The 57,671-nt window shown below is 67.0% G+C and carries 51 protein-coding genes (1 of these 51 running past the window's edge); 24 read left to right on the forward strand and 27 right to left on the reverse strand.

Going from position 1 to position 57,671, the window contains the following annotated elements:
* The 3 genes from ACWELJ_RS00740 to ACWELJ_RS00750 form a co-directional block, all read left to right on the forward strand.
* Positions 1-307 (forward strand): hypothetical protein (locus ACWELJ_RS00740; protein ID WP_452364080.1); only part of this gene is annotated, 307 nt, incomplete at its 5' end.
* A gap of 53 nt (positions 308-360) precedes the next feature.
* A complete protein-coding gene (locus ACWELJ_RS00745; RefSeq protein ID WP_452364081.1) occupies positions 361-1,782 on the forward strand; it encodes an FAD-binding oxidoreductase in 1,422 nt (473 codons plus the stop codon).
* Positions 1,783-1,994: 212 nt separating this feature from the next.
* Complete coding sequence (locus tag ACWELJ_RS00750) at positions 1,995-3,194, forward strand: lactate 2-monooxygenase (RefSeq protein ID WP_452364082.1); 1,200 nt, start codon at positions 1,995-1,997, stop codon at positions 3,192-3,194.
* Positions 3,195-3,328: 134 nt separating this feature from the next.
* Here the strand turns inward: ACWELJ_RS00750 and ACWELJ_RS00755 are convergent, their stop codons facing one another.
* The 5 genes from ACWELJ_RS00755 to ACWELJ_RS00775 form a co-directional block, all read right to left on the reverse strand.
* Positions 3,329-4,828: a DUF1254 domain-containing protein gene (locus ACWELJ_RS00755; protein WP_452364083.1), complete on the reverse strand. Its 1,500-nt coding sequence runs from the start codon at positions 4,826-4,828 to the stop codon at positions 3,329-3,331.
* Positions 4,829-4,890: 62 nt separating this feature from the next.
* Positions 4,891-6,252 carry a DUF1254 domain-containing protein gene (locus tag ACWELJ_RS00760; protein ID WP_452364084.1) on the reverse strand — a complete coding sequence of 454 codons (1,362 nt, stop codon included), beginning with the start codon at positions 6,250-6,252 and terminating at the stop codon, positions 4,891-4,893.
* Positions 6,253-6,320: 68 nt separating this feature from the next.
* Positions 6,321-7,952 carry a DUF1254 domain-containing protein gene (locus tag ACWELJ_RS00765; protein ID WP_452364085.1) on the reverse strand — a complete coding sequence of 544 codons (1,632 nt, stop codon included), beginning with the start codon at positions 7,950-7,952 and terminating at the stop codon, positions 6,321-6,323.
* Between the two features lie 251 nt (positions 7,953-8,203).
* Positions 8,204-9,601, reverse strand: a complete 1,398-nt coding sequence (locus tag ACWELJ_RS00770) for an amidase (RefSeq protein ID WP_452364086.1) — start codon at positions 9,599-9,601, stop codon at positions 8,204-8,206.
* Positions 9,602-9,788: 187 nt separating this feature from the next.
* Entirely contained in the window at positions 9,789-10,757 is a 969-nt protein-coding gene (locus ACWELJ_RS00775) for an alpha/beta fold hydrolase (RefSeq protein ID WP_452364087.1), read from the reverse strand.
* Positions 10,758-10,810: 53 nt separating this feature from the next.
* On the opposite strand from ACWELJ_RS00775, the gene ACWELJ_RS00780 reads away from it, so the two are divergent.
* The 3 genes from ACWELJ_RS00780 to fadD8 are packed head-to-tail and all read left to right on the forward strand — an operon-like array spanning position 10,811 to position 14,526.
* Positions 10,811-11,659, forward strand: a complete 849-nt coding sequence (locus tag ACWELJ_RS00780; RefSeq protein WP_452364088.1) for an SDR family NAD(P)-dependent oxidoreductase — start codon at positions 10,811-10,813, stop codon at positions 11,657-11,659.
* Between the two features lie 42 nt (positions 11,660-11,701).
* Entirely contained in the window at positions 11,702-12,895 is a 1,194-nt protein-coding gene (locus tag ACWELJ_RS00785) for a thiolase C-terminal domain-containing protein (RefSeq protein ID WP_452364089.1), read from the forward strand.
* Between the two features lie 23 nt (positions 12,896-12,918).
* On the forward strand, positions 12,919-14,526 hold the full coding sequence (fadD8, locus tag ACWELJ_RS00790; RefSeq protein WP_452364090.1) for a fatty-acid--CoA ligase FadD8: 1,608 nt from the start codon (positions 12,919-12,921) through the stop codon (positions 14,524-14,526).
* Between the two features lie 18 nt (positions 14,527-14,544).
* Here fadD8 and ACWELJ_RS00795 read toward each other — a convergent pair whose 3' ends face one another.
* Positions 14,545-15,210: a DUF1361 domain-containing protein gene (locus ACWELJ_RS00795; protein ID WP_452364091.1), complete on the reverse strand. Its 666-nt coding sequence runs from the start codon at positions 15,208-15,210 to the stop codon at positions 14,545-14,547.
* A gap of 148 nt (positions 15,211-15,358) precedes the next feature.
* On the opposite strand from ACWELJ_RS00795, the gene ACWELJ_RS00800 reads away from it, so the two are divergent.
* Positions 15,359-15,646, forward strand: coding sequence for a hypothetical protein (locus ACWELJ_RS00800; RefSeq protein ID WP_379280221.1), 288 nt, complete (start codon positions 15,359-15,361; stop codon positions 15,644-15,646).
* Positions 15,639-15,980, forward strand: coding sequence for a hypothetical protein (locus ACWELJ_RS00805; RefSeq protein ID WP_452364092.1), 342 nt, complete (start codon positions 15,639-15,641; stop codon positions 15,978-15,980). Before ACWELJ_RS00800 ends, ACWELJ_RS00805 begins: the two co-directional genes overlap by 8 nt.
* Positions 15,981-16,039: 59 nt before the next feature.
* Here ACWELJ_RS00805 and secG read toward each other — a convergent pair whose 3' ends face one another.
* Entirely contained in the window at positions 16,040-16,273 is a 234-nt protein-coding gene (gene secG, locus ACWELJ_RS00810; RefSeq protein ID WP_154789531.1) for a preprotein translocase subunit SecG, read from the reverse strand.
* A gap of 403 nt (positions 16,274-16,676) precedes the next feature.
* Between secG and ACWELJ_RS00815 the strand changes: the two genes are divergently transcribed.
* On the forward strand, positions 16,677-17,624 hold the full coding sequence (locus ACWELJ_RS00815; protein ID WP_452364093.1) for a hypothetical protein: 948 nt from the start codon (positions 16,677-16,679) through the stop codon (positions 17,622-17,624).
* Between the two features lie 24 nt (positions 17,625-17,648).
* On the opposite strand, the gene ACWELJ_RS00820 is transcribed toward ACWELJ_RS00815, so the two are convergent.
* The 3 genes from ACWELJ_RS00820 to ACWELJ_RS00830 all read right to left on the reverse strand — a co-directional run bounded on the left by ACWELJ_RS00820 (position 17,649) and on the right by ACWELJ_RS00830 (position 20,360).
* A complete protein-coding gene (locus ACWELJ_RS00820) occupies positions 17,649-18,278 on the reverse strand; it encodes an Ig-like domain-containing protein (protein ID WP_452364094.1) in 630 nt (209 codons plus the stop codon).
* Between the two features lie 863 nt (positions 18,279-19,141).
* Entirely contained in the window at positions 19,142-19,615 is a 474-nt protein-coding gene (locus ACWELJ_RS00825; protein WP_452364095.1) for an NUDIX domain-containing protein, read from the reverse strand.
* Positions 19,599-20,360 (reverse strand): hypothetical protein, encoded by a 762-nt coding sequence (locus tag ACWELJ_RS00830; RefSeq protein ID WP_452364096.1) that lies wholly within the window; start codon positions 20,358-20,360, stop codon positions 19,599-19,601. Before ACWELJ_RS00830 ends, ACWELJ_RS00825 begins: the two co-directional genes overlap by 17 nt.
* Positions 20,361-20,541: 181 nt before the next feature.
* On the opposite strand from ACWELJ_RS00830, the gene ACWELJ_RS00835 reads away from it, so the two are divergent.
* The 3 genes from ACWELJ_RS00835 (at position 20,542) to ACWELJ_RS00845 (ending at position 21,678) form a co-directional block, all read left to right on the forward strand.
* A complete protein-coding gene (locus tag ACWELJ_RS00835) occupies positions 20,542-20,799 on the forward strand; it encodes a helix-turn-helix domain-containing protein (RefSeq protein ID WP_452364097.1) in 258 nt (85 codons plus the stop codon).
* Entirely contained in the window at positions 20,796-21,182 is a 387-nt protein-coding gene (locus ACWELJ_RS00840) for a hypothetical protein (protein ID WP_452364098.1), read from the forward strand. The genes ACWELJ_RS00835 and ACWELJ_RS00840 overlap by 4 nt, the downstream gene beginning before the upstream one ends.
* Positions 21,183-21,465: 283 nt before the next feature.
* Positions 21,466-21,678 carry a hypothetical protein gene (locus tag ACWELJ_RS00845; RefSeq protein ID WP_452364099.1) on the forward strand — a complete coding sequence of 71 codons (213 nt, stop codon included), beginning with the start codon at positions 21,466-21,468 and terminating at the stop codon, positions 21,676-21,678.
* A gap of 213 nt (positions 21,679-21,891) precedes the next feature.
* On the opposite strand, the gene ACWELJ_RS00850 is transcribed toward ACWELJ_RS00845, so the two are convergent.
* Positions 21,892-22,800 (reverse strand): LysR family transcriptional regulator, encoded by a 909-nt coding sequence (locus ACWELJ_RS00850; protein ID WP_452364100.1) that lies wholly within the window; start codon positions 22,798-22,800, stop codon positions 21,892-21,894.
* Between the two features lie 155 nt (positions 22,801-22,955).
* Here ACWELJ_RS00850 and ACWELJ_RS00855 point away from each other — a divergent pair, with 155 nt between their 5' ends.
* Positions 22,956-23,267, forward strand: a complete 312-nt coding sequence (locus ACWELJ_RS00855; RefSeq protein WP_452364101.1) for an EthD family reductase — start codon at positions 22,956-22,958, stop codon at positions 23,265-23,267.
* Between the two features lie 37 nt (positions 23,268-23,304).
* Here the strand turns inward: ACWELJ_RS00855 and ACWELJ_RS00860 are convergent, their stop codons facing one another.
* Together ACWELJ_RS00860 and ACWELJ_RS00865 are read right to left on the reverse strand one after the other, a co-directional pair.
* On the reverse strand, positions 23,305-23,697 hold the full coding sequence (locus tag ACWELJ_RS00860; RefSeq protein WP_452364102.1) for a DUF6221 family protein: 393 nt from the start codon (positions 23,695-23,697) through the stop codon (positions 23,305-23,307).
* Positions 23,694-23,828 carry a hypothetical protein gene (locus ACWELJ_RS00865; protein WP_452364103.1) on the reverse strand — a complete coding sequence of 45 codons (135 nt, stop codon included), beginning with the start codon at positions 23,826-23,828 and terminating at the stop codon, positions 23,694-23,696. Before ACWELJ_RS00865 ends, ACWELJ_RS00860 begins: the two co-directional genes overlap by 4 nt.
* Positions 23,829-24,023: 195 nt before the next feature.
* Between ACWELJ_RS00865 and ACWELJ_RS00870 the strand changes: the two genes are divergently transcribed.
* Positions 24,024-26,402 (forward strand): PEP-utilizing enzyme, encoded by a 2,379-nt coding sequence (locus ACWELJ_RS00870; RefSeq protein WP_452364104.1) that lies wholly within the window; start codon positions 24,024-24,026, stop codon positions 26,400-26,402.
* 42 nt (positions 26,403-26,444) lie between these two features.
* Entirely contained in the window at positions 26,445-26,621 is a 177-nt protein-coding gene (locus ACWELJ_RS00875) for a hypothetical protein (RefSeq protein WP_452364105.1), read from the forward strand.
* Between the two features lie 173 nt (positions 26,622-26,794).
* On the opposite strand, the gene ACWELJ_RS00880 is transcribed toward ACWELJ_RS00875, so the two are convergent.
* Both ACWELJ_RS00880 and ACWELJ_RS00885 read right to left on the reverse strand, forming a co-directional pair.
* Positions 26,795-29,194 (reverse strand): MMPL family transporter, encoded by a 2,400-nt coding sequence (locus tag ACWELJ_RS00880; RefSeq protein ID WP_452364106.1) that lies wholly within the window; start codon positions 29,192-29,194, stop codon positions 26,795-26,797.
* A 246-nt stretch (positions 29,195-29,440) separates the two neighbouring features.
* Positions 29,441-32,719: a protein kinase domain-containing protein gene (locus ACWELJ_RS00885; protein WP_452364107.1), complete on the reverse strand. Its 3,279-nt coding sequence runs from the start codon at positions 32,717-32,719 to the stop codon at positions 29,441-29,443.
* 147 nt (positions 32,720-32,866) lie between these two features.
* Between ACWELJ_RS00885 and ACWELJ_RS00890 the strand changes: the two genes are divergently transcribed.
* Positions 32,867-33,388 (forward strand): nuclear transport factor 2 family protein, encoded by a 522-nt coding sequence (locus ACWELJ_RS00890; protein ID WP_452364108.1) that lies wholly within the window; start codon positions 32,867-32,869, stop codon positions 33,386-33,388.
* A gap of 449 nt (positions 33,389-33,837) precedes the next feature.
* Here ACWELJ_RS00890 and ACWELJ_RS00895 read toward each other — a convergent pair whose 3' ends face one another.
* On the reverse strand, positions 33,838-34,548 hold the full coding sequence (locus ACWELJ_RS00895; protein ID WP_452364109.1) for a response regulator transcription factor: 711 nt from the start codon (positions 34,546-34,548) through the stop codon (positions 33,838-33,840).
* A gap of 245 nt (positions 34,549-34,793) precedes the next feature.
* Complete coding sequence (locus ACWELJ_RS00900; RefSeq protein ID WP_452364110.1) at positions 34,794-35,492, reverse strand: hypothetical protein; 699 nt, start codon at positions 35,490-35,492, stop codon at positions 34,794-34,796.
* A gap of 629 nt (positions 35,493-36,121) precedes the next feature.
* On the opposite strand from ACWELJ_RS00900, the gene ACWELJ_RS00905 reads away from it, so the two are divergent.
* The 4 genes from ACWELJ_RS00905 to ACWELJ_RS00920 all read left to right on the forward strand — a co-directional run bounded on the left by ACWELJ_RS00905 (position 36,122) and on the right by ACWELJ_RS00920 (position 41,440).
* On the forward strand, positions 36,122-37,564 hold the full coding sequence (locus ACWELJ_RS00905) for an APC family permease (protein WP_452364111.1): 1,443 nt from the start codon (positions 36,122-36,124) through the stop codon (positions 37,562-37,564).
* Positions 37,561-38,505, forward strand: coding sequence for an NAD(P)-dependent oxidoreductase (locus ACWELJ_RS00910; RefSeq protein ID WP_452364112.1), 945 nt, complete (start codon positions 37,561-37,563; stop codon positions 38,503-38,505). The genes ACWELJ_RS00905 and ACWELJ_RS00910 overlap by 4 nt, the downstream gene beginning before the upstream one ends.
* A gap of 7 nt (positions 38,506-38,512) precedes the next feature.
* Positions 38,513-40,018, forward strand: a complete 1,506-nt coding sequence (locus ACWELJ_RS00915; RefSeq protein ID WP_452364199.1) for a long-chain-fatty-acid--CoA ligase — start codon at positions 38,513-38,515, stop codon at positions 40,016-40,018.
* Between the two features lie 126 nt (positions 40,019-40,144).
* The gene (locus ACWELJ_RS00920) at positions 40,145-41,440 is read left to right on the forward strand and encodes a PucR family transcriptional regulator (RefSeq protein ID WP_452364113.1); all 1,296 of its coding nucleotides are present in this window, start codon (positions 40,145-40,147) and stop codon (positions 41,438-41,440) included.
* A gap of 145 nt (positions 41,441-41,585) precedes the next feature.
* Here ACWELJ_RS00920 and ACWELJ_RS00925 read toward each other — a convergent pair whose 3' ends face one another.
* The 5 genes from ACWELJ_RS00925 to ACWELJ_RS00945 form a co-directional block, all read right to left on the reverse strand.
* Complete coding sequence (locus tag ACWELJ_RS00925; protein WP_452364114.1) at positions 41,586-42,629, reverse strand: alpha/beta hydrolase; 1,044 nt, start codon at positions 42,627-42,629, stop codon at positions 41,586-41,588.
* Positions 42,626-44,179: a flavin-containing monooxygenase gene (locus ACWELJ_RS00930; protein ID WP_452364115.1), complete on the reverse strand. Its 1,554-nt coding sequence runs from the start codon at positions 44,177-44,179 to the stop codon at positions 42,626-42,628. Before ACWELJ_RS00930 ends, ACWELJ_RS00925 begins: the two co-directional genes overlap by 4 nt.
* 147 nt (positions 44,180-44,326) lie before the next feature.
* Positions 44,327-45,817 (reverse strand): aldehyde dehydrogenase family protein, encoded by a 1,491-nt coding sequence (locus tag ACWELJ_RS00935; RefSeq protein ID WP_452364116.1) that lies wholly within the window; start codon positions 45,815-45,817, stop codon positions 44,327-44,329.
* 11 nt (positions 45,818-45,828) lie between these two features.
* On the reverse strand, positions 45,829-46,257 hold the full coding sequence (locus ACWELJ_RS00940; protein ID WP_452364117.1) for a hypothetical protein: 429 nt from the start codon (positions 46,255-46,257) through the stop codon (positions 45,829-45,831).
* Positions 46,254-47,891: a GMC oxidoreductase gene (locus tag ACWELJ_RS00945; protein WP_452364118.1), complete on the reverse strand. Its 1,638-nt coding sequence runs from the start codon at positions 47,889-47,891 to the stop codon at positions 46,254-46,256. Before ACWELJ_RS00945 ends, ACWELJ_RS00940 begins: the two co-directional genes overlap by 4 nt.
* A 51-nt stretch (positions 47,892-47,942) precedes the next feature.
* Between ACWELJ_RS00945 and ACWELJ_RS00950 the strand changes: the two genes are divergently transcribed.
* Positions 47,943-48,572: a TetR/AcrR family transcriptional regulator gene (locus ACWELJ_RS00950; protein WP_452364119.1), complete on the forward strand. Its 630-nt coding sequence runs from the start codon at positions 47,943-47,945 to the stop codon at positions 48,570-48,572.
* A gap of 168 nt (positions 48,573-48,740) precedes the next feature.
* Here the strand turns inward: ACWELJ_RS00950 and ACWELJ_RS00955 are convergent, their stop codons facing one another.
* From ACWELJ_RS00955 to ACWELJ_RS00970, 4 genes are read right to left on the reverse strand one after another with little or no spacing between them, the layout of a single operon-like run.
* A complete protein-coding gene (locus ACWELJ_RS00955; RefSeq protein WP_452364120.1) occupies positions 48,741-50,114 on the reverse strand; it encodes an acetyl-CoA carboxylase biotin carboxylase subunit in 1,374 nt (457 codons plus the stop codon).
* A gap of 4 nt (positions 50,115-50,118) precedes the next feature.
* A complete protein-coding gene (locus ACWELJ_RS00960) occupies positions 50,119-50,334 on the reverse strand; it encodes a biotin/lipoyl-binding carrier protein (protein WP_452364121.1) in 216 nt (71 codons plus the stop codon).
* A gap of 45 nt (positions 50,335-50,379) precedes the next feature.
* Positions 50,380-51,954: an acyl-CoA carboxylase subunit beta gene (locus ACWELJ_RS00965; RefSeq protein WP_452364122.1), complete on the reverse strand. Its 1,575-nt coding sequence runs from the start codon at positions 51,952-51,954 to the stop codon at positions 50,380-50,382.
* Positions 51,951-53,504 carry an AMP-binding protein gene (locus ACWELJ_RS00970; protein ID WP_452364123.1) on the reverse strand — a complete coding sequence of 518 codons (1,554 nt, stop codon included), beginning with the start codon at positions 53,502-53,504 and terminating at the stop codon, positions 51,951-51,953. The genes ACWELJ_RS00965 and ACWELJ_RS00970 overlap by 4 nt, the downstream gene beginning before the upstream one ends.
* 98 nt (positions 53,505-53,602) lie before the next feature.
* On the opposite strand from ACWELJ_RS00970, the gene ACWELJ_RS00975 reads away from it, so the two are divergent.
* On the forward strand, positions 53,603-54,052 hold the full coding sequence (locus ACWELJ_RS00975; protein ID WP_452364124.1) for an acyl-CoA thioesterase: 450 nt from the start codon (positions 53,603-53,605) through the stop codon (positions 54,050-54,052).
* Positions 54,053-54,060: 8 nt separating this feature from the next.
* Entirely contained in the window at positions 54,061-55,239 is a 1,179-nt protein-coding gene (locus ACWELJ_RS00980) for a saccharopine dehydrogenase NADP-binding domain-containing protein (protein ID WP_452364125.1), read from the forward strand.
* A gap of 117 nt (positions 55,240-55,356) precedes the next feature.
* Here the strand turns inward: ACWELJ_RS00980 and ACWELJ_RS00985 are convergent, their stop codons facing one another.
* Positions 55,357-56,781, reverse strand: a complete 1,425-nt coding sequence (locus ACWELJ_RS00985) for a flavin monoamine oxidase family protein (RefSeq protein ID WP_452364126.1) — start codon at positions 56,779-56,781, stop codon at positions 55,357-55,359.
* A 255-nt stretch (positions 56,782-57,036) separates the two neighbouring features.
* On the opposite strand from ACWELJ_RS00985, the gene ACWELJ_RS00990 reads away from it, so the two are divergent.
* Positions 57,037-57,671 carry the 5' portion of an SDR family oxidoreductase gene (locus ACWELJ_RS00990; protein ID WP_452364127.1) on the forward strand. Its footprint extends 148 nt past the window's final position, so 635 of the gene's 783 nt are visible here — the first part of the coding sequence; it begins with the start codon at positions 57,037-57,039; the stop codon falls past the right edge of the window.

A 57,671-nucleotide genomic window follows, 5' to 3' on the forward strand; every position in this document is an offset into this window, starting at 1 on the left:
GTCCTGGCTGGTGATGGCGCAGCTGGCCGCGGCGCTCGCGGCCCGGGCGGGTCGCCCCGCGGACGGCGCCCGCCTGCTCGGGGCGGTGCGCGCGCTGGGCGGGCGGATCGGGTTCCTGCCGGAGGTGATGGATCCGGTCGACGCCGTCCGCGAGGCCGCCGAGGTCCGGTCCGCGCTGTCGGCGGCCGAGTTCGACGCGGGCGTGGCGGCAGGCGCGAGACTCACACGGGCCGAGGTGAACGCTCTGGTCAGCACCATCGCGGCCGAGCCCACCGATGATGCTGGGCGGCAGCTAAGTTCGCGATAAGCGGCGTGCGGTCTGCTGGATATCGATCGACACCACCGACTTTCAGGAGCCCCATGTCCAGCGTCTTCGATCCGACCGCGCCCGGCCTCGACCGCCATCCGATGCCCGCCGCCGCGGTCGTCGACCGCCTGCGCGCCACCGTCGCCGGCGAGGTGCACACCCCCGACGAGGAGGGGTACCGGCGTTCGGCGGCCGGATTCAATGCCGCGATCGAACACGCGGCCGCGGCCGTCGTGGTGGCCAGCAGTGCCGCCGATGTGGCGGCCACCGTGCGCGTCGCCGTCGAGACCGGTTACACCGTCGCGGTGCGGGCCACCGGTCACGGGGTGCTGCCGACTCCCGCGGACAGCATCCTCGTCGACACCACCCTGCTCGACGCGATCTCGATCGACCGCGAGCAACGCACGGCGACCGTCGGAGCGGGCGTGCGCTGGCAGCGGGTCCTCGACGCCGCCGCCCCGGCCGGTCTGGCCGGGCTCGCCGGGTCCTCGACCAGCGTCGGGGTGGTCGGGTACACGCTCGGCGGCGGTCTGGGCCCGATCGCGCGCAGCTACGGTTTCGCCGCCGACCACGTCACCGCCATGGAGGTGGTGACCGCCGACGCGACCCTGCGCCGCGTCACCCCCGACACCGAACCCGAGTTGTTCCGGGTCCTGCTCGGCGGCGGTGCGGCGTTCGGCATCGTCACCCAGATGACGTTCCGGCTCTTCCCGATTCGCACCCTGTACGCCGGCGGCCTCACCTACCGCGTCGAGGACGCCCCGACCGTGCTGCGGGCGTGGCGGAATTGGATGGCGACCGCGCCGGAGACGGTCACCAGTTCGGTGGCGATCCTGAATCTGCCGCCGCTGCCGGAGATTCCGGAGCCGCTGCGGGGTGCCACGGTGCTGCATCTGCGGTACGCCCACGTCGGTGATCCCGCCGAGGGTGCGGCGCTGCTGGCCCCGCTGCGGCCGGTCGCGGCGCCGCTGCTGGACACCGTCGCCGAGTTGCCCTACCGGGACCTGGCTTCGATCCACAATGACCCGACCCACGCGATGCCGGCCCTGGATCGCGGGACCCTGCTGCGCGAGCTGCCCGACGCGGCACTCGACGCCTTGCTCGGAGCCGTCGCCGGCACGCCGATCGGCATGACCGAGATCCGCGCGTACGGCGGCGCGATCGCGCGAGAACCGCTGTCGCTCAATACGGTCGCCGGTCGTGACGCGGCGTTCCAGGTGTTCGCGGTCGGCGTGCCGGCCCCGCCGGTCGCCGCGATGATCCCGGCCATGCTGGACGGTCTGGTCGCGGCCCTGGACCGGTGGAGCCTGAACGCCGCCACGCCGAACTTCGGCCTGGATCCGCGCGGCGGGTCGGCGGACACCCTCGCGGCCTGGTCCCCGGCCCAACGCGAGCGGCTCGCCGACGCGCGCCGCCGCTACGACCCGGCCGGGGTGTTCGCGCCGGCCGCGCGCTGGAACCTGCCCGAGCACTGAGCTCCGGTTCCGCGTCGAGAGCCGTGGGGACCTGCCACCGGTCGGGAGACCACGCGGGGTGCGGCAGGTACCCGCGGCGTCGACACACAGCGGTCGCCCGGACGCCGGACTTCGGCCCAGCAGTGCACCGCCCAATACTTACCGGGCGGTAAGGTCTGCTGGCAGAATGACGGGGCGCTCCGGCGGCGGGTGCGTGAACAAGGAGGTTGCGCGTGGCATTCGGTGATTTTCAGAACGAGATCTACTTCAACGGTTTGCGCGGGGTGGTGCCGGCGCTGCCGGTGAGCTACGCCGATCTGGCCGAGCGGGCGCGGGCGGCGATGCCGCCGTCGGTGTACTCGTATGTGGCGGGCGGAGCCGGGGACGAGCGGACCCAGAATGCCAATGTGGCGGCGTTCGATCGATGGGGGCTGATGCCCCGCATGTTCGTCGGGGCCAAAGAGCGCGACCTGTCCGTCGAGTTGTTCGGGAGCACCTGGGCCGCACCGGTTTTCATGGCTCCGGTCGGTGTGATCGGACTGTGCGCGCAGGATGGGCATGGGGATCTGGCGACCGCGCGGGCGGCGGCGCGTACCGGGGTGCCGATGGTGGCGTCCACGCTGACGGTCGATCCCATGGAGGATGTCGCCGCCGAATTCGGTGACACCCCCGGCTTCTTCCAGCTCTACACCCCCACCGACCGCGATCTGGCCGCGAGCCTCGTCAAGCGCGCCGAGAAGGCGGGGTTCCAGGGCATCGTGGTCACCCTCGACACCTGGGTGACCGGCTGGCGGCCGCGCGACCTGTCGACCGGCAACTTCCCGCAGCTGCGCGGGCACTGCCTGGCCAACTACTTCACCGACCCGGTGTTCCGCGCGAGCCTCGCGAAGTCGCCCGAAGAGGATCCGCAGACCGCGATCCTGCGCTGGATCCAGGTCTTCGGCAATCCCCTCACCTGGGCCGACCTGCCGTGGCTGCGTTCGCTGACCAAGCTGCCGCTGATCGTGAAGGGCATCGGCCACCCCGATGACGCGCGCCGTGCCAAGGACCTGGGCGTCGACGGCATCTACTGCTCCAATCACGGTGGCCGCCAAGCCAATGGCGGCCTCCCGGCCCTGGACATGCTGCCGGGTGTGGTGGCGGCCGCCGACGGGCTGCCGGTGCTGTTCGACTCCGGGGTCCGCTCGGGCGCGGACATCATCAAAGCCCTCGCCCTGGGCGCGTCCGCGGTCGGCATCGGCCGCCCCTACGCCTACGGCCTGTCCCTGGGCGGCGCCGACGGCATCGTGCACGTGCTGCGCACCCTGCTCGCCGAAGCGGATCTGATCATGGCCGTGGACGGCTACCCGACCCTGAAGGACCTGACCCCCGACGCGCTGCGACCCGTCGCTGTGACGACCTATCGCGAGGCCAACTCTCCCGCCGAGCGCTGACCGACGAGAAGATTCGCGGCGGTATCGGCAGCCGCGCGACGCCGCCCGGGAGCCACAGGCAAGCGAGCCCCCTCCTACTGGAAAGTGCTGCGCAGGTGTGTGATCACCACGGTCGGAGGAGACTCGCTCGGCGGCTACTGTTTGACGAAGTCGCCGGGCTTGTACTTCCGGTCGAAGAACGCCTCGGTGGGCCCGTACCAGCGGATGAGGCTGAACCAGCCCTTGCCGGGGTTGGTTTTCAGCCAGTTCTGGGCGCCGTCGGGCGGGTTCGGTCCGATGTGGAAGGTCACTGTGCCGTCGGGGTTGAACTTCAGGTTGTTCATGGAGTTCAGTGACGGATAGACCTGCCCGGGAGCATCCACTCCGGACGCGGTGTCGGAGTCGTACACCGTGACCGACCAGAGGATTTGGGCGGGCGGATCGGCAGGCAGATCGATGGTGTAGTGGTTCTCGCCGCGCAGGTACTCACCTGTGCTGTCCTTGTATGCCGCACCGTATTTGGCGCCGAATCCGACGATCGACGACATCATTCCGGTGCTGATCGAGTAGGCGTTGATGAACATGTGTGCCTTGGCGTCGACGTCGGTGTAGCCGGTCTCGCGGTCGCGGAATTCCTCGTCGAGCAGGGTGTGCCAGAAGTCGTCGAGTTCGGTTTTGGCGTGGGCGACCCAGTGCCGATCAGACCACCACAGTGCGTTGGCCTCCTCGTCGTAGTGGGCGGCGATGTTCTTGGCCATCCGCCACGCGGTCTCGGCGCCTTGGTCGAGCAGTTCACGCTGGTGGTCGGTGGGCTCGAAGTCGGAGCCCTTGCTGATACCGAGTGCCGCCAGCACACCGTGCATGTAGGGGTCGACGGTGTCGAGTTGTTCGCTCTGGATCAGTTCGTCGAGCATGTCGAAGTAGGAGCCGTCACGCGGGAAGAGCGCATTGGCCGAGATATCGGAGACGTGTTTGAACTCCATGGGTTTCGCGTCGCCCTTCAATGGGCGCACGACCAGTCCCTGGACCGCGTTCACCCCCGGGGTGAGGTCGTCGACGGACTGGAAGAAGCCGCGCTGGAAGATCAGCAGCCCGTTGGTGCGGCACTCGTAGACGAAGTAGTCGGCGGGGTTGACCCCCAGGTCCTCGATCTTCTGCCCGGCGGGGACGATGAGGTACTTGCCACCATTTCCCTTGTCGGGGCCGGGGATACCGATATCGCCGCGGTACTGGACACCGTCGATGTTCGGACCGGTCAGCGGGCGATGCCAGAAATCGTCGAGCAAACCCTGGATCTTCGGCGGCGCCTCGAGGACCAGTGGACCGGTCTGGCTCAGGTCGGCGAAACCCATGCAGTAGATGACGTCAGAGTTCGGTGTGGTGATGACGGTGTTGGGCTCGAGGCGCTTCTCGTACACCGACATGACGTTGTAGCCGGTGCCGGCGACCGCGCCGAGCCCCTTCTTCATCGCGTACATGTTCACCGCGGGCAGCGCCCACAGATAGCTTTGCGTGGCCCGCTGGTAGAACAGCTCGTCGCTCAACATCGTGGCGGTGTCGTCGGTGGGATAACCCCCGGAGAACTCCGCATCGGCAAACGCACGGCGCTGGCCACCGTTGGATACGCCGCTGGCGTTGCCCTGCTGCCAACTCATGATAGGAATGCCTCCTCGTTGATCCGGTTCGGTCGTCAGCGTGCCGTTCGGGCGGGTCCGGATCACACGCGGCGGACGGTCGGTGGTTGCCAGGTGCCGTCGAGAATGGGTTGCTGGGGCCAGTAGGCGCGGATGTAGACGGAGAATTCGTCCGGGGGCGCGGGCAGCCAGTTGGATTCGGGGCTGTTCGGCGGTGGGGTGTTGGCCACGTGGATGGTCAGGGAGCCGTCGTCGCCGTAGCGCAGGCCCGGGTTCTTGGTACCGAGGGAGTATCGGCCCAGGTCGTTCTCGAAGTAGAAGTGGTGCTTGTTGTAGAGGGTGAGAGAGAAGAATCCGTTGACCGGGGGGAGTGCGCCGGAGGCGAAAGTGACGGTGTAGGAGTGTGCGCCGTCGAGCTGGGTGCCATCGACGTCGGTGTCGGTGAAGATGTATTTCGTTTCCTGGGGCGCGTTTTCGAACATGTTGGATCGCGCGATGGCGGTGCGGGTGAGGTAGTCGGTGCCGAAGGCGGAGTTGTTGGTGGGCGAATACCAGCCATTGCCCGCGGGTGGGCCGTTGAATTCCCAGCGCAGCAGCGACGTGATGAGTTCTTCCTCGGTCGTGTGGGCGGTTTCGACCATCGTCTTCTTGACTTCCGGTGCGGACTCGGCCGCCGCGAGCAGGGCTCGAAACTGTTGGTAGAGGGCTTCTTCGCCGGGCAGGGGCGGCACGGTGTCGAGGACTTCGGGGAGCTGGTCGAAGAAGGAGCCGGGATCGACCCAGTGGATTTCGCCGCTGCCGCCGGTATCGGGGGCGGGGAAGCTGGGCACCGCGGCCCAGTCGTAGCGCTGGACGGTGCCGTCGAATTCGTCGAGGGGGTAGATGTTGACCTGCTTGATCAGTTCCGCGACCGCGGCCCGGTCTTCGGGAGTGTCCTCGATGAACACCCGCGGGCAGAACGCCGCCAGCGCGGTCGGCGAGCGGAAGCTGCCGGTGATCCCTTGCGGCAGTGTGCCTTTCCAGTTCGGTCCGACGACGGCGTAGAAGCCGGGCTGGGTCCCGTACTGCTTGCCGAGACGGGCGAAGGAGTCGGTGCGATGGTCCCAGGCGGCCGCGACCCAGAATCGGTCGCCGAAGTCGGGGATCTGGAAGACCGCGGGTTGTTCGTCGATGCTGCCGAACCCGAAGCCGTAGAGCACGTCTTGATTGGTGCAGGCCACGAACCGCTGGCTGGGTGCGATGTAGTCGGTCATCATGCACACCCGGCCCAGCGGCGCGTTCGGGAGGACTCCGCCACGCAAACCTGGTTCCGGGACCGAGGTGAGCCCGGTGCGACGGTTGATCATCGACACCATCGGCCAACCCCATACGTAGGCGAATCGGGCGACGGTCTCGACATACGCGTCCGGCAATCGGGAGCCAGATCCGGCGGTTTCGCTCGACATTCGGCGACATCCTTTCTGAATCACGCTTGGACACAACGAATCGCCCGACCGGCTCGGCCGGTGGAGGACTATGCGGACTGGATGGCCGGCGGCTGCCAGCTGCCGTCGAGGATGGGCTGCTTGCCCCAGTAGGCGCGGATGTAGAGGGAGAACGGTCCGGAAGGCGCGGGGAGCCAGTTGGATTCGCGGTCGGGGCCCGGGTTGTGCGCGCCCGCGTAGAGGGTGAGCGAGCCGTCGGGGTTGCGTTTCAGGTCCTTGTTCTTGGTGCCCAGCGAATACCGTTTCAGGTCATTGGGATTGAACAGGTGTTTGTCGTTGTAGAGGGTCAGCGACCAGAACCCGTCGACCGGCGGCTCTTGCCCGGCGGGGAAGGTGACGCTGTAGCCGCGGTTGCCGTCCAGGGGCGCGCCGGTGGCGCCGTTGTCGGTGTAGAAGTATTGGGTTTCGGTGGGCCGGTTGTCGTACATATTGGATTTGGCGGTGCCGGTCCGGTTGAAGTAGTCCAGGCCGTACTGGGCGTTGTTGACCGAGCGGTTCCAGCCGTTCCCGGCGGGCAGGCCGTTGTGCTTCCAGGCGAAGAACTGTTTGATCACATCGTTCTCGGTGGCGACCGCGGTGTCGGTGAGGAGCTGCTTCAACGCCGGGTTCTTGCCGGCCGCGTCGAGCATGCTGCGGAACTGCCCGTAGAGCCCTTCCTCACCCGGCAGCGGTGGCACCTGGTCGAGGACGGAGCCGAACTCGTCGAAGAACTTCTCCGGCACAACCCATTTCGTCTCCCCGCCATCGGACGCCGCGCCGGGGAGCGTGGGCAGTGTGGACCAGTCGGTGGTCTTCTGCTTTCCGTCGAAGTCGGAGACCGGGTAGATCATGACCTTGTTGAGCACTTCTTGGATTGCGGTGTGGTCCTCGGGGGTGGAGTCCATGAAGATGCGCGGGATGGCGTTGGCGATGCGTGTGGTGCTGCGGATGACCGCTTCGACGCCCTTGGGCGTGTCGCCTTTCCAGTTCGGTCCGGCGAGCATGTAGAAGCCGGGCTTGGTGCCGTAGGGTTTGCCGAGCTCCCCGAACTGGTCGGTGCGCTGGTCGTAGAGGGCGTACACCCAGAACCGATCCCCGAAGTCGGGAACCTGCACGATGACCGGCTGCTCGTCGAGGTCGAAGAACGCCAGCCCGTAGACCACGTCCTGATTGGGGCAGGTGACGAACGTTTCGGACGGATCGACGTAATTCGACAGCATGGACAAATGCCCCTGCGGCGCCGCGGGCACGACACCGTTGACCAGACCGGCGACGGGCGCCTGGGTGCTCTGGTCGTGGCGGTTGCGGGCGTTGACCAGCGGCCATCCCCACACGTAGGCGGTTTGGGCGATGGTGCGGGCGTAGGAGTCGAACATGTCGATGCCGGTCACCGGCTTGGTCAGATCGGCCGACGATCCCGCGGCCTGGGCATCGACCTTGACCGCGTTCTTCTGCGCCGGCGCGGCCGTCGTCGATGCCGACGAACCGCTCGAGGAACCGGAGTCGCTCGAGCAGGCAGCCACGACCGCGCTTGCCCCGAGCGCGACGGTCGCGACCCCCGCACCGCGGAACGCCGCTCGCCGCGAGAGGCCGCCGGATTCGGGCGGTGGGCCGGGGTGGGTTTCGGTGAGGTTTTCCGTCCGCGACCACCGAAGTTTGCCCAATGCTATCTCCCGTCTCATCAGACCACTGAATAGACCCCGGAAAATGCTAATGAACTGCGATGTTAACACTGACAAAATTGGTAACTGACAATTTCCTGAGCCCTTATCGGTGTTCACACTCAGGAGTGTCTGCAGTCACCGCAGCCGCGACATCTTCAGCGAGACGTCGGTGACCAGCGAGCCTTCCAGCTCCGTGCAGCAAGCGTCAGAAGTCGGGATGCACCCCATCCGGAGGTTCGGAAACGGCTGCTCAGTCCTGGATTCGCTTCTCAGTCCTGGATGCGGCGGAAGGGCCGCACCGCCTCCAGGGCGTAGGCGAGTTCGAGCAGGGTGCGTTCGTCGCCGTGCGCGGCGGAGAACATCATGCCGATCGGCAGGCCGTCGGCGGACGCGCCCATCGGGAGCGAAAGCGCCGGTGCGCCGGTCACATTCGCCAGCGGGGTGTAGGTGACGTAGGCGAGCAGGCGCTCGAAGACCTCGTCGAAGGGCTGGTCCGGGCTCAGGTAGCCCAGCAGCGGGGTGAGGTCGGCCAGCACCGGGGACACCACCAGTTCGATGTCGCGGAAGGACCGGGCGTAGGCGTGGCGCAGCCGCGCGAGGCGGTACAGGATCGCGGGTGAGCGCAGCGCCGAACCGCGGAAGCGGGCGGCCAGGCCCCGGGTGAACGGGTCCAGCCGGGCGGCGTCGAAGGACCGGTCGAGAGTGAGTTTTCCGGTGCGCCCCAACAGGTATGCCAGCATCGCCCAGTAGGTGGCGAAGTCGTCGGCGAACCCGCGATCCACCGGGTACGGGATCGGCCGCACCTCGTGGCCGAGACTCTCCAGCAGCGCGATGGTCTCGTCGTGGACGGCCCGGACCTGCGGGTGGAGCGGGGCGCCGGTGATGGGTTCGGTGAGCACGCCGATCCGCAGGCGGCGTTGCGCGGGACCTTCGACCAGGCCCACCGGCGGCAGCGCCGGATTCCGCCAGAAGCGTTCGGCGGCGGCGAAATACGTGGCGGTGTCGCGGACGGTGCGGGTGAGCACGCCTTCGGAGACGAGGTTGATCGGCATGGAGCGAGCCTGCGGACCGTCGATGTGACGGCCGCGGGTCGGCTTCAATCCGACCAGCCCGCAACAGGCGGCGGGGATGCGGATCGAGCCGCCGCCGTCATTGCCGTGCGCGATCGGCACCACGCCCGCGGCGACCATGGCGGCCGCACCACCCGAGGACGCTCCGGACGAGAATCCCGTGGCCCACGGATTGTGCGTCGGTGCGGCAGCGGCGAATTCGGTCGTGGCGTTCAGCCCGAATTCCGGCAGCGTGGTCTTCCCGAGCACGGTCACCCCGGTGCTGAGGAACTGTTTCGTGAAGGGGCCGTGCGCTTTCGCGGGCCGTGCCCGCCACGCGGCGCTCCCGTGCTGGGTGGGCAGCCCGGACACATCGGTGTTGTCCTTGACGTACGTCGGCACACCGTAGAGCAGCGCGTCCCGCTCCCCCGACACCAGCGGCGTATCCAAATCAACCACCAGCGCGTTCAACTCCGGATTCACCCGGGCCGCCCGCTCCTGCGCCGCCTTGGACACCTCCGCGGCACTGAGTGCTCCCCGCCGGATCAACGCGGCGATCCCCACGCCGTCGTGCTCACCCAACGCGTCATCGGTGAACGCATGCACTCGCGCTGCCATGCTCCGACCTCCTCATCGACTCTCCGGCTCAGCCCGACCGTACCCCCGGACTGGTCATACGAACAGAAGATGACGTCGGGCTGTGCCCCCGCGATCAAGGTCCGCACCGATACGGCGGCGCGCGACGCATCGTTCCGGCTGCGGTTCGATCGGGAGGGCGCGCCGGCGGCCCGGGTCGAATCAGGCGTCAGCCGAGGTCGAGTCCTTTCAGCGCACCGACGATGAAGCTGTTCACCGCCTCGGGGCGTTCGAGCTGGACCAGGTGGCCCGCGCCCGGCACGTCGACGACCTCACGCAGGTCGGTGACATTGGCGCGCAGCGTGGCCAGCGGGTCGCGGCCGGAGAAGCCCTCCATGTCCGGGTCGTTCTCGCCGTAGAGGAAGTAGGTGGGGACCTCCACCTTGGCCTCGGCGTAGGCCTCGGTCAGTTCCCAGTTGCGGTCCAGATTGCGGTACCAGTTGAGGCCGCCGGTGAAGCCGGTGCGCTCGAAATCGGCGACCAGGGTGTCGAATTCGGCCTGGGACAGCCACGACCAGGGCAGGGCGGGAGCCTGCGGGAGGACGTCGAGGTACCCGAGGCCGGGCGGGTTCTTCCAGGTATCGAGGTAGTGGTAGTCGCCGGAGAGGGAGTAGTAGACCCGGGCCAGGAAGCCGCGCGGGTCGGCGGCCAGTTCGACGTCGGCGACGCCGGGGGTCTGGAAGTAGGACAGGTGCAGGAAGTGGCGTTCGGCCGCTTTGGTCCAGAAGGCCGACGGCGGGCGCGGGGGCCGGGGGGCGAACGGGTTGTTCAGGACCACCACGCCGGCGACCCGTTCGGGAGCGCGCAGGCTCAGCTCCCACACCAGTTGCGCGCCGAAGTCGAGGCCGACGAAGACGGCCCGCTCCGCGCCGATGTCGTCGAGCAAGGCCAGCAGGTCGCCGATCACGGCGGCGTTGGTGTAGGCCTCCGGGTCCGCGGGGGCCTCGGTGCGGCCGTATCCGCGCAGGTCGGGGGCCAGGGCACGATAGCCCGCGGCGGCGACCGCGTCGAGCTGGTGGTGCCACATGTACCAGGTGTGCGGGAACCCGTGACAGAACACGACCGGGAAGCCCTCGCCCTGATCCGCGACGTGCAGGCGGACCTCCCCGGTGTCGATCGTCCGATGCGTCAGTTCCACTCCGCCTCCAATTTCTAGAACACGTTCCTATTTCAAGGTAATGTCCAGAGGTCGTGAGCGAAATACCCAAGATTCTCGCCGGAACGGTCGCGGTGGTGACCGGGGCCAGCCGGGGCATCGGCAAGGGCATCGCCCTGGAGCTGGGCGCGGCCGGAGCGACCGTGTACGTCACCGGTCGCACCGTCACGCCCGGGCACCTGCCGGGCACCGTCGCGGCCACCGCCGCCGAGATCGACGCGCTCGGCGGGCGCGGCATCGCGGTGGTGTGCGACCACCGCGACGACGCCGCGGTGGAGAAGCTCTTCGCGCAGATCCGCGACGAGCAGGGCCGGCTGGACATCCTGGTCAACAACGTCTACAACTCCCCCGCCTCGGCGCGCTGGATCGGACGCAAATTCTGGGAGGTGCCGCCGAAGGCCTGGGACGAGGGCTTCGACATCGGCGTCCGATCCCATTACGTGGCCAGCGTTTTCGCCGCGCCGCTGCTCATCGAGTCGCGGGGCCTGATCGTGAGCGTCTCCTCCCCCGGCGCGGTCCGGCACATGCACAACGCGGTCTACGGGGTCGGCAAGACCGCCGTGGACCGGCTCACCGCCGACATGGCCCACGACCTCGAGGGCACCGGCACCACCGCCGTCTCCATCTGGCCGGGCATCGTCAATACCGAACTGCTGCAGCTGGTTCCGGCCGACGACCAGGGCCGCCGCCTGGTCACCCTGCCCGGGGAGGGCACCTTCGACCTGGATCAGGCCGAGACCCCGCACTTCGCCGGCCGCGCCGTCACCGCGCTGGCCGCGGACCCGGATCGCCTGACGCGCACCGGAAAAGCCTGGAAGGTCGCCGACCTCGCCGAGGCGTACGGCTTCACCGATATCGACGGCCGCGTCCCGCGCGCCGACTAGACACACGAATTACGTTCCCGAAGAACAGGAGTGGACAACCCAATGCGACGCGTTTTCGTCGTCGGCGTGAACATGACGCCGTTCGTCAAGATCGGTTCCCGCGAGTGGACCTACCCGGAGATGGTCGCCGAGGCCGTCAACGGCGCGCTGAAGGACGCGGGCGTCACCTATGACCAGGTGCAGCGCGCCGCGGTCGGCTACGTCTTCCAGCCCTCGGCCGCCGGCCAGCGGGCGCTCTACGACATCGGTCTCACCGGTATCCCGGTCGTGAACGTGAACAACAACTGCGCCACCGGCTCCACCGCGCTGATGTTCGCCCGCGAGTGGGTCGCCTCCGGCATCACCGATGTCGCCCTGGCCGTCGGCTTCGAGCAGATGACCAAAGAGGCCATGGCGGGCCCGGCCACCAAGCCGAAAGTCACCACGGTCGACCACCACCTGAAGGTGAACAAGGAGCACTTCGAGTTCTCCGCCGCGCCGATCACCACCCAGTTCTTCGGCAATGCCGCCATCGAGCACATGAAGCGTTACGGCACCACCCCCGAGCAGCTGGCCGCGGTCGCGGTGAAGAACCACCAGCACTCGACCAACAACCCCCTGGCCCAGTTCCAGGACGCGTACACCCTCGAGCAGGTGCTCGGCGACAAGGCCGTGCACGGCCCGCTGACCCGCTCGCAGTGCTCGCCCATGTCCGACGGCGCGGCCGCCGCGGTCGTGGTGAGTGAGGAGTTCGTGAAGGCCAATGGCCTCGAGGGCCAGGCCATCGAGATCCTGGCCCAGGAGCTGGCCACCGACGACGGCACCTCCTTCTCCACCGGTTCGATGATCGACGTGGTGGGTGCGCCCATGACCCGCGCCGCGTCGTCGAAGGTGTTCGCGCGCGCGGGAATCACCGTCGACGATGTCGACGTGATCGAGCTGCACGACTGCTTCTCCATCAACGAGCTCATCACCTACGAGGCGCTGGGCCTGTGCGGCGAGGGCGAGTCCGGCGCGCTGGTCGAGTCCGGCGCGACCACCTACGGCGGCCGGTGGGTCGTCAACCCCTCCGGCGGCCTGATCTCCAAGGGCCACCCGCTCGGCGCGACCGGCCTGGCGCAATGCACCGAATTGAGCTGGCAGCTGCGCGGACTCGCGGGCGACCGTCAGGTGGCGGGCGCGCGCACCGCGCTGGCGCACAATCTGGGCCTGGGCGGCGCGGTCGTCGTCACCCTGTACTCGGCCTACACCGCGTGACCATCGGATGAATTGAGAACCCCATGAGTGCAATCGATCCCGACACCATGCTGCGGCTGCCCGTGCACAACGGGCACGCCCTGGTGGCCGGGCTGAAGCGGCACCGCGACCGCCCGGTGCTCACCCTCGGCGACCACGTCCTCACCGGCGGCGAGGTGCTCGACGGCATGAGCCGCTACATCGACGCCTTCGCCGAGCACGGCGTCACCACCGGCACCCCGGTCGGTGTGCTCGCCCTGAACCGGCCCGAGGTGTTGTTCACCATCGGCGCCGGTCAGATCGTGGGCTCGCGGCGCACCGCGCTGCACCCGATCGGCGGCCTCGACGATCACGCGTATGTGCTTGCCGACGCGGGCATTTCGACGCTGATCCTGGACCCGGTGCCGGCGTTCGTGCAGCGCGCCCGCGAACTGGTCGACATGGTGCCGACGCTGACCAAGATCCTGGTGCTGGGCCCGGTGCCCGAGCAGCTCGCCGACGTCGGCGTGGACATCCTGGCCGCCGCCGACAAGTACGAGCCGCGGCCGGTCGAGGCGACCGAACTGCTGCCCTCGGACGTGATCTCGATCAGCTACACCGGCGGCACCACCGGCAAGCCCAAGGGTGTCATCGGCACGGCGCTGACCATGAACACCATGACGCAGATCCAGCTCTCGGAGTGGGAATGGCCCCGCCACCCCAAATTCCTGATCTGCACGCCGCTCTCGCACGCGGGCGCGGCGTTCTTCCTGCCGGTCGTGCTGTTGGGCGGGCAGTGTGTGGTGCTGCCGCGCTTCGACGCGGGCGAGGTGCTGCGCGCCATCGAGGAGCACAAGATCTCGGCGACCATGCTGGTGCCGTCGATGCTGTACGCGCTGCTCGATCACCCCGACTCCAAGACGCGGGACCTGTCCTCGCTGGAGACGGTGTACTACGGCGCGTCCGCGATCGACCCGAATCGGTTGCAGGAGGCCATCGATCGGTTCGGGCCGATCTTCGCCCAGTACTTCGGTCAGTCCGAGGCGCCGATGGCGATCAGCTACCTGGGCAAGGACGAGCACGACAAGGCGCGGCTCACCTCGTGCGGGCGGCCCTCCACCGCGGTGCGGGTGGCGTTGCTCGACGGTGAGGACCAGCAGGTTCCCCAAGGCGAGGTCGGCGAGATCTGCGTCTCGGGACCGCTACTCGCGGGCGGGTACCTGAACCTGCCCGAGGTCACCGCGGACACCTTCAAGAACGGGTGGCTGCGCACCGGCGACCTGGCGCGTCAGGACGAGGACGGGTTCCTGTTCATCGTCGGGCGCTCCAAGGACATGGTCGTCACCGGCGGATTCAACGTGTTCCCCCGTGAGGTGGAAGACGTTGTCTCCGAACACCCCTTGGTGCACGAGGTCGCGGTCGTCGGTGTGGCGGACCCGCAGTGGGGCGAGGCCGTGACCGCGGTCCTGGTCCTCGACGCCGCCACCGCCGCCGATCCGGCCGCGGTCGAGACCGTCACCGCCGAGATCCAGGCCGCGGTCAAGCAGCGCAAGGGTTCGGTGCAGGTGCCCAAGCACGTGCTGGTGATCGAGCGGCTGCCGCTGACCGGTCTGGGCAAGCCGGACAAGAAGGCGATCCGGGTGCTCGCGGCCGAACGCCTCGGCATCGCCTGATCCCCCGCGGGCGTCCGGCTAGGCGAACCTGCGGGTTCGGATCAGCCGGGCGCCCCGGCGGGCGCTGTCCACGCCCGCCTCCACCACGGCCCGGGTCACGAAGTGCCCCAACGCCGTTGCCACGAACACCGCGGCGATGAGCACCGGCGCCCAGTTCCAGCTCAATGCCAGCATCATGCGGTCGAAGGTGCCGCGCGGCTGCACCACCGGCTCCCACGAGTTCAACCGCACCCAGCGGCCCAGGAAAACGCCTATCGCGCACAGCAAATGGACGGCGAGGGTCACCGGGGTGCGCCACGCGGCCAGTCCGCGCGCCGCCAGGAAACGGCCCAACTCGGCCAGCGCCAGGTAGTAGGCGACGAATCCGGACACGATGAACACGCCGTACACCGGCAGGATCGTGGTCACCACCGGGCCGTTGCCCGCGGCGCGGATGTCGTCGCGCAGATGCACCAGATCGGTCACCACGTACGGCGCGTTGGGCAGGAACAGCAGCAACAGGATTACCCCACCCCACCAGACCGGCGAAATCGGTAGTCGCCGTTCGTCTTCGCGCGCGTTGCGGAACACCAGCAGCGCCAGCGCCACCGGGATCCAGGCCAGCACGGTGTTCCACACCATCCAGAACAGATTGCGGTCCAGCACCCCCGCGAGGCTCGGCGCGACCGTTTTCACCGGGTCCATTTCTTCATGATGCCCATCGCGGCGCGCCCTGTCCCGCGTGTCGAATTCACGGGTTCGGCAACACGCGGGCCAACGGCGCGCGGGTGTTCATCGGGAAAGACTGGTCGACAGGTGGCGACCAGCTGTTTTACGATCGTATTATGCGGCCGTGGGATATGAGATTCCCGAGTGGGCCCTCGACGTCGCGGCCCGCCTCGGTATCGCGCCGGAAGAGGTCCTGCGGGTCCTCACCGGACCCGGCAGGCGCTGGCCGCGACCGGTGCGCGGGACGGGCGGACTACCCGCCCTCATGATCATCGGCCGCACCGGCGCCGGGCTACCGCTCGCGGTGGTGGTTCGCCCGCTGTCGCAGTGGGACCAGCAGGTCATCGGCGTCCGGCCGGTGACCGGACGGCTTCTCGCCCAGTTCGAACAATGGGAGGCGGACCATGAGTGACCATCCGGACCAGGGGTACCCGAACACGGCAGCCGAGGCGCGCGATTTCCTCGACAGCCTCACCTTCGACGAGGACGCCCCCGAACCCGACCTCCCCGGCCCCGACACCCCCGTCACGGTGCTGCGCACGGTCCGGCTCCCCTACGCCATGGACCAACGCATCCGCGCCGAGGCCGACCACCGCGGCGTCAGCATGTCCGACCTGATCCGCGACTTCCTCACCATCGAGCTGGCCGCCCTCGACGACGACACCCCCATCAGCCGCGCCGACGCCCGCCGCGCGCTGTCGGCCGCGTTGGCGAATCTCTCACCGGTCCACCGGCATCGGAGCTGACATGACGAATCGCCCGGGCACCTTCGCGGATGCCCGGGCGATTTCGGAGGCTGTGGACTTTAGGAGAACTTGATTTCGAGCCCGATCCCGAGGATCGAGATCAGCCAGATGACGCCGAGGAAGATGGTGATCCGGTCGAGGTTCTTCTCGACGACAGTGGAGCCCGACAGGCTCGACTGCACGCCACCACCGAAGAGGCTGGACAGACCTCCGCCCTTGGCGCGGTGCAACAGCACCAGCAGCACCAGCAGCACGCTGGTGATAACTAGGAGGATATCCAGGAACATCCGCATTCCAGGGAGTATAGGTGGTCGTCAGGGGTGCTTCCGACCAACCCCCTGGTGAGGGGCACGCACTTGTGGTGCGCCCCAGCCTGTCACACGTTGTCCCGTGATGTCCCGCAAAATCGTGGCGCGAGATCTGACACAGGACGCACCGTGATGCCTCGGCCGCCAAAGAGCAGACCAAGATCATCTTGCTTCGAGGCGACCTGGTTCGAACCACCCCACCGACCGCATACAGCAACCATCCCGCAATGCTCGGTGGCCGGCCGCAGGAGCGCTGCCACCCGCAATCATGCTCGACCATCGGCCGGGTAACCTCCGGCACCTGACTTTCGCGCTCGAGTCGGGGAGTTCTCGATCCAGAGCCTTATAGTGTTCTGCAGCAGAGCTTCGCCTTCCGAGGGGGATGCCGATGTCGAAGCTAGGCGCGCAGCCGTCGCGGCGCCGCGCACCGCTCGCCGGGACAGCGCGACGAGAAAAACCCGATAGGGCCAGCGAGAAGTCCTCGAAACCAGTGCTCGGCGCGATCGTGGCCGCGTTGCCGCCGCTCACACTCATCAGTTACCTGATGTTCTACTTCGGCTGGGAGCGCAGCAGCCAGCAGGCCCGCGACATGGGTCTCGACGTCGCGTTGTTCGGGTACTCGACCCCGGATTACGTTCTGCGCAGCCTGAATACATTGACCATCCCCTTACTGCTGACCGGCGGTCTCGCCCTGGCGTGGCTGGCCCTGCATCGCTTCGTCCAGATTCAGGTCGACCGTCGGGACGGCACCGAGTCCGAGCGATCGACCACTCGTCGACGGATTCGCGTCGTCGGCCGAGCGACCATTGCCGCCGGGCTCCTGGTCGTGGTGGCGGCGATGATCGTAATCGCACTCCGGCCGGCCGTGATGGATGGCTTGCAGGTCCCACTGGTATTGGCGATCGCGACCGCGGTCGCCGCCTACGGCAGATGGCTCGTCAACGCCGCCTCCGACGGCAAGCCGTCCGAGGAGCCTTGGCAGCGCGGGCTGTATGCGCTCGCCATCGGCGTGCTGATCTCACTGTTCCTGGTCAGGGAAGTGGGCAACTGGGCTGATGTCGAAGGCCACATGTATGCCGGCAAGGTCGAGCAGACTGTCTCGAGGATGCCACGTGTGACGCTGCTCAGCGACCGTCCGTTGGGGATCGACGCACCCGGGGTCAAAACAGAAGCAGTACCCGACGGCTCGACTGTGCACTACCGCACGACCGGATTACGACTGCTCGATCGTGCCGGCGGGCATCTGTTCCTGCTCCATGATGGGTGGCGTCGGCGCGACGGCATCACGATCGTGGTGGCCGACGACAAGGATGTGAGCTGGCAGCTGTCTCATTGAGGCAGTCGGTGCTTCAACCTTTGCTCACTGCGTGCGTGGGCTTGGTATCACCGGACTCGACGAAGCCGGTGGGATCGAGCCCGGCGAGCTCGTCTTCACCGGGCTCGACTCCGATAATCCGGAGTCCGCGCTGGTGACGGTGATCGGCACGGAGGCGGTGACCTCTTGCCCTCCGGGGGACTTCGCGTGGGCGGTGATGGTCACTGCTTCCTTGCCCGCATGAAGCGCGGTCACCAGCCCATCCGAATCCACCGACGCGACCGAGTCGTCGCTCGACGTCCAGGTCGCCTTCACACTCACCCGATTGTCGCCTTCTTTGATATCCGAGTAGGCGAGCAGTTGCAATGTTGCCCCCACCCGCAGAGGCTTCGTCTCCCCGAATACAGACAGATCCGTCAGCGTTGGTGTGGCACAGTCCGAATAGTCTGCTGCCGGTGGCACTTTCACCCTGGGTCGTTGACCGGGATGGCTGTCGTGCCAGGCTACCGCGCGCCGCAGCAGATCGATCATCGTCCCGCCGAGGCAACCCCCAGCCCCGGCGGACAAGCCGCGTCGCACATCGTCCCACTTGTCCGCATTGCCCTCGACCACAGCCTGACAGAGGGACAGCACGGCCGAAAAGATGCTCAGGGAGCCCTGTGCGTCGGAGGTCAACGCGCAACTGCCGGCCGTCGGACTGTTCGCCATCTGCGTGTAGAACGGCCAGGTTGGGGTTGGGGAAGTCGGATCGTGTGTTCCGACCTGAATCCAATCGAAACCCGACGACCCCGTATCGGTACCGCCATTCGACGGTGAGCTCGACGAGGTCTCACCCGAGCCGTCTGTCCTCGGTTCTATGGTTCCGCTTTGTTCCGTGGTCCCACCCTGCCAGGACGTCGTGTCATGGTTCACCGATCCGCAGCCGACCATCACCGCCAATGAAGTGCTAACCAGACATCGGAGAAAAACGCGTCGCAAGGAGCGTTGCGGAGAATCGCCACGCAACCACACTGAGCACCACCCTCTGTCCCATCAGAAGTGAGATAGCCCCCGGCAGGTGAACCGTGGTACCAGAGTAGATCGCTTCGTTCCTGCGGTCTCGGATTCGGTCATGAATGCGGTCGACCTAGTGGATGACCTCGACGTCCTGACCGAACTCGGACCGAGCAAGATCTTCGATGGGCGGGACGTACTGCGTCCTGTCCGGCCATGGCGGACCCGATGCCTAGGCTGGACAACGCGGAGGAAGTGCTCGCGCTGCTCGGACTGCCAATGCTCGGCGGCGTCGTCGCACGGGTGCGACGGGGTCGACCGAACAGGTGTAGCCGCCGACGTCGTCGCCGCGCGACTGAGTAGGCTGAACGCGACGGTCCGCCAGGTCGACGAGTACGAGGTCGACGACCACTTCCGACCAAGCGCGATGCGCCGTGTAGAGATGACAGCGCAGCTGATCACTGCTGGACGCGACTCCATCTGCACCACAGCCCGATCCACGTGTCGTTCGGTAACGAGTCGCCACCCGCTGGACAGGTGCTCGGTCAGCCGAGCCAAGGGAGAATTGAGCCTTCCTGATGATGCTGAAGTCTCAGCCGCACAGTCGGATGAACCGGCAGGCCCTCCAGCTCCTCCAGGGTCAGGAATCGAACCTCTGTCGATTCGTGGGACACCCGGATTTCGCCACCGACCCGCCGACCGTAATACACGATCGCGAACTCTTGGCGGACCTCACCATCGGAGTACTCGATCACATGCTCCGGGTCGGTGTAGATACCCAGCAACCCCGTGATCTCGATGTCCAGTCCAGTTTCTTCACGGGTCTCGCGGATCACGCAGCCTTCCAGAGTCTCCCCGACCTCCATGATTCCTCCCGGCAGCGACCAGTTACCGGAATCGCCCCGACGCTGCATCAGCACTCGACCAGCAGGGTCCACTACCAATGCCGAGCCACCCGGCTTCAACGAATTCGGCTTCGGCGCATTCGGATCCTGGTAGTAGTCACGCCGTGAGCCCATGGTCTGCCTCCATCTCATAGGGGACGGTCGTACCCCATATCTGCTCGAACTGGTCTGCGTACGACTCGAATATGCCGTGCGGAGACAAACGTCGCAGGTGCAGTGCGGTGTGCTGGTATCCCCTGGCCCGGAACAAATACGGGGTAACGATCATCTCCGAGTCAAATCGGAACACCGAGTTGTACAGGTGCGCGGCATGAAGTCCGATCGAGCATCCTGGGGTGTTGGCGAGAGGCCCCAACATCGACAACGCGTTGCGGATCCTTCCAGGGAGTGTTCCTCCCATCTGCTCAAGTGCGTCTCGCTCCATGACGTGATCGCAGTCAGGATCGGCAAACCCCAACCGCACTACGCACCCAGAATTAGCTTTGGCCGCGATGAGTTCGGAGGCCTTGGGCAACAACTCGAACACGAATGGGTATGCATACCCCATGATGTCAATTTTCTCGGTTGCCTTGTGCACCAATGACACCCACAGATCGCTAGGTATCTCAGCACGGTGCGCGTAGGCACTGAGAACCTCTGCTGTCGCTGGTGCGCCTGGTTGCGAATCCGGCCGGGACGCCGGCCACAGCGCTTCTTCTGTCTCCCCGAGCGCTTCAGCTACCTGAAGTCTGGTCCTGCGGTGTGGCACCCGCCCGGCCAGCCACCTGTTCACGGTTTTCACGTCCACTTCGACCACAGCAGCCAGCGCGGCCGAGTCAATTCCAGCCCTGAGCATCGCAGACTCCAGCCGTCGCGTCATGACCCGGAACACTACGGGCATTTCGAGGACACACGGGACGTTTTGAACGTCTCTGGAAGTGTCCTCGACACAGTTCTGGCGTCCCGAAGTTCTTCCTCACGTCGTCGTAGGCGCACGGGGCCGGTGATCCTCGTCCCCGCCGCGAGCACCATCAGACGACGAACGACGGCGAGGGACGACGATGGCCTTGACCGAACCCGAAGCAAAAGTGCTTGGCGCACTAACGATCCTGGACCCACCGCAGGCTCTGACCTGCCGGCAACTGTGCCGCGCGACCGGGCTGCCCGACACCTCTGTGCACCGTGCACTGTTGCGCCTGTCCAAATCGGGGCTCGCTATGAGCACCTTGCAGGGCCCCGCACGCTGGCGGTCCACCGACCGCGGCCGAGTCACAATGACGCGAGCCGTGTACCGCGAATACGTCGGAGCGCAGCCATGATCCGGCACGCCATCGGGTTCCTGCGCCGGGATATCTCCGGCACCAGCTGGCAGAAGGACGAGGCAGCAATACACGCAATCGCCCAGGAGTGCGACACCCGCGTCGCACTTGTGGTCCTTGCCGATTCGGCCCGATGGGGTGAGCACCTGGTCAATCACCTGCTCAATCTCACCTACGGAGAAGACGCGGACGATCTGGTCGTGCCGACAATCGATCATCTCGACCAAAGCGAGCTGCGCGCGCTGGTGAAGGTAGCCGATGTGATCTGCGCAGATACGCGCAAACGGTACACCGTGGCGCTCGAGGATGACGATGGGTACGACCTCGAGCAGGTTGTGGTCCGCGATGCTGCCTCCTTGCAGGAGCAAGTAACGCACAAATGAGTGCTGCTCGCCAAGCTCACGACGGATGAATGCGAGGGACGGAGCTCACAACCGAAAGGAGGTGATGGTGTGCAGATTGAACCCGGACCCAACGGCAGCGACGACTGGAACGAAGACCTCAACGCTGACGGCCCCGACGACGACAAGAGCGACTGGATCCACAAGCGATAGAACGACTTCAGGCACCGGCCCCGGATGTGGATCAGTTACAGGTGCAACCGCAAACCACCTGCCCACCGTCCCACTTGCCTGGGGGCCTTACTGAGGAGCATCCTGCTACGAGTTGAAGTTCTCGCCCGCCATCGGCTATCGATGGGGCGAACGCGTCGGCCCCGATGACCTCAGTGACATGCTGTTTCGAGCAGCGGAGGCTGACGGCGGCTCAGATTTCATGGTGATCGACTCCGACATCTACTCACGCACAGTCGATTACGCGCACGCGCACGGGATTTCACACGATATCGACGAGGTCAAGCGTAGATACGGCCTCGCATAAGCGAGCCGGGGCATGATCGCAACCGACACAACGCCGGAGCAGACCACGCCGCGGGTGCTGCCGGTATGGGCGAGGCCCGCGGCCACGCCCATCGCGAGCATCCCGATTCCACTGCTGCCCAATGCTTTCCAATTCATTACTGCGGGGTCTCCGGCTAGACGATGTCTACGACAACCGCCCCGTGCGCTTTCGACCAACCCCCTCCATCGACGATCACAGATCTTCCGGCAGCCAGTGCAGTTCGTGTGCCAGGGTTTTGGCGACGGCACGGATGCGGTGGTGGAGGGGTGATTGCACGCGCGGGAGGACCAGGTGCATCGTCATGGCGGGTGCGCCCCGCAGCGGTCGCCAGGTGAGACCGGCCGGTTGGGTCGTGAGCGCGGTTTCACCGGCCGGGGCCAGGGTGAGCCCGTCGAGCAGGTCGCGCTGAGACATGTCGAAAGAGACCGCGGGCGTGTGGAATCGGGGGCTCGGCCGGGTGTCGCGGAACAGTGCGGACAGCTGATCGTGGATCACGGGATTGGACGCGCGATCGGGGAGCCGCAGCGGATACGCGGCCGCATCGGCGATCTCGATCTCCGGGTGTTCGGCCAGCGGATGATGCTGCGCCAATTGGACCCCGACCCGCATACTCCGCAGCAGGAACCGGCGCACGCCACGACCCGGCTGTTCACCGCGGGTGATGCCCGCGTCGACGCGGCCGTCGGCGACCGCGGCGGAGATCTCCGGTGTCGCCATCGGGACCGCGCCGACCTCGAGGCCCGGGCTGCTGCGAATGAGCCTGTCCACCAGGGCCGGTGCCGTCTCGGCCCCGGCGCTGAGGCTGTATCCGATGCGCAGCGTGCCCAGTTCACCGGCCCCCGCATGCCGGGCGGTGTCCCAGGCCCGGTCCAGCGCCGCCAGCGCGGGCGGCGCTGCCTCCGCCAAAGCCGCACCGGCCGTGGTCAATCCGACGCTGCGCGTGTCACGAACCAGCAGGCTGGTGCCGAGTTCCGCCTCCAGGCGGCGCATCCGGGCACTGAGCGCGGGCTGCGCGATCCCGATCCGTGCGGCCGCGCGGGTGAAGTTCAATTCCTGCGCCAGCACCAGAAAGTACCGCAGGCTCACCGTATCCGGCGCCACGTGCCCTCCCCCTCGATTGATAACGAACCGTTCTGAGCCTATCCCGTTCCGGACTTTCCCTCGACCACACATCGAGCCCTAACCTGCGGATATGACGATTCAACCGACCGCGGTACCGGACACCGCACTCAGCCACGGCGACGCAGGAGGCAGTCATGCATAAGTTGTTGGTCCTGTACCCCAAGCCCGCCGACCCCGACCACTTCCGCGACTACTACGTGGCCAAGCACCTTCCACTGGTCAGGAACTGGCCCGGCCCGCTCGCGTGGCGCTACAGCTTCGACGTGGCCGCGACCAACGGAGAAGCACCGTATTTCGCGGTCTTCGAAGCCGAGTTCGCCGACGCCGCCGCCATGGCCGCGGCGCGGGCGTCGCAGCATGGCCAGCGGCTCGCCGCCGATGTCGCCAACTACGCCACCGGCGGTGTGGTCATCATCGACTACCCGGTGCAGGACGGCACCGACTGAGGCAGGCGGTACGCCGGGGCGGCGGCCCCGGCGTCCGTCACCCTCGATCGACCGCCCACTCGGGGCGGTAGTCACGGTGGTCGGACCAGAGAGCGGCCATCGAACGCACGGTCGGGCACGGCCAGTCCACCGGCCCCTGGTCAGCGGGGTCACGGCACACCGAGCATCGGTGGTGCGCGTCCGGCGTGTGCCGGCTGAAGATCAGCCGCAGCACCGCCAGATGCCGCAGCGTCTGCTTCGGTGTCAGCACGCCCGGCACGAACACCGTCGACGGGGCGGTACGGCTGTGTTTGGGCCGCACGAGGCGCACCCACTCGTATGTGATCTCGCGGCCGCTGTCGCGGAAATCGTGCTCCAGATTCACCGCGAATTCCGCGGCTTCCTGCTGCTGCTCCAGTCGCCGGTCGATGAACTGCTCGATGGACATCATCGCCGCACCATCCACAAAGCGGTCGCCGCCACGACCAGAACCGCCCACAGCACCCAATACAGCGAGCTCGCGCCCGTGGCGACAAGTACCGCGGCGACGATGGCGAGCACTACGACTGCGGAAGTGCGCATGATCGATTGTCTCTCACGACGCCCGATATGCCACGAAGGCCCCGCGCACTGATCCGCCGGCACCGCGGGATCCCGATAACCCTCGCCTTCCCGTTCCCGCTGACCGAGACATCCGACCGAGGTCCGCACGCGAGTTGGCCATCGTGTGTGAACGGCGTCACGTTGGCTGGGGACGCTTCATGAGGAGGAGAGTCGATGCGGATTCTGGTCACCGGGGTCACCACGCCGAGTGGGCGCGCGGTGGCGCGCATGCTGCTGGCGGCGGGCCACGAGGTGGTGGGCTTGGATCGGCGACACCACCGCTATGTGGACCCACGCGTGACGCTGGTGGCCGGCGACCCGTCCGATACGCGGGTGTGGGCGCAGGCGGTCGACTCGGTCGATGCCATCGTGCACTTGGACGCGCACGCCGACATCACGGCGGCCGCCGCGGCCACGGGCATGCGCACGGTGATTCCCGTTGTGGCGGAATCCTTTTCGAGCATGGAGCGACCCGCCGTCAGCAGCGGGGCGAATACTCTGCTCGTGCGGACCCCGGTGGTGACCGGACGGCGCGTGGACCGCGACGGTCTGCGTGCGCTGGCAGCCCTCGCGCGTTCGCGCGACGGCCGGGCGTGGCAGCTGCTGCATTACGACGATCTGGAGCGCTTCCTGGTGCTGGCGGCCGTCTCGCAGCGCACCGGTGTGGTCGGATTGGCCGCACCCGGTGGGGTTTCCGGCGAGGATGTGCGCAGGACGCTGAGCGATGCCGGCATCGAGAACTTCCGGCGGTCGTGGCGCTCGGCCACGCCGAGCACCACGGTGGACATCGTGGACGCCGGCGAGGAATGGAACTTCCGGTACGGCTGGACCGCCCGCGAAGTACTGGACGACGTGGCACGCGGCCTGCGCGGCCGCACCACCGGTCGCTCCGGTCTCCGCGCCCGCCCCGGCGCGGTTCCGCTGCCCAGCCACGTTGTCCCGCAATCCACTCCGACCAGCGACGGCCATCCGCTGATCCCCGCCGCACCGGAAGGGCTGCAAGGCGAGTTCGACGATCTCGTCGACGCGCGGATGCCGGTGCATACCGCCACCAATACCTCCGAGGCGCTGCCCGGTCCGCTCACTCCGCTCTCCATCGACCTGCAGGCCGGCGCCATCCGGCTCGCGCAGGAGGCGATGGGGCACATGCTCGCGCTCGAGGGCATCGCGCTCGAGCATTTCGTCTCGCGCGCCACCAGCGTGCTGGGCCATCACATGTTCATCAACCCGTCCATCGGTGTGCTCACCGCCGCGAACATGCCCGGCTGGGACGAGGAGAGCATGCGCCGGGACGTCTACGGCGCGATCGGGGATACGGAACTGCACCCGCTGGGTCGCCCGCCGGTGCCGGGCGGCCGAGTCGGCACACTGCGGGCCGTCCGCCGGGTCGCCGCCACCGCACTGCGCTTCCGTGCGACCGCCGAACTCGTCAATGCCGCCTCGCACGCGGAAGCCCTTGATCGCGAACAGATCTCGGAACTCACCGACGAGCAGCTGCATGCCCGCGCCCTGCTCTGGCGCGATCGTCTCAACCAGGCGTGGCAGGCCGCCTCGATCGGCGTCATGATGACCGGCGCGGCCACCGCCGTGCACAAGGGCGAGGTGAAGATCGACCTGGAGCGCCTGGAGTCGGCGCGGCCCATGCTCGCCGTGGAACGCCTCGCGGCCCTGTGCCGCACCGATGCCGGACTGCGCGAGGTCGCGCGCGACGGTGAGGTGGCCGCCGCCCGGGAGAAGTCGCCGGAATTCGCCGCGGCCCTCGATGCCGAGCTCGCCACGGTGGGCCATCGAGGCCCCGGCGAGTGCGAGCTGATCAACCCGACCTTCGGCGACCGCCCCGAACTGCTGGTCACCGCGGCCGGTCGCGCCGCGGAACTGCCCGCGCCGCAACGGGAATCGGTGCACGAGCCGACCGGCCGCACAGCCAGGATGGCCGTCGGCGCGACCGTCTACCGCGAACGCGCCCGAGATGCGGTCGTGCGCGTCACCCACTGCCTGCGCCTGGCCACCCAGGAACGCGCCGCCCGCCTGGTACAGGGCGGCGAACTCACCGACATCGCGGATTCGGCCTTCCTGACTCTCGATGAGATCCTCTGGGCCCCCGCCGATCTGACGCAGCGCGTGGCTCGCCGCCGCGCCGAGCGCACCCGCCTGCAGGGCATCCGGATGCCCGATCTGGTGAACGGCCACTGGGAGCCGGAGGAAATCGGCGGAGCCATCACCGTCGGCGACACCCTCACCGGCCTCGGTGTCAGCCCCGGCGTGGTGGAGGGCACCGTCAAGCGCGTGCTGTCTCTCGACGACGACATCGAACCCGGCGACATTCTGGTCGCCTCGGTCACCGACACCGGCCACACCGCCATGTTCGGCTACGCGGGCGCGGTGGTCACCGATATCGGCGGCGCGGCCTCGCACGCCGCGATCGTGGCACGCGAATTCGGCGTCCCCTGCGTGGTGGACACCAAGATCGCCAGCACCGGACTGTCGGACGGCCAGCGGGTGCGCGTCGACGGCATGGCGGGAACGGTGACGGTGCTCGCCGACCCGGCCTGACCGTTCGAACACAACCCCGGAACCTGCGGCCACACCGGATCGGTGACCTTCGGCCCTGCGGTCGAGAGCCTGCGCAAGGGCGGCACGACCGTCGTCGTGGCGATGTACCACAAGCAGGTGGACCTCGCCCCGCTCATGATCACCGAGAAGACCTGCACCGACGGCCGGATCGACCCGAACCCGTTGATAACAAGCACATCCGACTCGACGAGGTGCTGACGAACGGCATCGACCTGCTGCGCGGCGAAGGACGCGAGTCCGAGGTGAAAATCCTGGTTTCCCAGGCTCGAGCAACGCCTCGGCCGATCGAGCGAAGTCGGCCGGGGTGTGCGCGGAATCAGGCGATGCGGCGGACGGCTCGGGTTTGGCGCGGGCTGAGCCGGGCGCGTGCGTCAGGGATTCCGAGGGGCCCGTGGGTGGGGCTTACTGCCTCTTGCCAGGACTCCGGTGGTGTCGTCGAGGCGTACGGTCGGCGCCTCGCTGTCGATTCTGCGTGGACGCACTCGCAGGGAGGTTCGTGGTCCGGCGGCAGGCGTGCCGTCGGGTGAGAGTGCTATCTGCTCGGTGACCGGGTCGGTGATCGGAGTGGTCTCGACCAGGTCGATCATTGCGCGGCCGCCGGGGAGTTCGTCGTCGAGGATCGGTTCGCCGAGACCGATCTTCTGTTGAATCTTCTTCAACCACCCTGGCGCCCACCAGCTGTCGTCGCCGAGCAGTTTCATGGTGGCCGGCACCAGCAGCATGCGCAGCACGGTGGCGTCGATGAACAGGGCCGAGACCATGCCGAAGGCGATGTACTGCATCATCACCAGATCGGAGAAGGCGAACGCGCCGGTCACGACGAGCAGGATGAGCGCGGCGGCGGTGATGATGCGTCCGGTCTGCGCGGTCCCGATGCGGACGGCTTCGGTGGTGCTCGCGCCGCGGGTGCGGGCTTCGACCATCCGGGACAGCAGGAAGACCTCGTAGTCGATCGACAGGCCGTAGATGATCGCGATGATCAGCACGAGCACCGGCGAGGTGATCGGTTGCGCGGTGAAATTGAGCAGTGCCGCGCCGTGGCCGTCGATGAAGATCCAGGTCAGGATGCCGAGGGTGGAGCCGAGACCCAGTGCGCTCATCAGTGCGGCCTTGATCGGCAGCACCACCGACCCGAAGGTCAGGAACATCAGCAGCATCGTGACGGACACGACCAGCAGAATCATCCACGGCAGGCGGGCCAGTAGCGTGTCGACACTGTCGTACTGGATGGCGGGCTGGCCGCCGACAAGGACTTGCACGTCGTCGGGTACGTCCATCGACCGCAGGTAATCGATGGTCGCCCCGGCGTGATTGCTGTCGGCGATCGCCGCGGAGGTGGTCCAGACATTGGTGCCCCTGGGCGGGGTTTGACCGATCGCGAAGGCGGCGCGGGGCGCGAGCCCGGGCGCCTGGTTGGCTTGGGAGATGATCGGGCCGACCTCGCTGGGATCGTCGGTGACGATGACCAGCTCGATCGGATCGGCTTTGCGCAGCGGGAAATACCGGTCGAAGTCGGCTTGCGCGACGCGGGTCGGGTTGTCCGGCGGCAGGTAGGTTTCGTCGAGTCCGCCGAAGGCCAGGTTCTTGACCGGGATGATCAGCAGCAACAGCACAATCGTCAGCGGGAGCATCACTTCGAGTGGATGACGCATGACCCAGGTGGTGAGCCGACCCCAGAAGCCGGCCTCGACTTCGTCGGCGGTCTTGGTCCTGCGCAGTCGCTTCCAGCCCCAGGCGTCCACGCGTGGACCCAGGACCGACAGCATGGCGGGCAACAAGGTGATCGCGGTGAGCGCCGCCAGCAGCACCGCCGCCATGGTCCCGTAGGCCACCGATTTCAGAAAGCCCTGGGGGAACAAGAGCATGCCCGAACTGGCGGCGATGATCATCGTGGCCGACGACGCCACCGTGCGCCCGGCGGTCATCACGGTGCGGCGCACCGCGGCGCGGGTGTCATACCCATCGGCGAGTTCCTCACGGAAGCGGCTGACGATGAACAGCCCGTAATCGATCGCCAGCCCGAAACCGATCATCGAAACAACCGCGCTGACAAAGGAGTTCACGTCGGCGAACTTCGTGATCACCATGACGATGCCGGTGGCGCCGACAATGGTGAGGCCGCCGACGATCAGCGGAAGCGACGCGGCGACGATGCCACCGAAGATGACGAACAGCAGGATCGCCACCGCGGGCAACGCCAGCACCTCCATCCGGCGCTGGTCCTGGGCCATCGTGTCGAACAGCGCGCCCCCGATCGGCTGCAGACCCGTCACCTGCACGGTGACGCCGTCGATGGCGAAGGCGTTCTCGACTTCTCGAAAATGGCGCATGGTGGTCGTGTCGTCATCGCCGATGATGGCGACAGCGGCGAAGGCGTGCCGCTTATCGGGCGAGCCCATCAGTTTGGGCGCGTACTCGCCGGTGTCGGTCTTCCAATACGCGGCGTTGACCTTGCCGATCTGCTCAGGATGCTCGCGGGGCAACCGGTTGAGGTTGTCGACGATCTTCCGGCTGAACTCGGAATCATCGATACTGCCACCATCGGGAGCGGTGTAGAGAACCAGGACATCGGAGAGATGGCTGCGCCCGTACGTGCGGTCCTTCAGTCGCGCGGCCTGCGACGACGGCGAGGTCGGATCATCCAATCCGCCCGGGCTGAGGTGATCATCCAGCCCCAGCCCGTAGCCGCCCAGAGCCAACAGCGCTCCCACAACGGCGCCGATGACACCCCACCGGAATCGATAGACCACGTCTCCCAAACGCGTGAACACCACAATTCTCCTTGTCCAGCCCGCGCACTTCGTCGACGGCAGACAACCGGCACCCCCTGCCCGCCCGAAACAGCCTGTGGCACAGCCTGGCAACCCATTCGGGCGGCAACACTGCGCGGTCCACGACGCTACTGACGAGGCCGGCCGAACAACACCGCCGCCACGCACAAACCGGCCATTTCTGTCCAGTTCATCAGCGCCGCCACAGTGGTCTCTCAAAGTCCGGAACCGGGATCCGGGAATGGGTCACTTCGGTTCGCTGCCGGAATGCGCTGCGGCCCAGGCAGCTATCTGCGCGCGCGAAGTGAATCCCAACTTGGCCAGGATGTGTTCCACATGCCCTTCCGCCGTACGTTGTGAGATCACAAGACGCCGGGCAATCGCTTTGTTGGTCAGGCCTTCCGCAACGAGATCGGCGACCTGACGTTCACGTCTCGTCAGCTCCTCCGAGGAAGGTTCGGCAGCTGGGCCCGCCGGTCGTTCTCGGAGCGCGAACCGCGCCGCGGCGTCGAGGGTCATCGCGGCGCCTTCCGCACGGGCCTTGTCGAAGGCACGCATGCCGAGCGCTCGGCGGCTATCGCGCGCGCACTCGTCCCGGTAGGTCAGCAGCTCGTGGAAGATCAGTGCGGAGGAGGAGCCTGCGATGAGTCCCAGCGTGTCCGCCGCGCCCATCAGGACAGCAGCACGGTGGGCTTCGCGCTGGTCGGCGGCAATCCAGGACAGCGTCTCCAGGCAGCCCGCGGCGACGAGCGGATCGGCTATCAGTTCGGACGATCGAATACCGTCTTCCAGCAGGTGCGTTGCGCGTTCGGCATCACCGCCGCGCCACACGGCGAAGCCCGCCGCCCACAATGCCCATGATCGATAGATCGTTTCCCCGGCGTCCTCGGTGATACCGAGCGTCTTCTCGTGACAGGCAACGGCTTCCGAAACATCACCGTGCAGGGCGTAGGCCCAGCCGAGGGAAATTCGCGCATTCAACAGAATTTCGAGGTCACCGGACGCCTCGTAGCCGCGGACGACATCGGCCAGGCGGGAAGCGGCTCGAGCACCATCGGCACCACCGAGGGCGAGAGCCACATCCGCCTCGTGATGGGCGACCAATGCCGCGACCAACGGTTCAGCGGACTTCTCGGCGAGGGCTCGGAGCTCCGCGGCCTGGCCGGCCGCAGTCCGTAGGTCGCCTTGCATAGCCGCCATCGCACCGGCGGCGTAGAGCGCCTTGGCTCGGTCGGTGGTCCGGCCGCCGGGTGAATGTTCGAGCACGCGTTCGTACCAGCGGCGCCCCTCATTGATCCGACCCTGCAGAGACCAGAACACATAGAGCCCGGCGACAATCGGGAGCCCACCGCCGTCGGACTCGGACAGGCTGAACTCCAGTGCCTTTCGCAGATTCGGCAGCTCTCGCTCCAGCCGGGCAACCCACTCCAGCTGGCGCGGACCGATCAACTCCGCGTCAACCTCGTGCACCAATCGTTCACACCAGTCCCGGTGCCGCTGCAGCAAACTCGGGTACTGCCCGGAGTCCTCGGCTCGATCTCGGCCGAACTCCTGAACCGTTTCCAGCATTCGGAACCGCACAGTGCCGTCGGCCTCTTGCCGGATGAGGATCGATTTGTCCACCAGGGCGGCCAACGTATCGAGCAACTGGGAATCGGTCAGGTCACCCGCGCACACCTGTTCGGCCGCGTCGAGTTCGAAACCGCCGGCGAAAACCGAAAGGGCGGCCCACAGCCGCTGTTCTTCGGGCGTGCACAGGTCATAGCTCCAGCCCATGCAGTAGCGCAGGGTCTGCTGCCGCTTCGGCGCGTCGCGCCCGGCGCGGGTCAGCAGGTTGTAGCGGTCGCCGAGTCGGGTCCGGATCTGCTCGATCGACATCGTGCGCAGCCGCGCCGCGGCGAGTTCGATCGCCAATGGCAAACCGTCGAGCCGGGCGCAGATCTGGGCGATGCCGCGTTCATTGCCCTCGGTCACTTCGAACCCGGGCACCGCCGCGGTGGCGCGTTCGACGAACAGTGTCACCGCGTGGTGTTGTGCCAGTGTTCGCGGGCTGTTCGGATCGGGAATCCCGAGCGGCCGTAGCGGATACACGGTTTCCGCGCCGATGCCGACGGCCTCCCGACTGGTGGCCAGAATTCGCAGGTTCGGACACGCCCGCAGCAGCGACTCGGACAACTTGGCAACGGCGTCGATCACGTGCTCACAGTCGTCGAGCACCAGTAGAAGATCGAGGGGTGCGAGGGCCACTATCAGTGTGTCGAGCACGGGTCTGCTGCCCTGGCTTCGTATTCCGAAGGCGGCAGCCACGACGTCGGGTAGCAACGCCTCATCGTGCAGCTCCCCCAGCTCGATCCGCCAAGCCCCGTTCGCGAACTTCCGCTGCGTCTTGTGAGCGACTCGCAGCGCGAGCCGTGACTTTCCGACCCCGCCGATCCCGGTCACGGTCACCAAATGCGCCCCCGGCAACAGGTTTGTGACCTCGGACAGCTCGGTCCGGCGATCGACGAAGCTGGTCAGCTCCAGGGGCAAGTTTCCGGTCCCCTCATGCAGCCCGTCGCTGGGGATACGTGGAACTTCGTGTGGCACTTCAGATACCGGAGGTGCGGCGGATTCGGGATCGGACCCCGGTTCCGCGCGCAGCGCCATCTCATCGACCGGGAGACCGTGATCGAGTTGTATTCGGCGCAGTCTTTGACCCAGCACTGCCGCGGTGGGGCGGTCGTGCGGGTCGCGAGACATCGCCGCCTCGATAATCTCGCACACATCCTCCGGGATACCGCGCTCGTGCAAGTCCGGAATCGGGTGGCTGGTGATCCGAACGAACTGGGCAACGACCTCCTCGCCGCTACGGCGTTCGAAGGCCGCGTGGCCGGTGAGCGCACAGAACAACGTCGCTCCCAGCCCGTAGACATCCGAGGCGCGGCTGGGGGCCTGACCACCGAGCACCTCGGGCGCGGTGAAGGCCGGCGAACCGGTGATCATCCCCGACGTCGTCTCGAACCCGCCGGTGATGTGGGCGATCCCGAAATCGGTCAACGCCGGCTCGCCGTAGTCGGTGAGCAGGATGTTCGCCGGTTTGACGTCACGGTGCAGCACTCCGGCTCGATGCGCTGATTCCAGCGCGCCCGCCATCTTCACCCCGACGTGAAGCGTCTCCGCGAAAGACAGCGGACCACCGTCCCGGATACGAGCGTCGAGCGAGCCCCGAGCGTGATACGGCATCACCAAATAGGGCTGACCGGTTGCGGTCTCCCCGAACTCGAGCATCCCGGCGATGTTCGGGTGCCCGGTCAGCCGCCCCATCGCACGTTGCTCGCGAAAGAATCGCTCCCGATTCTCCGCCAGTTCCCCAGTGAGAACCTTCACCGCGACAGTGCGATCCGCGGCGACTTGAATACACCGATAGACAGCCCCGAAACCACCCCGCCCGATCTCGTCGGCCTCGCCGAACCCGGCCGCGCGTAACTCCGTGACAACGTCGAGACCGGCATCACGCTGTGTTTCGAATGGATCGCTCTCAACCATCGGTTACTCGCAATTCGCCCGCGGCGGACACCAGTCAGAGTATCCCCGCACCCATGCTCGGACCATCGCAAACAGCTTTCGGTCCGCGTCGACTCCGATCACCCAGTGCAGTTTGCACCCAACCGATTCGAAGAGCGGTGGGACTTGGTGCTGGTTGCCGCCGAGCCCGCCGAGCAATGTTTGACGTCTGTCTCCAACCAGTTCGTGTTCGAGACACCCGCCTGTCGAAGCCTCGAAGGAGTGCCGATGTCCGATCCCAAACTCGATGTCTACGCCCAGAAAATGACCGAGATCTGTGCGGCGGTCGCCGCGCATGACCTCGACACCGTGCTCGCGTATTTCGACGACGAGTGCGTCGTGGTCAATGGCGCGGCCGGGACCGTTGGTGGCAAGACAGCCCTCCTGACCGGTTTCGAGGAAATGTTCGGGCTGTTCAACGATTGGACCCCCCGCGTCGCCGCGTCCTTCCTCGAGGGCGACACCCTCGGTGTGCTGTTCGAGGCAACCGGAACCAACGAAGAGTCCGGCCGAACCGTCACCTGGATCGGCACCGGACTTTCCACGTTCGATCCGGAAACACTGAAGATCGTCCGCGACGTCTACTTCATGGACGAGGAGGCTCTGGAGCAGAAGCTCCGCAACCCGGAAGCCGCTGCCGACCGGGGCTAGGCATGTGTCGAGGGGTGACACCGGGTAGCGGTGTCACCCCTCAACAGTTCCGCGAAAGCTGTTGTCCAGGATGTGGCGGCCAGCCACCGCGTAATCGACGCGCACACTGATGACGAAGCTGCGCGACCGTCGAGTTCGTCAGCGACCGGGCCGCGGGTGAGTCCAGCAAGTTCATCAAGCGCCGGTGAAACTCCTCCGAGAACAATCCGAACCTCACGAAGGCCTCGTCGTCGTTGCCGCCAAAGGGTGCCCATTCCGCGGCGAACTCCAATAGCGCTCGCTCCCAAGGATTTGCAGGTCGAGGTACGGAGGCTCCGTCCGTTCCTCGTGCATACTTCGAGTCTCCCGCACCTTCGGTAATCAAAGACTTCACTGTTCTTTCTATGACTGAGCCACGCTGGTGACATATCACAACATCGGTTCGGGCGATGGTCCGCCAACCCGGCAAGTCAGGTGCGCGCGATTCCGAGCTCCTGGGCACGACGTGCCGCCTGCGTACGGTTCCGTACCCCGAGTTTCCGGTAGAGGGCGCTCGTGTATTGCTTGACGGTCCAGCGCGAAATATTCAGCAACAGGGCCATTTCCGAGTTGGTCAAGCCCAGCGCGAGATGCTGCAAGACATCGAATTCACGTTTCGACAGGTGTGGCGCCGGATCGCACTCCGGAGGTTCGTGATCGCCTTCCGCGGCCTGTCTGACTTCGGCGACCAGCACCGCGGACGGCAGCCGTTTCGGTAGCACCCCTACCGCTCCACACTCCAGGGCCCCGGCGTGTTCGATTTCCATATCCGATGACAACAGCAGTACCCGGGCACCCCGAATACATCGCACAACATCGTGGCACAGCTCGAAACCGGTGGGCGCCGGGAGCGACGTGCTGATCAAAACGATCTGGGGGCGATATTGCAGGACTACCTGCCACGCAATTTCCGCGGAGGACGCGCTGTGGCAATTCCCCACCCACGGTTCCCGAGCCAGCAGCGCATGCAATCCCGCCTGTATGAGCTCATGCTCTTCGACAACGAGAACATCTTGTCGTCCCTGGAGCCGCATCCCTGACGAGCCGGGTACAGCCGCCGGCACCGCGGTGACAGCACGCGTGATCGGATGTCTCCGGCGATCGTACGCATCCGGCAGAACAGCCGCGGACCTCGCAGGCATACCCGGTCTCCCGTCTGTCGATCCGATGTAGCGGTGTGGCTCTCAACCGTGCTCGGGGCGGGCGGGGTGATCAACGTGAATTCCGCTCTCGATTCGTCTCGCGGCGGGTGCAGATTGCACACATCGCGCCGTCGCGTCGAGCTGATCCCCGAACCGGAGACACCCGCCCGGGCCGCGGAGCGCAAATCAGCGCGGACATGAAGGGATCCATTTCCTTCACGTCCGCGCTGATGGTCGATCTCCGGTCAGATTTCCCCGGCAGCGTGCAAGGTGTCGTACATCTGCACAGCGCTCGCGATACCCACGGGGATCCCGAGCAGCGCGGCGCCTGTCACCCCGCCGAGCCCAGCGCCGACGCTGGCACCCACGAGGCAACCGAAAGCGGCAGCCGGCGCCGCGATCGGCCCGGTGGGAAGGGCGACGAATCCGCCGGTGAGCGCACCGCCGACACAGCCGAGACCCATACCGATCACGCCACCCGCGAGCGTGCCGACGCCGGTCGCGAGGCCGAACTGCGTCGCCGCGAGACCCAAGGCGGCGTTGAAGTCCGCGGTCGCGTCGACATCGCGGATCGGCGGCAGTTGCGAGGGATCCGAAACGGGCGCCATGGCAGCCTGCGCCATCGGCGAGATCGCGGCAGACACCTCACCCGAGTCTCCGTCCGAGCCGCCCTCGGCGTAGGTGATCGGAGCTCCCGCCACCAACGCGCCCTGGTTGTCGAGCACTTGGAAATCTCCGCCGCGAGTGGCGAGCGACCCGAGCGGCGTATCGACCACGACGGAGTGATCGACGGCGTTCACACGATATTGGATTCCGGGGCCGAGATCGACCTGCAGCGGGGCGACCCCCGGCGTTGACTCCGGTGCTGCCTGAGCATTGCCGCAGGCGAGGACGACCAACGCGGTCCCGGCGACCACAGATGTCGCGATTCTCGCATTCTTCATGCTGTTTCACTTTCCGAGGAATTATTCGACATTTCGCCCGACCGCCGGCGAAAGAGTGCCCTCGTTCAATGGCGGCGAATTGATAGCACCGGGCGTTCAGCCGAGGCGGTTGCAGTGGCCCCGAACCTCCCGCGAGAGTGGCCTGGAGCACAGCGATAAGAATGGTCCAGCAATCCCGGATTCAATATCCCCCGAATGGGCACTGCCGCCGTGGCGACAGCCGATCCGACAGGCTGCCGAGTAGTGCGAAGCCCGGATGCCTCGTCGAGCAGAGGTGGACCCCTGGCAGTGCACCATGCACCGTTCGATGTCCTACCTCGGGTCACACTGTCGTGGATTGTCCAGCGCCCGTAACCCACACTGAGACGGCCGTCACACCAGCGGCCCGATGGAGCTCGTTCCGGCACTCGCCGCACGGCTGCCTTGGTTCGAGATCTCGACGAAATCGTACAGATAGTTCGCGAAAAGACATTTCGCGTTTCTTTGCATATGGAGTCGCTGGGATGGCAATGAAAGTTCGACTCCGATGAAGGAAACAGAATGCACGAGTGCTTACCGATCGGACGGCGGATCGCTGCCGTCCACGAATCGGATCCGAATATTCCGCTGAACGGGGTTGGGGGGCACCGGTGAGCGAGATCTTCGAACGCGCGGACAGCGCTCCGGACCAATCCGATGCGCACCTCGACCGCGGCCATCTCGGGCGCACGGCTCTGATATCACTCAGCCTGGCGTCGTTCATCCCGGCGGTGTCATTCGCCCTGGCGCCGTCCATGCTGTTCGGAGCCGCCGGCCCGGCCGCGTGGCAGTCGTCGTTGCTCGCCGTGGTGGTACTCGTATGCGTCGGCTGTTCGGTCGTCTATTTCGCCCGTCGATACGTGGCGACCGGCTCCCTCTACTCGTATGTCGGCCATGTCTTCGGGCCGTGGGCGCGCTACCTGACAGGCGCGGCTCTCGTGGGCGGGTACATCGTCGGAGTCGCCGGCCTGATCGGCGTCGTAGGGGTATTCATCGGTAGCTTCCTCCACTCGATGGGTGTGGCCTCGTCCATGACCTCGGGACCCCAGGTGATCGTGCTGGCCGCGACTGCCGTCATCGCGGCCGCGATCGCCTTCCGGGGTCTGGACACGTCGATCCGCATCGCCGTGGGACTGGCGGTCCTGTCGATTCCGCTGGTCGTCGTGATCGCGGTCGCCAGCGCCATGCATACCGGGCTCGATCTCGGCACCCAGTTCGACCTGGCGCACTTCAGCATCGCTGACACGCTCCGGGGAACCGCCATCGGAACGACGTTCCTGATGGGCTTCGAAAGCTGCGCGGCGATGGCCACCGAAACCCGAGACCCCCGACGAAACATCCCGATCGCTGTGATGGCCGTTCCGGTCATCGTCGGAGGCGCTCTGCCGCTGTTCACGATTCTTCAAGTGCCCGGCATCGTAGCCGCGTCCGACCAACTGGCAGCGGGTGCTTCCTCCCCCGCCGCCCTGGCCGATCAGGCCGGACTGGGTTCCTGGGTCGGCACGGTCAGCGATCTGGTGCTCGGCTTCGCCTCGTTCGCCTCGGCCATCGGATTCCTCAACTACGGAGCGCGTTTCGCGTTGACGCTCGCCGAAGACGGCCTACTGCCCACCTTCATCGCGCGTGTGCACCGGCGCCACAAGACTCCCTACATCGCGATCGCGGCGCTCGCGGGCGCCAGCTTCCTGTGGATCGCTGGAATGACGCTCTGGCAGGGAGACATCGTCTCCGCATACACACCCACTGCCACCCTGGTGGTCTACCTGTGGGTCATTCCGTACATCCTCATCGCAACCGGCGCGGTCGTATTGACAGTCCGTGCACGGCAATTCCGCCCGATCATGTGGCTTGCCGCCGTGGTCGCGGTCGTGGCCATGGCGGGTCTGATGATCGACGGAATCGACAGCCCCGAACCCGGTGCGGCCGGCTACATGGCTCAGGTGAGCCTGTGCATCATCGCGGCGCTGGTCGTCGTCTTCATGGCCACCAAACAACGACGACCGCAGAGCGCTCACGAGGCGACCGTGGAGCCGTCGGAGTCGCGGGAACAATGAGAACCATCGACAGTTCCGCGACACCGGGCCGCGTCGCGATCGTCGGCTGCGGGCTGATGGGGTCTGCGCTGGCACGGACCTTCGCCGCGAACGACCACATCGTGGCCGCTTGGAACCGCACACACAGCCGGGCCGAGGCGCTGGCCGACTACGGCGTGCGAGCCGAACGATCGATCGAGAAGGCTATCGGCACAGCGGACTTGGTCGTCGCCTGCACCACAACCTATGACGTGCTCACCGCGAGCATCGCAGGGTGCCCCGACTGGAGCGGAAAGACACTGGTCAATCTCACCTCCGGTACACCCGCCGAAGCCGAGACGATGCAGCGCTGGGTCGGCGACAGAGGCGGGAGTTATCTAGACGGGAGCATCGCGTCCTATCCGCAGGACATCGGCTCCTCCGACGCGGTGATCTGTTACTCCGGCCCCACCGCAACGTGGAACGAATGCCGACAGATCCTCGGGTGTCTGGCCGGAACAACGCGGCACATATCGGAACACGTGACCTCGGCGAACCTGATGCTGGCATGGTGGGGATCGTTCCTCACCTGCTGTCTCGCCGCCTATGTCGAATCCGCGGCCTACGCACACAGCGAGGGTGTATCCACCACGGAGTTGCGGGAATTGACCCCGCTCGTCTTCGATCTGCTCCACCACGCCCTCCCGGAGATCGCAACCGCGCTCGACACGGGCCGTCACGAAACAGACCAGGCCACGATCGACACGTTCCTCGATGGCACCCGCGCGGGCCTGGCCGTGATGAACGCCGCCGGCCATGACGCCCGACTACTCGGCGCCGCCCTCGAGAATCTCACTGCCGCAAGCGAAATCGGGCTCGGGAACCTCGGGCTCTCGGCGCAGGTAGCGGTACTCGGAAGACGGGGTGGCGACCGAACCCATCGCCACGCCACCCCGCGACCAACTCCCGATCACAAGGAATAGAGGAAGCGTGTCCAACCTGAGCCTGAACCTCACGGCGGCCGCGAGCCGACTCCCCGACCGCCGAGCGCTCATCAGCGGCTCCACGGCCATCACCTACGCCGAATTTCTCACCGCCTCCGCAAGAATGGCCACCTTGCTGGAAAGGATGGGCATCTCCCCTGGCGACCGAGTCGCCATCATGCTCCCCAATGGGACCGCCTTCGCCATCGCGTTCTACGGCATCTTGCGACGCGGTGCGATTGCGGTGCCGATCAATCCACTGTCGAAGAACCGAGAGGTCGAGTTCTATCTCACCAACACCGCGGCCACAGCCCTGTTCGCGACCTCGGCAGCCGCGGACGAGGCCGCCACGGGCGCCGCGGCCGCCGGAACGTCGGTCGTGTTCGTCGATGACGCGACGATCGGCGATCTGATCGACGGGCTCCCCGCCCAGGCCGCCCCCGTCGACCGCGCCGCGAACGATACGGCGGTCATCCTGCATACCTCCGGCACCACCGGGCGTCCGAAAGGCGCGGAACTGACCCACGGGGGACTCGGGCGCAACGCCGACGTCGTGGCCCGCATGCTCGCCGTGGACGCCGACGACGTCCTCATCGGCTGCCTGCCCCTGTTCCACGTCTTCGGCCTGACCTGCGGGCTCAATGCGGCGGTCCTGACCGGCGCGGCAGTCGCCTTGATCCCGCGTTTCGACGCTCATGCGGTGTTGGAGACGATCACGCGCGAGAAAGCGACCGTGTTCGAAGGAGTTCCGACAATGTACGCGGCATTGCTGGCGATCGCGGACAGCTTCCCGCCGGAGGCGGCCGCGTCCCTGCGGGTCTGTATGTCCGGCGGAGCGGCGTTGCCGGTGCAGGTTCTCTCCGACTTCGAACACGCTTTCGGCACAGTGATTTTGGAGGGCTACGGCCTGTCGGAGACCTCGCCCGTCGCATGCTTCAACCATCTCGGCCGGGTGCGCAAGCCCGGCTCGATCGGCACTCCGATCGAAGGCGTCGAGATGCGCATCGTCGATCCGGACGGCAACGCGCTTCCCGTCGGAGAGCCCGGGGAGATCCAGATCCGAGGGCACAACGTCATGAAGGGCTACTGGAACCTTCCGGACGCGACCGCGGCGGCGATCGACGACGACGGCTGGTTCGCCACCGGCGATATCGCCGAGACCGACGCCGATGGGTACTTCTGGATCATCGATCGGAAGAAGGACCTCATCATCCGCGGCGGCATCAATGTCTACCCCCGGGAGATCGAAGAAGTGCTCTACGAGCATCCCGCTGTCGCCGAGGCGGGCGTCATCGGTATCGCGCACACATTGCTCGGTGAGGAGATCGGGGCCGCTGTCGCCCTCAAAGCAGGTATGCACGCCGAGCCGGCGGAACTGCGCGACTTCGTCAAAGACCGTCTCGCCGCGTACAAATACCCGCGCACCGTGTGGATCGTCGATGCCTTGCCGAAGGGCCCGACCGGAAAGATCCTCCGACGCGAGATCACCGCGCCCGCGAACTCGGGCTCGTAGCTCGAGAACCCAGTCCCCCGACGCAGGTGTTGCGAAGCTGCGTCGGGGGCAGCGCTTTTGCGGTCGCCACAGCGGCGTACACCAAGAATCACTGTGCTCGGCAGCGGTCCGATGCACTCTGCACCTGTGACGCGCGACACGTTTCCGAATAGGCTGATCGTCCGAAGCAGGGTGTGGAAAGAAGGGGCGAACTTGGAAGAAGACCAGCGGCGACTGCCTTCACCACGGGTGCGCGAACTCTTCCGAACGGCGGCGACCAATATGCAGGAGCACGCGGCCGAGATCGCTCACCAAATGTGGGCCGCGGGCCAGCGAGGCTTGCGTGGGGGCGCCCTGGTCGAGGATCCGGTCCTCTCCGAGACCGATCGTCTGTTCACCCGATCCACACTGACCCATTGGCTTACCTCCAACATCGATGACCCCGGCTGCCACGTCGAGCCGAAAATGATCGCGGAAACCAGGCACTATGCGCGCGACCTGGCGCTTCGCGGATTGGATGTGAGCGATGTCGGGCCGTGGCGCGCCGCCCAGCATGTCGGCTGGTCGGCGTGGCTACGGTTCTGTTTCGACACCACCGACGACAAGGACGAGCTTCGCGAGCTGGTCGAATTGTCCGGCAACTCGCTGGGGGCTTTCATCGACGATTCGATGGCCGCCGTCGCGGCATATATCGAAGCCGCGAGGAGCGAGCTCGCCGAGGGACCGGAGATCGAGCGGCTGACAACGGTTCAACTACTCCTGCGAGGCGCTCCCATCGCACGCCCTCGGGCCGAGGCCCAGCTCGGCTACGCACTGACCGGCAACCACCTGGCGGCGATACTGTGGGCCGACTCCCACGATCGACTCGCCGGCCTCGAGGAAGCCGCTGAGCGAGTGATGCGCGCGGCGGGCGCCGCGGGCCGACTGACGCTCGTCGCGGGAACGGCGACGCTGTGGGTGTGGATGCCGGTGAGTTCCGCGCCACACCGAACGGACCTCGACCGGATCGTGGCGGACATTCCGCACGTTCGTATCGCGCTCGGACGCCCGGCACGCGACGTGCACGGCTTTCGCCGCAGTCACCTCGACGCGGCCGCGGCCCAGGGGCTGCTCACGCGCCTCCGGTCCGGGTGCCGAGCCGTCTGTTTCGAGGACGTACAGCTCATCTCCCTGCTCACGAACGATCTCGCGGAGGCACGGCAATTCGTCGCGGACACGCTCGGTGCACTGGCGACCGCCGACCACGTGCTGCGCGAGACCGCTCGCGTTTTCATCGCCGAGCAGTTCAACACTTCGAAGGCCGCCGATCGATTGTTCGCCCATCGCAACACGATCGACCGCCGCCTCGCCCGCGTGGATGAGCTGCTCCCGCGCCCACTCGCGCAGAATCCTGCCGCCGTGGACACCGCGTTGGCGCTGGTCGAGCTGCAGAAGGACGAGTGACCGCGGCCGCGGGTCGGCTGTCTCGGCGGAATCGCGGATGCTGGGCAAGAAGTCGGAAGGTCGGGCTGATTGTCAGCGCTGACCCGATAATGGCCGGGCGACGGGGTGAAATGCCGCCGCCCGGCCGGGTGCTCATCGGGTGAGCTCAGGCCATGGCCCGAACGATCGCCTCAGCGATGCGGCTGATGCCGTTCCGGCTGGTCGCGCTGAGCGCGGTGAGCGCGAGGTACCCGTGCACGAGACCTGGTTCCCTGATCAGCTGGGTCCGGACGCCGCTTTCGGTCAGTCTCGCGGCGTAGGCGAGGCCGTCGTCACGGAGCGGGTCGAAGCCTGCGACGGACACCAGCGCCGGAGGCAGGCCGGTCAGATCGTCGGCGAGCAGCGGTGAAACGCGCGGATCGGTGCGATCGACGTTCGACGGCAGATACTGGTCGGTGAACCACGCGATCTGCTTGGCGGTCAGCGCCGGCGACTCGGCGAACTCCTGGGCCGAAGGCCTGGATCCCGCGAGGTCGGTGACCGGATACATGAGCACCTGCAACACCGGTCGAGGATTGGAACCACGCAGCTGCTGCGCAAGAACCGCGGCGATATTCGCGCCCGCGCTGTCGCCCGCAACGACAATCCGGTCGGGCCGAATACCCCAGGCACCGGTCTGAGCAACCGCATAAGCCCACGCGATCATCGCGTCATCATGTGGTGCCGGAAATGGGTGTTCCGGTGCCAGACGATACTCGACCGAAAGGATGTCCATCCCCGTCTGCTGGGCGAGTAACCGCAGCGGGCCGTCGTAGGCGGAGGTACTACCGAGGACGAATCCGCCTCCATGGAAGAACACCACGAGCCCGCCGGTGGAGGCGCCCGCACGGTACCGAGTTGCCGAGAGACCTCCCGGCAACTCGAGCTGCTCCACCACTCGCATCGGCACGGGCCGTTCCCCGTAGATCCTGGCATCCTTCAACTCGGCCGCACGCGCCTCGCGAGGGCTGAGATCGCTGAAATCGGGAGCCTTCGCGACCGTAGACATGAGCATCGCGATCTCCGGGGCCATCCGCTCACCATCCGCGTTCACCGGAATCTCGACCAGACGGTTCAGCAACGACGCGGGAAGCCTGCAAACCCCGATCCCGAGGCCTCGCTGCACCCACTCGCCGAACGAGAGACGGGTCGTCACAGGTGTGGTGGTCATCGCACCTGCGCCTTTCCCACGGACTTGGTCGCGGACGCCGCCTGTCCGGTGCCCCGGTCGGTCGTTGCCGAGCTGAATCGCAGGTGGTCGTCGACGAGCTCACCCCCGAGCAGTCGCTTGTCAGCCTGATACGAGGTGAGCATCCGCCACGGCAGCCGGGTGCCCTGCTTGGGTAGTCCATCCGCGGTGCGGGTCACGTAGCCCGCCTTCAGATCGAGCAGCGGCTCGGTCGTCATCCCGGGTTCGGCTACCGGCAAGACTTTGTTGTAGCCGTGCGCGTCCATGTGCCGAATCAGCTGGATGACATACTGCGCGGTCAGACCCACCTTGAGAGTCCACGACGAGTACTTCGTGTAACCGATCGCGAAGGACCAGTTCGGCAGCCCGGACAGCAGCATTCCGCGGTAGGTGACGCAGTCGCCCACATCGACCATTTGCCCGTCGACGGTCTGCGTAATGCCTGCGAACATGCGCAAGTTGAGGCCGGTGGCGGTGACGATCACGTCCGCGGGAATCTCCTCGCCGGACGTCAGCCGGATTCCGGTCGTGGTGAATCGCTCGATCGTGTCGGTGACGACCGAAGCCCGACCCGCGGCGATCGCTTTGAAGAAGTCTCCGTCGGGGGTCATACACAACCGCTGATCCCACGGGTCATACGGCGGATTGAAATGAGTGTCGACGGCGTAGCCCGCGGGCAGCTCTTTTCGGGTCAGGCCGCGCATCAGCTTCCGCCCCGAGGCGGGGAACTTCAGCATGTAACCGACGAAGAGGTAGTCACGCCACACGTTCTTGAGCCGAGTAGCGGCGTATCCACGCTCCAAACCAAAGGTTCGATAGAGGAATTGGGCCACCTTGTCGACGCGCGGAAGCGTCATCACATAGCTGGGGGTGCGTTGCAGCATCGTAACGTGCTCCGCCGCACCGGAACCCGTCGTCATCGCCGGAACCATCGTGATGGCCGTCGCGCCGCTTCCGATCACGACGACCTTCTTGCCGGCGTAGTCATAGTTCTCGGGCCAGAACTGCGGGTGCAGGATATCGCCGGTAAAGTCCTCGCGCCCCTCGAAACTGGGCGTGTAGCCCTCGTCGTAGCGGTAGTAGCCGGTGGCGCCGTAGACCCAATTGGTCTTGATGGTCACGGTTTTCGTCTTCTGGCCCGGAACAGCGACCCGAACCCGAAGGGTCCACGCGCACTCGGCGCTGGACCAATCGGCCGACACCACGTGATGGTGATAGCGGACCAGCTCGTCGACGTGGTTCTCGGCGGCGGCCTCCTCGATGTATTCGCGAATCAGGTGCCCGTCCGCGATCGCGTGTTCGTGACTCCACGGCTTGAACTGGTAGCCATACGTGTGGAGTTCGGAGTCGGATCGGACACCCGGGTAGCGGAAGAGGTCCCAGGTACCACCCATTCGGCCGCGCCCCTCGAGGACAACGATCTTCTTGCCGGGAAACGCGTCCCGCAGGTAGCACGCCGATCCCACGCCGGAGACCCCGGCTCCGATGATGACGATGTCGGCGAACTCGGGAGGGGCAGTGGTGCCGGCCATGTGAACTCCTAATGTGATCTGAGAGGGCCGGTTCTCTGGCCCTCCCGTCATGCTGTGTCAGCGGGTATGACCCACACCACACACATCGGTTGTGTCCTGGACCGGGATTCGGTGCACTATGCACCAGCTCGCATCGCGCGCGTCCGCTCAGGCGTCGAGGGGTGGCCCGAGGGGAAGCATCACGTGCTTGGTGCGCGTGTAGTCATCGAGGGCATAGGTGGAGTTGTCGCGGCCGTAGCCCGACTTTCCGAAGCCCGCCCACGGCATTTCATTGGTGAAGCTGAGGTGGGTGTTGACCCACACCGAGCCGAAATCCAGGTCCTCGGTGAAGCGAAGCGCACGAGCCGGATCGTTGGTCCATACCGATGCCGCGAGCCCGTACTCGACCGCGTTGGCCTTGGCCAACGCTTCCGCGTCGGTGGCGAAGGTCTCCACCGAGATCACCGGGCCGAAGACCTCCTCGCGCGCCATTTCCGACCCGGACGCGATGTCGGCGAGGATTGTCGCCGGGTAGAAGAACCCGGGGCCCTCGGGCACCTCTCCGCCGAGAACCACTGTGGCCCCGTCCATTCGCGCCCGGTCCACCATGCCGGCGACGCGGTCGCGCTGGGTTGCGCTGATCAAGGGACCCAGCTCGAACTCGTCACCCGATGCGGCATTACCGCTGCGGAGTTCTCGCGCGGCCCCGGCGAGGGCCGCCAGGAGCCGGTCCCGCAGATCCTCATGGCAGATCACCCGGGTGGCCGCGCCACAGTCTTGGCCGCTGTTGCCGTAACCCACCATCACCAGCGTCTGGACCAGCTGGTCCAGATCGGCGTCCGGGAAGACCACGACCGGCGCCTTCCCCCCGAGCTCGAGGTGGACCCGCTTCACCGTTGTCGCCGCGCCCTGCGCGACCAGCCGGCCCGAGCGTGCGCTGCCGGTCAGCGCCATCATGTCGATATCGTGGTGGCGGCTCATGGCCTCGCCGACGGTCGCGCCGTCGCCCACCACGATGTTGAGCACGCCGTCGGGCAGGATGCCGGTCGCCAGGTCGGCGAGGATCAGTGTGCTCAGCGGCGTCAGTTCGGAGGGCTTGAGCACGACGGTGTTCCCCGCCGCGAGGGCCGGAGCGATCTTCCAGGCTGCCATCAGGAGGGGGAAGTTCCAGGGCGTGATGGCACCGACCACACCGACGGGTTCGCGCCGGATGTAGGAGAGCCGACCCTCGACGTATTGGCCCGGGGCCGGCGTCTGAGCCGTCCGCGCCGCGCCCGCCATGAACCGGAAACAGTCGGAGATCAACGGAATCTCGTATGCCGCATAAGCGTAGGCCTTACCGACATTGAGGGCTTCGAGTGCGGCCAGCAGCCCGGTGTGCTCGTCGATGGCGTCCGCGAACCGGAACAACAGCTCGGCGCGGGCGCCAGGAGTCATTCGCGCCCAAGGGATGAGCGCCGCACGGGCCGCGGCGACCGCGGCGTCGACGTCGGCCGCGGTGCCGTTCGCCGCGATCCCCAGCCGGGTGCCGGTGCCGGGACTGGTCACCTCGATCGTCCCGGTACCCGTACTCGCGGCGAAACCGCCACCGATGTAGTGGGCTGGTGCGAGGTCATCGATACGCCGCTGCGCCGCGGCCAGGATCTTCTCAGGGCTCATGTCGCGTTCCTTCAGTCGGAAGTGGGAGTTGGGATGTAGGTCGAGCCCAAGGCGAGGACCGGCGCGAGCAGGTCGTCGTCGAGCAGCTGGTCCGGGGTGGCCTCCGCGGAGGGCGTCCGGACCTGGCCGGGGTAGCCGACGGCCTTCCGCGCCTCGGGGGCCATGTAGTAGGTGCAGCTCAGGAAATAGAAAGCCGCTTCGGCGAGGTCCACGGGCCAGCTCGCGACCACCTCGGCCGAGAGCTCATCGACGTCGGCGGCCAGCTCGGCGGTCCGGATAAAGGCCTCCGACAACTCTGGATTGGCCTGGAGCGCACGGATCAGCAGCGCTCGGTAGCCGGGCAGTGCCGTCATTCGAGGCGACCGGGTGCTCCCCGGGAACCACAGATCGGCGAGGCGCGCCGCACCGGCGCGGCACTTGTCGTCGGGAAAATCGATCACAGCGGAGTCCTTTGGTCGGCAGCGGTCTCGATCAGGTGCTCGGCGGCACGCAACGCGAACGCCGTGATCGTCGGGGTGGGATTCACCGCGGAGGACGTCACGAACACGCTGCCGTCGAAGATGTAGAGGTTGGGTACGTCGTGCGAGCGCCCATAGCCGTCGACCACCGACGTGGTCGGATCATCGCCGCAGCGCGCGGTGCCGAGCAGGTGCCAACCGGTCTCGCCCCCGAAATCCACCCGCTTGGTGGAGATCGCGCCGGCCGCCCGGTGGACCTCCTCGATCCGGTCCAGATTCCAGTCCAGAGCGCGCTTGCTCTCCTCCGACATCCGGTACCGGATCTGCGGCGCCGGGATACCGTCACCGTCGACGAGATCAGGGTCGAGGAGCACCCTGTTCTCGAAGTCGGGCAGATCCTCGATCGATGCCGCGAGCTCGAACGACCGGCCGTACAGGCGCTCGACGAGTGCGTGCCCGGCCGGACCGCTCCGCTCGGCGAGCGGCAGCTCCGCGAACCGTTGCAACAAGCTCACCGGTCCCTGCAGCACGACCGCCGTCCACTTGGCCCCGCGGTGGAAGCCGCGACTGAGGTCGGTCTCCGCGAAGTGCATGGACCAGATCGGGTGGCTCTCCGGGCCCACCCACGGCTGGACGTCTTGCTCGTACTCGCCCAGCACCGTCGCCACCGGGTGCATCATCAGGTTGCGCCCGACGTAGCCGGAGGAATTCGCCAGCCCATCCGGGAACAGCGAGGACGTGGACAGCTGCAGCAGTCGGGGCGTACCGATCCCGTTGGCGCACACGATCACCACCGGCGCGGACGTGTGCTGCTCGATCCCCGCGCGGTCGATCCAGGTGGCTCCGGTCGCGAGACCCGTCGCGGAGACGGTGATCTCCCGGACTCGCGCCCCCACCACCAGATTGACACCCGCCGCCAGCGCACCGGGCCACATCGCCACGTCGAAGGACGCCTTCGCCCCCTCGGGGCAGCCACTCCCGCACGTCCCCCAGCGAGCGCACGCCCCGCGAGAGCCGACGCCTTGCGACAGGATCGCGGAGGTACCGGGCCACCAGCCGATGCCCAGCTTGTTCATGCCCTCGGCCGCGATCCGGCCGATGCGTCCGATCGGGAGCGGCGGCTGCGGGGGCACGTAGCCGGGCGGGTAAGCGATATTGCCGCCCAGGCCCGAGACGCCGATGATCTCGTCGACGGCGTCGTAGTAGGGCCGCAGATCTTCGTAGGTGATCGGCCAGTCGTCGGCGATGCCGTCCAGCGTGCGGACCCGGAAGTCGGACGGGATCATCCGGGGCCACTCCGCCCAGTACAGGACGCTGCTGCCGCCGACACCGTTGAACATGAACGGATGCACGTCGGAATCGGCGTCGTTGACGGGGTAGTCACTCGGCCGGCCGCGGTGGTTCGGGTTGGGGTTCCAGCGTCCGGCGACGAGCAGCTCACGTTCGAGTTTGTCGCTGGGGTAGTCGTAGACGTCGGGCCAGTCGCCCTGTTCCAGGACCGTCACCCGGAATCCGCTCTCGGCCAGCAGTCGGGCGGCGGTGACGCCGGACGGACCCGCGCCGATGATCAGCGCATCGATATCGTCGCTCCTGGCGTTCGGGACGGTCATGGTCATGAGCGCACCTCCTTGGGGATTTAAGTCGATCGGTTGTGTTTAAATACGGTCATGCCGAAGATCGTGGACCATCGCCAGCGGCGTGCCGAGATCGCCGACGCCGTGCTCGCGATCGTCGCCGAGGACGGCGTGTCCGGTGTGACCTTGCGCGACGTCGCGGAGCGCAGCGGCTGGTCAACCGGTGTGCTGAACCACTACGTCGGTGGACGAGACAATCTGCTGCAGTTGGCCTTTCGGCACGCCTTCTGGCTCTCCGGCCGTCGCCTGGCCGCGATCGCGGAGGACACCGGACTGGATCCGGTCGAGCGGCTGGTACGGATCCTGACCGCGCAGATACCGCTCGACGGGCCGTCGGTGGCCTTCAGCCGGATCACCCTGTTCTTCTATGCCGAGGCAGCGAGCTCCCCGGAGAAGCTGGGGCAGGAGATGGTCAACTACCTCGCGTCGTGGCGCTCGACCGTCCAGCGGCATGTACAGGCGGCGCTGGTCTCCCGCGACCTGCCCACGCCCAGGGCGCAGGAGATCGGTGACTACCTGGTGGCACTGATCGATGGCTACGGCAGCTACGCGGTCCTCGGTTCGAACCTCTGGAACGGCGGTGATCCCGCCGTCGCGCCGCCGGTCCGGACCTGGGTCGACTCCGCGCTCGCGATGAGCACGATCGACCCGGCGCAACACTGAGCCTCCGATATCACGGCTCACGCACCACTCAGCGGCCATAGGTGTACTCCTGAAGTCGATCCGCCGGGCCAATCCCCCGGCCCGGCAGCAATATTCGGCCTCCGGGACCGACCCGCGCCACACACATCTGAGGTGTTCACGGACGCCGTGTGGTGCACTGTGCACCCGTTATTCGGGTCCGTCGGCCCAGGCGTCGGTGGACTTCAACCACGCCCGGTCCTCGACCAGCTCACGACAGGTGCTCGCACGTGCCCATTCCTCGCTCGCGAGGAGCGCACGATGGAACGGGATCAGTGTCGGTATGCCCGTGAGGACTGTCTCGTCGAGAGCCTTGCGCATCGCGTCGGTCGCAGCGCGGCGGTCTTCGCCCCAGGTGATCACCTTGGCGATCATCGGGTCGTAGTAGGGGTGAACATGGTCTCCGCCGGTCACGCCGGTGTCGACTCGCACCCGGTCCCCCGCCGGGGCGACAAACCGCTCGATCCGGCCCGGGCCCGGGCGAAAGCCCTTGGCGGCGGACTCGGCATTGATCCGGCATTCGATCGCGTGGCCCCTGACCCGCACATCGGACTGGCTGAAGGTCAGGGGCTCGCCGGCGGCAATGCGGATCTGCTCCGCCACCAGATCGAGCCCGGTGACGAGTTCGGTGACCGGATGCTCGACTTGGATGCGGGTGTTCATCTCGAGGAAGTAGAAATCGTCGCCGACGAGCAGTCCCTCGACCGTGCCGAGAGAGTGGTAGCCGGCGGCTCGCGCGGCCCGCACCGCGATCTCGCCGAGCTGTCCGCGCTGGGTCTCGGTCAGGAGCGGGCAGGGCGCCTCCTCGACCAGCTTCTGGTGCCGGCGCTGCACCGAGCAGTCCCGCTCGAAGAGATGAACGGTATTGCCGTGCATGTCGGCGATGATCTGCACCTCGACATGGCGCGGGTCCTCGAGGTAGCGCTCCAGGTAGACGGTGGCATCGCCGAAGAAGCGTTCGCCTTCGCGCGCCGCACCCTCCACCGCGGCGGCGAGCTCGCCAGGGTCGCGGGCCACCCGGAAGCCTTTTCCGCCTCCTCCGCTGGCCGCCTTGGCGGCGACGGGATAGCCGATGGCATCCGCCATCGCGAAGGCTTCGGGGCCGGGGTGGATCGGCTCGGTGAATCCGGGAACGACGGGGACACCCGCGGCTGTCACGGTTTCCCGGGCCCGAATCTTCGATGACATCATCTCCATCGACTCCGGGCTCGGACCGATGAACACCACTCCGGCCGCGGCGCACGCGCGGGCGAACTCCGGATTCTCCGACAGCAGGCCATAGCCGGGATGGATGGCTTGGGCGCCGGTGGCCAGCGCGGCCTCGATGATGCGGTCGATCCGCAGATAGCTTTCCGTCACCGGGGCCGCACCGATGGGCACCCGCTCGTCGGCCATCCGGACATGCAGGCTGTTCGCATCGACGTCGGAGTGGACGGCGACGCTCGCTATGCCGAGACGCCGCAATGTGGTGATGACGCGCACGGCGATCTCTCCGCGGTTCGCGACGAGGACCTTGTCGAACACGAGCTCAGCCCTCCAGCGTGACGAGGAGGTCACCCTCGGAGACGGCGGTTCCGTCGGAGACGTGAATCTCCGCGATGACACCGTCGTTCTCGGCCTCGACGGGGATCTCCATCTTCATGGACTCGAGGATGAGCAGCACGTCGCCCTCGCTGACTCGGTCACCGGGCGCGACGATGACCTTCCACACGGTGGCCACGCATTCGGCCGCGATCTCGTTCATGGTTGATTCCTCTCCGATGGTGCGCATCGCACCTGATGGTTTCGGTCAGCTCCGGCGGCGGCCGTGACGTTCGGGGTGCAGCGCCGCCGCCAGCGCTCCCTGACCGGCTTCGAGGAAGGCCGCCACGACCTCGCGGGTCTCGCGCGGGTCGATCATGTGCTCGACCCCGAACGCCTCCACGGTTCGCCACGGATCCACGAGTGCGCCCATCCGGGCCTCGATCTCCGCGCGCATCCGATCGGGGTCCTGCGCGGCTTCGATCTCGCGCCGATAGGCGGCCTCCACACCGCCCTCGATCGGCAGGTCACCCCACTCGCCGCTGGGCCACGCCAGGCGCAACCCGAGACGGTCCGGATTCGAGGTCGCGGACACGGCCAGGCCGTAGGCCTTGCGAACCTGCACCGTGATGATCGGCACCGTCGCCTCCACGACCGACTGGATCGCGCGCACTCCCCATCGCATGACATTGGCCCGCTCGGCTTGCGGGCCGACCATGAAGCCCGGAACGTCGACGAAGTAGAGGACCGGGAGGTGGAAGGTGTTGCAGAGGTCGATCAGCCGCACCTGCTTCTCGGACGCGGCGGCGTCCATGGCTCCACCGAGGTGCTGCGGGTTGCTCGCGAGGACGCCGATCGGCATTCCGTCGATCCGGGCGAGGCCGGTGATCAGGCTCTTGCCCCACCGGGCGCCGATCTCGAAGAAGGACCCTTCGTCGACGACGGCTCGGACCACTTTGGTCGCACGATAGGCCTGCCGCCGGTTCTCCGGGATGATCTCGAGGAGTTCCGGCGCCCGGCGGTCGACGGGATCGTCACACGCGGTGCGCTGCGGCAGCTGCCAGACGTTCTGTGGCAGATAGCTCAGCACCGCGCGCATCTGCGCGATGGCGTCGTCTTCGTCTCGCGCCAGGTTGTCGATGGTGCCGGTGCCGGTCGCGACCGGTCCGCCACCCAGCTCATGCTTGTCGACGTCGACACCGAGAGCACGCCGCACCAACGGAGGACCCCCGGCGAAGATCACGGAGTCCTTGGTCATCACCGAGAAGTGGCTCGCCACCGCCCGCGCCGCGCTGCCGCCGACGGCCGCACCGCTCACCATGGTCAGGACCGGCACCTCCGCGAGCAGCTCGAAGGAACGAGTCCAGCTCAGGGAGCTGGTGAGGTAGGCGTGCCCCTTGTCCTCCTGGGCCGCGACGTCGCCGCCGATGCCCTCCACGAACATCAGCAGCGGGATCTTGTACTCGTGGGCGAGGTCTTCGACGAAGCCACCCATGCCGCCCTTCATGCGGTCGAGATAGCTCTGCGGAGCACCGGCGCGCACCGTGAAGTCCTCACCGCCGAGCGCCACCGGTCTGCCGTCCACTCTCGCCAGGCCGCACACGTAGCTCGAGGGAAGAGTGCCCACCATGTTGCCGAGCGCGTCGCGCTCCTCGAAGACGGCGAATTCGCCTATCTCACTGAAGCTTTCGGCGATGGCGGCGATCCGTTCGCGAATCGTGTACCTGCCCTGCTCCTGCTGGCGCGTCACCCGCCGCTCGCCGCCGAGCTCGCGAGCTCGTTGGCGGCGTTCGCCGAATTGGGCCAGAGCGTCAGGCCAGTTGAATCCACCGGGTGCGTTCATCGGGGCACTTCCATGACGTCGGGCGACGTGATGTCGCGGGAGAGCAGGTGCTTCTGGACCACGCCGGTCCCGGCACTGCGGACGAACTCCGAACCGTCGGTGACGGTCAGGTATCTCGGGATGGCGAACCGGGGCAGAACCGTGCGGCAGTGTTCGATGAACTCGTCGATCACGAGGGACTCGCCGTCGGGGACGACGAAGACCTTGATCTCGTCCTCGCCGCCGTGCTCATCACGCACCGCGATGGCGACACACTCACGAACACCACGGGCGGTGTTCAGGCTGTGTTCGAGCTCCCACACCGAGATGTTCTCGCCGCGCCGGCGAAAGCTGTCCGTCCGGCGTCCGTCGAAGTAGAGGAAGCCGTCGTCGTCGAGGTGTCCGGAATCGCCGGTGTGGAACCACACATTGCGCCACGCGGCGACCGTCGCTTCGGGCCGGCGCCAATATCCCAGGGCTGCCAGGTGCGGGCTGCGCGGGCGGTACAGGATCTCACCGGTTTCGCCCACCGGTAGGGGCCGGTCGTTCTCGTCCACCACTTGGACCTCGATCGCATCGTGGATGCGGCCCGCGGCGCCGCGGCGCCGCTGCTCGACGCTGTCCATGGCGATGCCGTCGCACTCGGTTTGACCGAAGAGCGTGAGCACGGGGATGCCGAGCCGGTCCTCGAAGGTTTCGTAGGCGATCCGCGGCACCGGAGCTCCGACCAGACGGGTCAGGGAATGCGAGCCCGGCTCGGGCAACTCGGCCTGAGCGAGCATCGAGAGCATCGACCCGACACCCGTTCCCCAGGTGGCTCCGAACCGGCGGATGTCGGCGAAGTACTCCGATACGGAGAAGCGGTCGCGGAAGGCCATCGAGCCGCCCGACTGCAAGCAGGCCGCGAGCTGGACGTGTCCATCGACGTGAAAGAACGGCAGCGGGAAGTAGCCGATGTCGTCGGCGCGCAGGCCGAGCCGATCGATCCAGATCCCGGCGAGATTGGAGAAGTACGCGCGCGCAAGCATCACGCCCTTGGACGGGCCCGTCGTTCCTGATGTGTAGAGGATGGTCGCGAGCTCCCCGGGACCGAATCCGCGCTGCACCGCGTCGAGTTCGTCCCGCATCGCCTGGCCGATCGGCGCTATCGCCAACGCGCTCATCGGAAGGACATTCCCGACGGCCGCGTCGCGGACCCGGTCCAGGAGACCGTCTTGACACGCGATCAGACAGGGATCGGAGTCGGTCAGGACATGGGCCAGCATCGGGCCGCGGAGCTCGACATTGACCGACACCTCGACCGCTCCGAGCCACCAGATGCCGAACATCCACACGACCCGGTCGATCGAGTTGCCGCTGACCAGTGCCACGCGGTCCCCCGCCGAGACACCGCGGCGGGCGAGCGCGGCCGCCACGCGGCGCGCTCGATCCGCCAGCTCACCGACGGAAAGAACCTCTCGGTGGGATCGCAGCAGCACGCGGTGTGGGTCCTCGTTCACCGCGCGCAGCAGGTCGTCAACCGAGCTGACGCGGTCGATCACAAGCGGGCCAGGCCTGCTGACGTCGTTCACGAACTGATCCCTTCGATCAACAGAGGGGTTTCTTATTTGAGACACTTGATATAAAACGGTACTGGAACATCCGCTGTCAATACCCCATGGAGATCGCCATGAGCTGGACGACGACCGTGCACCCGTGGTCCTACGACTTCGACTACCTGGGCCACCTGACCGCCGCCGTCTACCCCAAGGCCTTCGAACAGGCACGGATCGAATATCTGCGCGACCGCTGGCAGACCCGCAATCCCGCGTATGTCATTGCCGCGCACCGGATGCGGTACGTCAGGGAGATTCTCGAGACGGACGCTCCACTGCGGGTCGTCATCCGACCCGTGCGGGTGGGCCGATCGAGTATCGATCTGGCCGAACTGCTCCTCGACGCCGGCGGCACCGTGTGCAACCACTCCGAGGCGACGCTCGTGGCCTGGGACGTCGAGGCTCGCCGCGCACGGCGGCTCACCGTGAGCGAGCGTGCCGCACTCAGCGCCGACGTCGACGTCGACCCCGCAATCCCCCACCAATCCGCGGGGTCCTGTCCCCGCCGGCAAACAGGAGACTGAAATTCACCATGGCTGCTGAACGAACCACTGGAAAACGCGTCCTGGTCACGGGCGGCGCGGGCGAGATGGGTGCCCACGCCTGCCGAGTGCTGGCCGACGCCACCGAGATCGCCGAGGTCCTCATCGCGGACCGCAACGAGCAAGCCGCCAAGGCGCTGGCCGATGGGCTCGGTCCTCGGGCGACGCCGCTCGGACTGGACATCTCCGCCACGGACGAGCTTGTCGACGCGCTCGCCGACGTCGACATCGTGCTCAACACGGCGGGACCGTTCTACCGCTTCGGTCCGATGGTGCTGCGTGCCGCCATCGCGACGCACACGCACTACCTCGACATCTGCGACGACTTCGAGCCGACGCTCGAGATGCTCGAACTCGACGCCGAGGCCCGAGCGGCCGGCATCACCGCGGTGATCGGAGTCGGCGCGAGCCCGGGCATCAGCAACCTGCTCGGGGTCCTGGCCATGAACGAGTGCGACCAGGTGGAGACCATCTACACCTCGTGGCGCGCGTCCGGGTTCCAGCGCGCCGAAGTCGACACGAGTGTGCAGTCCACCGCGGCGATCGAGCATTGGGTCCACAACTGCACGGCGACGATCAAGGTGTGGCGCGACGGCGGCCTGGCCGACGGTCTGCCGCTGGAGGAGCGGACGATCAGCTACCCGGGTTGGGGCGAGGCGACGGTCTGGGTGTGTGGTCATCCGGAGCCGCTCACCCTGCCCCGGATCCGCGCTGGCGTACGGGAGTCGCTCAACCTCATGACATCTCGTCCGCGTTTGATGGACGCGGTGATCCGCACGGCCGGTCGAGTCCGCTCCGGTGAACTCGATGTGGCCGCGGCCGGCGCGGCCCTGGTACTCGAACCGAGCACGATGGGATCGGCGGCGGGTCCCGCGCCGACATTGCCGGTGCTCTTCGCGGTCGCGGAGGGAACCAGGAACGACAAGCGGATCCGGGTCGGCGCCCGGCCCCTGATCGTTCCCGATGACAGCATGGGCACCATGACCGGCATCCCGCTGGCGGTCGCGACTCTCATGGCCGCACGAGGCCAGGTCGACCGGCCGGGCGTCCACGGCCCCGAGGTCATCGACGCGCTCGCCTTCTTCGAGAATCTGGCCCGGTATGCGGGCTCCCCCGGCGAGGGTCGGACCGATGTCGTAGAGGTCGTCGTCGAGGAGATCACCGTCTGATCCACCACCTTGGGGATGGGCGGCTCCGGCCGCCCATTTCAGCGTCGGCGCGGAGATGGGGTGGCGCCGCTCGGCGGTGCCACCCCATCGGACCGTGGTCGAGAAGCGCGTCCGGGCCTACGCTCTGCCGGCCACCGGCTCATGGGAGACCTCGGCGGTCTTCACGCCGGCCGGAGCGGCGATTTCGGCCGCCGCTCGTTCGCCGGCGAGGACCGCGCCTTCCATGGAGCCGGGCCAGGCGGCGGAGGTCTCGGAGCCCGCGAAGTGGAGGCGCCCGGCCGGGGCCGCGTAGTCCGGCCCGCAGGTGGTGAGGAGTCCGGGTGACCAGATCGGAACGCACCCGGTCGTCCAGCGCTCATCGGTCCAGTTCATCTCGTGGTATTCGTCGGGATGCAGCGCCTCGTCTCCGAACGCGCGCGCCAAGCCCGCGAGCACGGCCTGACGCCGCTGGGCAGCATCGCCCGGCATCGGGTCCGGCAGATCGGCGCCGACCCCGCCGTCGCCTCGGGCGAATCCGACCAGGACGCCCTGTCGCTCGCCGGGTGGAGTGTCGTCGAAGGTCAGCATCAGCGGCGCGGTGTCGCTCATGGTCGCGCCGCTGAGTCCTTGACGGCGCCAGAAAGGTTCGGGATAGACCACGTGCACCTTGTAGGCGTGCGCCATCGCCAGCCGCTCGCCGAAGGTCCGCTGGGGCAGCGGGAGCTGGGGGTCCACGCGGATGGCGGCGCGGTCGGATGGACTCATGGCGATCACCACGTGGCGGGCATGATGGGTGCGGCCGGGGGTGTCGACCTCGACGCGGTCGTCGTACTGCCGGATCGCGAGGGTCGGAGCGTCGAGGACCAGGCGGTCTCCGAGGTCGGCCGCCATCCGCAGGCTCAGTTCGGCGGATCCGCCCGTGAAGGAGCGCTCCTCCCCGCCGGAGAGCGAGGCGAGAAGCGCCTCCACGCCACCGATCGAGCGCAGGTGCCGGAGGACGAACAGCAGCGACAGGTCGCCCGGTTGAGCCCCGAGGGTCAACGTGGCGATGATGGCCCACAGGGTGCGTGCCGTTCCGGTCATGGTGCTGCGGTCTACCCAGGACGCGAAGGTCAGGGTGTCCAGCCGAGCCGCCTCGGGCGTCGCGAGCGCGTCGGCGGCTGTGCTGCGCTTGCACAGGCGGCCCAGCCGGATCAGCGACTGCGCGAAGTCCGCCGAACCCAGCGGGTCCGCGGTCCACGGCATCGATCCGTTGAATTTCATTACGCGGCCACGACATTCGAACACCGCTTTGCCGTGCTCATGGTGGGGCCAGGTCGAGACGCCGAGCTCCTCACCCAACGCGATGAGGCGTTTGTACTCGGGGCCGACCAGCTGACCGCCCTCCTCCACGTACCGCCCGTTCTCGAGTTGGTGAACCTTCGTACGCCCGCCGACCCTGGAGCGTGCCTCGAGCACTCGCAGGGAAGTGATGCCCGCCTGGTCGAGGCGACGCGCCGCGACGAGCCCTGACAAACCGGCCCCTACCACGATCACGTCGACCGCGGCGTTCTCGCGTTCCATGAATTCCTCCTTGCGCCCGGACCAAATGTCGTAGCTCAGCTTCGTGACCGAGGTCACCTTCGCACTACCGCAACCCCCACCGGGCGCGGACCGCCGGCGGTGCACTATTCACCAGAAATCGCCGCCGGGAATCGACGCCGGCCCGCGTTGCCCGGTTGTCGCGATAACGGCTTTCGCACGCGAACCACACTGTGATCGGCGTCTCACTGTGCTTCGCGGAGTCTCGTTACGGTGTCGCGCGTGAAAGCAACCGACATGACAGGACCTCATCTGACCGGCAGTACCGCCATCGTCACCGGCGCATCACGGGGCATCGGACTGGCGATCGCACGAGCCATCGCGGCGGCGGGAGGCAACGTCGTAATGACCTCGCGCACACAGGAATCCGCTGCGGAGGCGGCGGCACTGGTGCAGGGCAACACCCTCGGTGTCGGCGCGCACGCGGCGGACGAAGACGCCGCTCGCCGCTGCGTCGACCTGACCTTGGAGCGGTTCGGCAGCATCGACATCCTGGTCAACAACGCGGGCACGAACCCCGCCTACGGACCGGTCATCGACCAGGACCGCGGGAGATTCGCGAAGACATTCGATGTGAACCTGTGGGCGCCGATCCTCTGGACCTCGCTGGTCACCCGCGCGTGGATGGGTGAACACGGCGGCGCGGTCGTCAACATCGCGTCCGTCGGCGGCCTGGTGGTCGAGGAGAACATCGGCCTGTACAACGCCTCGAAGGCCGCCCTGATCCACGTGACCAAGCAGCTGGCGCTGGAACTTTCGCCGAAGGTGCGGGTCAACGCCGTGGCGCCCGGTGTGGTCCGGACCAAACTGGCCGAGGCGCTCTGGAAGGAGCGGGAGCAGTCGCTGGCCGGGACCACCGCGCTCGACCGGAT

Source organism: Nocardia sp. NPDC004582, from assembly GCF_053602115.1.

Excerpts from the sequence above, each read along its gene's own strand:
- ACWELJ_RS00900 (WP_452364110.1), bottom strand. The coding sequence starts at position 35,492 with ATGAAGAATGCGAGAATCGCGACATCTGTGGTCGCCGGGACCGCGTTG.
- ACWELJ_RS00930 (WP_452364115.1), bottom strand. The coding sequence starts at position 44,179 with ATGGCCGGCACCACTGCCCCTCCCGAGTTCGCCGACATCGTCATCATC.
- ACWELJ_RS00770 (WP_452364086.1), bottom strand. The coding sequence starts at position 9,601 with ATGGCAGCGCGAGTGCATGCGTTCACCGATGACGCGTTGGGTGAGCAC.
- ACWELJ_RS00945 (WP_452364118.1), bottom strand. The coding sequence starts at position 47,891 with ATGACCATGACCGTCCCGAACGCCAGGAGCGACGATATCGATGCGCTG.
- ACWELJ_RS00910 (WP_452364112.1), top strand. The coding sequence starts at position 37,561 with ATGAGAACCATCGACAGTTCCGCGACACCGGGCCGCGTCGCGATCGTC.
- ACWELJ_RS00855 (WP_452364101.1), top strand. The coding sequence starts at position 22,956 with ATGCATAAGTTGTTGGTCCTGTACCCCAAGCCCGCCGACCCCGACCAC.
- ACWELJ_RS00815 (WP_452364093.1), top strand. The coding sequence starts at position 16,677 with ATGTCGAAGCTAGGCGCGCAGCCGTCGCGGCGCCGCGCACCGCTCGCC.
- ACWELJ_RS00785 (WP_452364089.1), top strand. The coding sequence starts at position 11,702 with ATGCGACGCGTTTTCGTCGTCGGCGTGAACATGACGCCGTTCGTCAAG.
- ACWELJ_RS00975 (WP_452364124.1), top strand. The coding sequence starts at position 53,603 with ATGAGCTGGACGACGACCGTGCACCCGTGGTCCTACGACTTCGACTAC.
- ACWELJ_RS00825 (WP_452364095.1), bottom strand. The coding sequence starts at position 19,615 with ATGGGCTCACGGCGTGACTACTACCAGGATCCGAATGCGCCGAAGCCG.
- ACWELJ_RS00835 (WP_452364097.1), top strand. The coding sequence starts at position 20,542 with ATGGCCTTGACCGAACCCGAAGCAAAAGTGCTTGGCGCACTAACGATC.
- ACWELJ_RS00755 (WP_452364083.1), bottom strand. The coding sequence starts at position 4,828 with ATGAGTTGGCAGCAGGGCAACGCCAGCGGCGTATCCAACGGTGGCCAG.
- ACWELJ_RS00840 (WP_452364098.1), top strand. The coding sequence starts at position 20,796 with ATGATCCGGCACGCCATCGGGTTCCTGCGCCGGGATATCTCCGGCACC.
- ACWELJ_RS00965 (WP_452364122.1), bottom strand. The coding sequence starts at position 51,954 with ATGAACGCACCCGGTGGATTCAACTGGCCTGACGCTCTGGCCCAATTC.
- ACWELJ_RS00865 (WP_452364103.1), bottom strand. The coding sequence starts at position 23,828 with ATGCGCACTTCCGCAGTCGTAGTGCTCGCCATCGTCGCCGCGGTACTT.
- ACWELJ_RS00745 (WP_452364081.1), top strand. The coding sequence starts at position 361 with ATGTCCAGCGTCTTCGATCCGACCGCGCCCGGCCTCGACCGCCATCCG.
- ACWELJ_RS00895 (WP_452364109.1), bottom strand. The coding sequence starts at position 34,548 with ATGCCTGCGAGGTCCGCGGCTGTTCTGCCGGATGCGTACGATCGCCGG.
- ACWELJ_RS00925 (WP_452364114.1), bottom strand. The coding sequence starts at position 42,629 with ATGACCACCACACCTGTGACGACCCGTCTCTCGTTCGGCGAGTGGGTG.
- ACWELJ_RS00960 (WP_452364121.1), bottom strand. The coding sequence starts at position 50,334 with ATGAACGAGATCGCGGCCGAATGCGTGGCCACCGTGTGGAAGGTCATC.
- secG (WP_154789531.1), bottom strand. The coding sequence starts at position 16,273 with ATGCGGATGTTCCTGGATATCCTCCTAGTTATCACCAGCGTGCTGCTG.
- ACWELJ_RS00980 (WP_452364125.1), top strand. The coding sequence starts at position 54,061 with ATGGCTGCTGAACGAACCACTGGAAAACGCGTCCTGGTCACGGGCGGC.
- ACWELJ_RS00860 (WP_452364102.1), bottom strand. The coding sequence starts at position 23,697 with ATGATGTCCATCGAGCAGTTCATCGACCGGCGACTGGAGCAGCAGCAG.
- ACWELJ_RS00885 (WP_452364107.1), bottom strand. The coding sequence starts at position 32,719 with ATGGTTGAGAGCGATCCATTCGAAACACAGCGTGATGCCGGTCTCGAC.
- ACWELJ_RS00870 (WP_452364104.1), top strand. The coding sequence starts at position 24,024 with ATGCGGATTCTGGTCACCGGGGTCACCACGCCGAGTGGGCGCGCGGTG.
- ACWELJ_RS00805 (WP_452364092.1), top strand. The coding sequence starts at position 15,639 with ATGAGTGACCATCCGGACCAGGGGTACCCGAACACGGCAGCCGAGGCG.
- ACWELJ_RS00950 (WP_452364119.1), top strand. The coding sequence starts at position 47,943 with ATGCCGAAGATCGTGGACCATCGCCAGCGGCGTGCCGAGATCGCCGAC.
- ACWELJ_RS00830 (WP_452364096.1), bottom strand. The coding sequence starts at position 20,360 with ATGACGCGACGGCTGGAGTCTGCGATGCTCAGGGCTGGAATTGACTCG.
- ACWELJ_RS00935 (WP_452364116.1), bottom strand. The coding sequence starts at position 45,817 with ATGAGCCCTGAGAAGATCCTGGCCGCGGCGCAGCGGCGTATCGATGAC.
- ACWELJ_RS00795 (WP_452364091.1), bottom strand. The coding sequence starts at position 15,210 with ATGGACCCGGTGAAAACGGTCGCGCCGAGCCTCGCGGGGGTGCTGGAC.
- ACWELJ_RS00765 (WP_452364085.1), bottom strand. The coding sequence starts at position 7,952 with ATGAGACGGGAGATAGCATTGGGCAAACTTCGGTGGTCGCGGACGGAA.
- ACWELJ_RS00985 (WP_452364126.1), bottom strand. The coding sequence starts at position 56,781 with ATGGAACGCGAGAACGCCGCGGTCGACGTGATCGTGGTAGGGGCCGGT.
- ACWELJ_RS00760 (WP_452364084.1), bottom strand. The coding sequence starts at position 6,252 with ATGTCGAGCGAAACCGCCGGATCTGGCTCCCGATTGCCGGACGCGTAT.
- fadD8 (WP_452364090.1), top strand. The coding sequence starts at position 12,919 with ATGAGTGCAATCGATCCCGACACCATGCTGCGGCTGCCCGTGCACAAC.